The following is a 47067-nucleotide window of genomic DNA, read 5'->3' as shown; positions in this document are numbered from 1 at the left end:
GCTAGCAATCAATGGTGGATGCGCTTCGCCGCTGAGCTAGCTCCCTTTGCTGGCAAGAGACTCATCCTTCTCAAAGAAGGACGATGCAGACACTTGTAGCGTTACAAAAAAGTCTTCAGTGTCACAATAAAGTTTTCAGTGTGACAAGAAAGTCTTCAGTTCGGTGCGTCGGTGCTCTGAGCTGAAGGCTTCAGTGACGCGCGAACGTGCGGCCACCGATGCCCCTTCGCGGCCTACGCTAGCAATCAATGGTGGATGCGCTTCGCCGCTGAGCTAGCTCCCTTTGCTGGCAAGAGACTCATCCTTCTCAAAGAAGGACGATGCAGACACTTGAGGAACTGCAAGAAGAGGCTCTGAAGCCGCTAGCCCTTCTATCCTGCGTTATTGCGGGTCTCAAGCGACGCAGGGCGGAGTAATTCGGAAATAGCAACTCCCAGGGCGTCAGCTAGGTCCTGCAAATCGACCACCATTGGGCTGGCCGCTTCGTTCTCCAACCGGCCGACGTACGTCCGAAATCGATGGGCTTTGACCGAGAGTGCTTCTTGACTGAGCCCTGCCTCACTGCGCAGCCGTTTCACATTCGCTATCGCCCGAGCCGTGGCGTCTTCGCCAGCCGGTTGCTGTTCTTCGATAGGTCGGTCGCCAAAGAAGTCGACAACGTCGACATCGAGCACGTCCGCTAACCGAGAAAGCGTGGAAAGCCTTAGGTTTGCCCGCCGGCCTTGTTCGACGCTCGCGAGGTTGGGACGAGCCAGCGACGCCCTCGCAGCGAGTTCGTCTTGCGAGAGGCCGGCACGTTTTCGAATCGTTCTAAGTCGTTCGGACAGTCCGCTGGCGACCGCGTCATGGAGCTTCGGCATAGCCGCACAGCATCCCTTGCAGTCAAAAAATTTTCTACCACTCCGCATATGCACGCTTGAAATAAGCACGCATAAAAAGCTACAATTAGCCAGAGTCGGCCGGGTGAGCGGCTCCGTCTCGGACACATTGTGAGTAGCGCCAGTGATAGCCCATCGGAGCGATGCCCCGAGGGACGCGTGCGCAATTGATAAGGCCCGTGGTTTCCGCATGACCGGCTGGTCAGTCACGAGAATTGAAAACTTTCCGGTGGTGAGCCGGCCGCTACCTTCCCGATGGGGCACATATGGTTTTGCTTTTCTTCTGCGTCAGCGGTGTACTGGGCGCGATTGACCGACATCCGTCCATCACGACTCGTGAGAACGAGCCTGCAGCGACCCGTTCACTCGAATCGGACGCTCGCCTGTTCGCACAGGCAATCGAGCCGTTCCCAGGGGCTCTCGTTGTCATTGCAAACGACTGGCCACTGCTCTACGACCTCGAGTTTTTGAGGCAGGAATGCGCGTTGTTTGGGCCGCGCATCGTGAACTCGGTGAAAATTCTCGGCGGAACGAAAGAAGAGTCCATATTGAAATTTATGTCCTCCCGGTCCGAGCCGTACGTCGTGGTCACCTCGTCGGATTTCGAGTTCAGCGAGGGGACAATGGGAAGGCGCGTCAACGTTGATTCGGAAGCGGGTTTTGACGAAGAGGCTTCTGACCGCTTGCGACAGCTATTGGAGGAATACGGCGAGGCTGCCCAACGGCCTGCCTCTGCCGACGACATCATGAGAGCGACCGCCGGCAACCCGTGGATGCAGCGTGTTCAGAGCTACCTTGCCCATGGCAGGCAGCGAATCATTTGAATGCGCGACACCGACTCGGCCTGGTGTTGTGAGCTATTTGCGCATGGGCCGCGCAATGATGAAACTGCCCGTCACTTCAGGTCAGATTCTCTCTTGGTAGCTGGCCGATGGCCGGCAACTACACTACGCCTGCGAATTACGCGCGGCGTGCGCCGTAGCGGGACAACGAGCACCGATGATGAGCCAGCGTCAAATTCTGTTTCTCGACATCGACGGCGTTTTGCATCGAGGGAACTCGTATGTCGCCGGACATCACATCGTTAGTAGCTCGCCCGGGCACATCGAGCTCTTCGAGTACCTGCCCGTACTGGACGACGCACTGAATTCGTACCCGGCCGTGCAGATTGTCCTCGCGAGCGATTGGGCTTATCGATTCGGCGTCGACTATGCCTGTTCTCAGTTGCCGTCGCCCTCGCTGCGCGCAAGGGTAATCGGCGGAACGTACCAAGGCTGTGAGTTCGACGAACAGTTGTGGCCGATGCTGTCTCGCGGAGCGCAGATTCTGGACTACGTACGACGACAAGGACGCGAGCGCCTCGAATGGCTTGCGATTGATGACCGCAGCGACGGATTCGAGAGCTGCAGAGAGCGGCTCATCCATTGTCAGTCCGAGTGCGGGTTGGGTGACCCTGCTGTCGTCGACCTTCTGCGGCGCAGACTATGCGAACGATTTTCATAGTCGATAGCGGCTGGCGGCACTGCGAGCTGGAGGGCGCGTAGTCCGTATCGAGCAAGAAGAACAATGCGAACCAAAAAGTCGACCACGAAATCGACCGACTCACTTCAACCGACGCTTGACTGCGTGATTGCGGACGCTATGGACCAGGGCCTCATGCAGGTCCTCGGCGAGATGACGCCACGACAGTACGTCGCACTTCGGACGATGTCCCCGTTCGAAATCGGCTACAGGTTCAAGCAGCTGTTGCGCGACGAGCTGCATGAGCTGCATGAGCTACGTCGCAAAGCGATGAAGCGGCAGCCACACGAAGTGACAGGGTCGACTGGCCATTGAGCTTGGAAAATCTTGAGCAGCGGCTTCCGCAGAGGCTCGGCTTAGCCGCAAGGAAAAACGCATCGGTATTGCAAAGGGGAAGTTTGATGTCCCGGACGACATCGTCAGCATGGGTGACGACGTCCGAAAACACATTGCCAGGTGAGCGCCAAAGAGGCCTACAGCGTTACGAGCTGCCCGAGATTACCGAGGGTTGCGCAGACGCCAGCAGCGTCACACCGAGAGCAGGGCTTCAGAAATTCACGCGCCGTGACGATATATCAGTGCCGTAACAAAATTTAACGCTGAGAATGGGATATCAAGCAGACTTCGCGCAGGCTCAACGCAACACAGCAGCGCTCGGTTTCGTTGTACCCCCCGTTGCTACCGTTTCTGGTCGACGTATCACGGAGGAGCACGGTGCGGAGCTCATGGCCCGGCTAACGCGCTTTTACCCTTCGCCGGCTCTGTTTGCATTGCAGTGTGCGAGCAGGACGAGCGAATTGCGTCCGACGGTCGAGGAGGTTATCGGCATGCAATGCACGATAACGGTCGGAAGCCTGCACATACAGGGACACCCGCTGTTCGCGTTCGAGCTTTCGAAGTTTCCAGCGATGGGGAGAACCGGCACCTATCACGTCTGGCTCACCGCTTCGAACGGGGAGGTAGTAGATTTGACGGCAATGGTTTCGCTACACGATGCCTTCGGTAAGCCGCTGGACGAAGCGGTGCCAATCGCTGGATTTCCGGATGCGATTCCCCCTTTCGAATGGGTTCCGGAGTTGGTCGGGGACGACGCGCTCTCGGCTCTCTTGGCAGATGCGGCAACCGGATATCGTTGAAGAAGAAAGCCGCGCTCGCGAAGGTCTTCGCACAAGCGGTCGAACTCGGCAAGAGAAATGAATTGCGTGATGTTTGTTTTTGTCATTGACGTGTAAAACGTAGCGTGAAGTGTAGAGGTATGATGCTCTTGCTTTTCTCCAAAGGCAGCGCACCTGCCCGCTGAGTAGCAGAATCTTCCGAAACCTAGCGTTGTACTGCTTCAACGAATGTAGAGTCGCCGTTTATACCGTTTATGCGGCATCCCTTACGAGCGGCTCTCGTCGGCGAAGGCCGGAATTCCGGAACGAATCGAAGGCTGCACGCGAAGATGCTGAGCGTCTTCGCGTAGCGTTCCTTTGAGCGGCTGTCGATGCCCACGTGCTCGCTGCGATTGACGAAAGACCTCTGATATCGACTTCCGTCGTGCTAACAGTAGGTGGGATACCGGCGCGTGGTGTCATGGCCGGCAGTTCGTGCGCAGCAGCGTGGGTCGGTTGCGGGCGAACCTGTCGCCGTATTTCCGACTAGTCGCCCAAAGGGATGGTCGGCCCGAGCAACTGCCGCGCTCTCAAAATAGACGAATCCCGTCTCGATTGGCCGCAGGGGTGCTCGAACGCGCCCGAATACCGGCACCTCGTTATCGCAGATATGGTCCGTTCGATTTGCGGGTTGGCCCATATTCACGGGCTTGGTCGGCGTGGGCTATGCTCGTGTTTCGCCATCGCAAAGAGCACATTTTTGGTGGCGCATAACCATGAGAACGAGGACCAACTGTGAATATTGATTTTCATTACGGGGTCATTTATGCCGTCGCGCGACTGGGCGGCCTGGATGTAGCTGAAGCACGGACCGTTGCCCACTCCTGTCAGTATGTCGACGACGCTACGACGGACGGCCTACTCAAGTTCGCCGACGGAGAGCGATTCGAGCGTATCGCCAGCGCGCACGAAATGATTGATTACAAGAACGAGGAGGACGACCAAAATCGCCGGATATGGGTGCCGTTCCATTTCCTGCCCGGCGCGCAGGGGAAGTCGGTCGCTGAGAAAGCCGTATGTCGGCCAAACAGTGACGTTGCCAAAGATGTCGTCCGGCGAGCGCTGAATGCGCACGGCGCCTACAACGCGCTACACCGTCTCGGCGTAACGCTGCACGTTTACGTTGATACTTGGGCACACCAGGGTTTCAGCGGCGTTGCGAGCGATTACAACCGTATCACGCACCTTGAAGGCGATGACCACGACCACGAAACTTGGCTCGGGAAATTGAAGGAGACGTTGATTTCTGCTGGGGAGAAGGTAGAAAGCCTTGCAATAGACGCGCTGTCCGGCCTGGGCCACGGGGCAGCATTGCATTTTCCCGACATGCCCTGGGCGACGTGGAGGTACCGCTGCAAGGTGTCGGAGGAGATGGTTCATCGCGACAATCTTCCGGACTTCGTCCAAGCGGCCGACATGGCCTGCAAGGTGGTGCAGGCATTCAAAGCCAAGTCGCAGGAATTCGAGTCTCAGCCGGGCCTGCCTCCGGACGCAAAAGCCGCTCTCGGGAACCTGCTTCGCGAAAACTGTAGCCATGACCCCGACGAGCGCTTGTCTTTCTGGAAAGAAGCCCTCGCTTCGGGCAAGCTTCCTGGCCTGAACGAGGCGCTGCCGGACTACATCGCGAAAGGCCCAGGTTCGTGGAAGCATGCCGCCACACGTTTGGCCGGCGACGACGACAGCGGTGAAGCGCCCGTTTGGTCGGAAGTGTTCGAACAATCGGACTATCGGAAGTTTCACGATGCTACGAAGGAGCACCGCTTCGTGGCTGTGCAAGAAGTGTTGCCGGAGGCCGGACTTCGGCTCTGCTAGCGCTGTACGTGTTGTTGTGGGAGCCGTGCAACGGGCGGCTCCGTCGACCATCGTGGAGCTGGTGACACAGCTTGATATCACATCCCTTCGAGTTCGCCGGCATCGTGTTCGAGCACTGCGACTTCCCAGCTTATCCTATGTTATTGATTTAAAACCTTTGGCCGCGTAAATCTCAAATTTCGATTTCATACGGCCAATGAGTTCTAGGGCAACGGGGCTGCATTCATTTTCAGCCTCGGAAAGGTGTCTGGGAGCAGGAACAACGGCTGTCGTTGCTTCGCGTAACGCGCAGCAACCGCTGGTTTCGCCCCTCATGTCCAAATTTCGGCGACATGCTAGCTAGCAAAAACTGGCCTGTCTTTATATATAACGCGCAATGCATAAAAGAGACGGCGACTTCGTCTGATTTTGCCTGAGGCACTGTGCTCTCGTTGCGTTTTAATCTATGATTCCCGGTTTTTCCGCGCATGTATAACCGGATGCTTGACACCTACTGGCGGGAAGTGGAAATCAGTCGAGATTTGCACGAGAGGCGCGTTCGGAGCGGCCGTCGAATCGGGCAATGGTCAGATAGAGGTATCGCATGAAACGCAATATGCTCGTGTTAGGGGATAGAACGACGGCGGGTGGCATTGTGCAAGAGGGAGTGGCTGCGGGCTTCAATAATGGAACGCCTCTCGCCTATCATGGCGCGCTTGTCCACTGCCCTGCTTGCAAATCGAATGGCCGCCTTGTTGGCGCGGGTCCGTCTTGGCCGATGACGTTCGATGGCAAGCAGGTGGCCTTGGAGAATGACCTGTGCATCTGTAAGTGCGACCCTCCGCCTCGGATGATTGCCTCGAAGAACGATATGTTCATGACCTTCGAGGGACATCAACTCGCGCAGATGGGGTATGCAGCCGACGGTAGCCCACTGAGCGACCAAGCCATGCATGCCTTTGACGAGCAAGTCCGAATCCTCGATGAGCATGGCGAACCTCTCGCGAACGTTCCGTATCACATCCGGGACCAGTCTGGTAACGAATACCAGGGTTTGACGGACGAGGATGGGCTGTGCCCGCGAGTTTCGACGGGCAGCATCGAAACCTTGTCGATTGCAGTCGGCGTCGCCGCTTTGGAAAAGTGGAAGAAATAATGCCCGCCTATCACTACCAGACACCGACCAACGACAAGGAAGGTTCGCGGCACGATGTGACCGGACACCTCATGCCGGCACGCGCATTCTTCTTCGCGATTGTCGACGAGCCAGGGAAAGACGGATTTCTCGTTCGCAAAATTTACGCGGCACCGGACAACGTGTTCCTGCGGGACATGGGGCTTTCTCCGCTCCAGCAGCTGCAGGAGTTGCATCCAGAGAAGTACGGACTGTCTCCCAAAAGCTTCGAAGCCGGAACGAGCGTCGCTGAACACGTGATGGGCAACAATATGTCGTCTTACGTCTCGACGAGCGAGTTGTTCCCCGGTGGCTCGCCTCGCTTCGAAGGCCGCAGCATCGTCATCGATATCGCGAAAGCGAAGCGCGCGGGCGCGAAGCTGGTGCAGACCGATGAAATCTTGACGGCTCTTGAGCAATACAAAGCCGAGAATCCGCACCTGGCCAAGCGGGTGTCAAAGATTGCGGGGTATGTAAAGGACATCGACAAGGAGGTGCTTGTTCAGAGTCCCAAGGTTCCGGCATCGGCCATCTTCAACGAAAGGTCGCTACGGACTGCGCTCGGATTCACGAAGTACGCGCGCGTCGTCCAAATTTTCGGAATCGTGTTCACCGCGTACGACCTCGACGTGGCGGCTGAGCAATCGGTGCAAACAAAGAGCATCCGTCCGATTCGAAGGGAAGCCGTAAGACAGATGGGCGGCTGGAGCGGCGCCACGGCGGGGGCGCGGATTGGGGCAGCGCTGGGCGCGAGCATCGGTGTTGAGACCGGCCCTGGGGCTATCATCACGGGAGCGATTGGCGGGCTTTTGTTCGGTGCAGTTGGGTACTTTGGCGCGGACTGGCTCAACAAGAAATTCGACCCACTCTAATCTTCGCCACATGTTCAGCTTGAAAAATACGCTTATGGAGCGCCGAATCCGAATCGAGCGGAGCAATACCTTCGAGCGCTTGTTTGGCCTTGACACGAAGGCTCTGCGCAAAACGTATGGCGACTCAGCCAGCCGGTCACTGCGTCGGCCCGACGTTGGATATCCCGTCGTACAGGACCTTGCCGAAGCGGGAATCAGGGCATTTTTTGCTCAGTTCCAGGTTTGCGAATCGGATGCCACCCCGCTCGTACAGGCGGCGACGCGGGGATACGAGCCTGCCGGTGGAGCCGCTTACAGCAAGGCCGGTGGAGGCGCGCACTTCCATATCCACCTGAGTCAGGCGCCGAAATTCTCTGGCGTCGTCGTAGCCGTCGTTTCAGACGATGCTGAGGTGTTTCACCATATCGCAGAAGGTAGGTTCTCACCACCTCCGCCGTGGACCGTGTTCCCACACTTGGACCCGCTCGGGTTGGGCGCGCTGCAAGGCGATGTTGCGTACTGGTGGCGTCAGTTTTGGAGCCCCTTCTGGAATAGCCTGTCGCCTATCGAACGAGATACGTACCTAGTATCCAACAACGCTAGTGCCGATTGGGCTGACTGCGTCAGGCTCCACTCGATGTAGCTCGAGAGAATATTGCGTGTGTACGCGCAGTGCAAAAGCAAGGCCGCCGGAAGGCGGCCTCCCGCCTTTTGCGTCAAGAGGCGTCTTCTCAGTAGTACTTCTTCTCCGACAGAGCTTCGCAATCCCATTTGCGGCTGACGATTGCCCTATAGAGCATTCCGACCGTCATCGTTTCTCTCTTTAGCGAATGGGGCCGTCTTAGTATGAACTTTTGAAAGAAGTGCGAGATAAAACCCTCGCCCTCCATGAAGAAGTACCGACGAAAGTCGTAGTCACCTCGGTCCACTTTGAAAGTGTCGAAGTACTTCTCCATGAACTCATCGGCGTCATCCCCATGTTGTCCGAGGGAATACACCACGTCCATGTCATCGGTGATGGGTTTCTTGGAAGACATGCAAGCTTCTTCCCGGATGAACGCCACGAGGTCGTCGCGAGTGTATTGTTGCATCAGAACACCCTGTCTTCAGGTCGAGCAAGCCGGTTGTACTTCAGCACTGTCTGGTAGCCAATCGTGGCGACATCTCTTGCCATCAAGACCCAGCCGACACCCGGCAACGTTCTGCCAATGAATACGCTCAGCTTGTGCGTCAGGACCCATCTGAAGGCCTTCATGCTTTCGATGGTGAAGGTCGGCAACACACGCTTTCTGAATTTGTACTTGAACAGCGAGCGGGACATCACAGATGCGACCGACGTACCCGGGGTCGCCCCTGCCGGCTTCCCGCGCGTCGGCAGAAAATTGAATCCGCAAAAGATGAGTATTAGGTATTCGACGTCGTCAATCCCGAGTTGCTCGCTCGTTTCTTGCATCGCGATAAACAAGAACAGCTCACGCGGTGTCAGGTCGTTGTGCCCATTGTATTGATATACGTTGCTCATTTCGGCCCTCTCTTTTGTTTGTTTTTCACTGCGCGAAGCGCCGGCTATGCTATCACAGCGACGTTGCTTGCCGAGTAAGTCGCGGTGGTTAGGACAACACCGCCAAGAGGAAAGAGACGTGCCCTTTGAGGCCTCGGTTCGAGTGTGCTCTCGCATGGCCGGAGCCGTCGCATAGTCTTCCAGCAAATGTCTGCTTGGCGTCAATGTGGTGTAGCGGACTCTGTGCCGTCGTGGCATAGTGCGTCGAAATCGTTTTCTTGAGAGGAACTCATGCCCACCCTGGAAGCAATCGAGACAAAGATTCGCCGCCTGCAAGAACAAGCTGAAGCGATGAGAGCCAAGAAAGCTGCGGTTATCCTCGACCGCATCGTCGCGCTTATGAAGGAGAGCGGAATTTCGGTTGTCGACATCGAGGCGTACCTCGGCGGCAAGAATGGTGGAGCACGACGCGGTAAGTCGGCCACGACGCGCACCGCATCGGTCGCGGCGAAATATCAGGACCCGAAGTCAGGCGCGACATGGAGCGGTCGCGGCCGTGCGCCGGCGTGGATTGCGAACGTAAAAAACCGCAATCGTTTTCTTGTCGATGGGAATGCTGTGAGTACGTCGATGTCTGACGGAGACACGGCGAAAAGGAAGGGTAACTACGTTCGTGGGCAGCAGCCCGTGAAGTACCGCGACCCCAAGACCGGCGCGACCTGGTCGGGCCGTGGTCGGGCGCCAGCATGGATTGCGGATGCGAAGGACCGCTCGAAGTTTTCGATTGGTGTCGACGGGGCTATTGAGGTAATGCCCAGGAAGTCGAAAGGCAAAGCAGCAACCACTGCTGCATCGCGGACTCGGAAGGGACCGCCGAAAGGCAAGCAACCCGCGAAATATCTCAATCCGGAGACTGGCGCGACTTGGAGCGGACGTGGCCCGGCGCCAGCGTGGCTCGCGGCTGCCGGCGACCGCTCTCAATTCCTCATTCGCCAGGACACGGCGCAGGCAGGTACCGCCTAAGCAATGTTAGGTCGCGTGTGGCCGTCGGGCCTTGGTAGTTTGACCAGTCAACGGCAGCGGCCCTATCAGCGCTGCTCTTGACTGCACCGGCAGCCGTCGGTTATTTTCGGCGCGTTCGCACCTCTTCGCGAGCTCTCATATCTCCCGTTGGTAGCGAATCCTTTTAAGACCCGAGCGACTTCGTCGCCGGCCAATGGATTCGTTCGCACAGAGGTACACATGCAAAAGAGCTCCGCATCGAGCGGCAACCCCCACCGCCGCCATCTTTCGATTACGCCTACCCGTCGCGTCATCTGGGCCAGCGACCCGTTCGTCGGGCGGCTCGGCACATACGTTGGCGTCGCTCTCGAAGCGTCGGGGTTGTGTGTGGCGATACATAGTCCCAGCGGCCTCCGCTGGGTTCCCGCAGATGAGGTGCTTTCCTTCGCAGAAGCGAATGCGTGGGCTGCGTCGGGATTCAAGCGGAACTGAGAAGAGCTCCGAACATCGCGGCGCCGCCGCGAGAGACGGACACGGCACGCGTGGATGAGGCTCTGCTGTGTCCGAGCGGTCTTTGTGGTTCAGAGTCGCTGACGCCGCGAGGGATTCTTTCGCGGCGCCCAACACCGCCTCCACGTACATGTCATTGCGAGCGCTGCCTTAGCCCGAGCACCCAATGTCCATCGCATACTCGCGAATATGAAGAACAGTACAAAACTAATCAAAGTCGAGGTCGCGTTCCTGTTCCAACTGGCGGACATGACCGTCGGCAGTGAGACGCCTGCCGAACTTCAAGCGAAGGCATTCTCGGCCTACGAGGCGGCCCACAGGGCGGTCGCCGCTGACTACGAGAAGCTGGCGTCAGCGCGAAAGGCGGACGGCACTCTAGCGTATCGTCTGGAGGCCGTTGCTGGGCTAGCGGAGCCTCGAGACGGCGCGAAAGTGTTCGCGCTCTGGTTTTCAAGTGCAGATGAGTTCGCTCGGGAAGCGCGTGTTGACTTGGCAGCCCTGTGCGGGCGTTGCATGTTCGATGCTGCATATGAACTCGGCGTCAACAGCGTGTTCTACGGAGCACGCCAATGTCGCACGTTCGAATCGGTCGAGTGGACCGACATCATGTAATCGCCGTTCTGTGCGGCAACCGAGAAAGATTGCCTGCATCGTTGACGCTCGCCTATCAAGAGCGTCGACGTCTCGATGACTGCGCCGTACATCAACGGCGCAGTCATCCGCTCCGGCAGCGAGTCCAGAACTATGCGCGACCTCCTCGAGTTGTTGCGTTACCTGGTCAGACTCGATGCGGTGTTTATCGCTGGCGTCGCTGCTGCTTGAGCTGGCGTGCCGTTGATAGAGCCGGTACTTGCGTCACCAGGGATGCCTGGCAGCTCATCGCCGTTTACAAACGACGCTGTGATGGTTTCCGGATAGGCGTAGGCCGAGCCATTTGCCTTGTCGACCCCATCCAGAACCAAGGCGCCTACGCCTAATAGGACGACATTTCCAACTATCGTTCCCGTGCGTGTCCTCGACTTAACGGCCATGATGATGTCGCGTTCACCATCTTTCGAGCAATGGATATTCAGGTCGTCCTTTGCCCGATGGACGCTCACCGTGCCGGGCGTGGCCACCGTCCAGCTACCCCTTGAGTTCGACAGGGTGCAGTCCGCTCCTGCAACATCGGCTGCGTTCTTTTGTGTCTTCACTGATACGTTTTGCGTGGTCCCGCCAGTAACCGTCGCGCAGCCGGTTGTCAGAATCGCGAGAAAGATGCAAGCGGTCGTCGCTGCAATTTGCCGATGTTTCATGTTTAGTTGTCCCAAGTATGGTCGTGAGTCTTTCCCGCCGAGCGCTAACATGCCGCTCAGCGGTGCCTTAAGAATGGGACGCATCCGACTGAGGCGTGCTCGTATGCCGTCGCTAGTCGTGACGTCATCGGAGACGATGGCGGACACGTGGCGGAACGGAGGCGCTACGTGGTAGCGCGCCGGACGGTTTCGCGCACGCGAATCAGGGAACCCAGTAGCCCTTCAGTGGCCGCCAGTATTCGCCGTCGTGAAGTTTCATGTAGAGCTGCTTGAAGCTCTCCGGGGCATCGAGGAAGTTGTGCCCGAAATCCCAGTAGATATTTGTCAGCTGACACTCCTCCGCTTTGTCCTTATGACAAAGTGCCATTGCCTTCCGTACTGCGGTGTTCGTGTCCGGGGAAGCATATGCTGACCAGTAGTGGTTTTCAGCCGTTACAAGGGCGATGACAGCCGGGCCGTCGAACGTAGCGATTGATTGGCAGCTACCGCGAAAGCGGTCCTCGAAGCTGTTGTCCTGCACGCACTCCATATGCGCCTGGGCCGACGCCTTCCCCTTGGTTGGCCAAACGCCGGATACGTAGAAGGTGTGCGAAAAACCGTGCTGGTCATTCTCGAGGTAGGGGCCCGAGACAATGTCGGTCCACGCGTACGTCGCTGGCGAGGCGACGGCTAGCAAAGCTGCGGCAAGCACGGCCGCGACAATCCCCGATTTCTTCATGTTTTCCCCGTCTGTCCAAATGTCGACCGACGTCGCGCCGCTCGGTCATGAGCTCGGCCACGGACGCCGATGCATGGGCGAAATATCGCCGGCCCGCTGGCAGGAGCCAGCTTCCTTTGTTTTCAGCGGGTACCCGAGGCGGGCTCGCGGCGGCGTGTCGCCGGCGAGTCGTCCGTGGGCGACAGTCTGCGTTTTGTGGGCGACCCGGACTAATATGTTGGTTGTCTACAGATTGAAACCTTACCAAACCGCTGCCAGCAACTCAACATTTTTATGTGTCTCTCCACAGGTTGAGTTGAGTAATGGCTACAAGCCTCGCGTCGGTCATTGGCCGGAACATCGCATCGGTTCGGAAGCAGCGCGGGCTGACGCAAGCCGCCGTCGCAGAGCAAATCGACGTCGATGCCGAGACGGTCTCTAGGTTCGAGCGAGGGGCGGTGATGCCGGGTGTTGCGACACTCGAGCGGCTCTGTGCGGTACTCGAGTGCTCGTGGATGGACCTGTTGGAAGGGAGTTCGGGCGACGCGCAGCAGGTCGCGCACGATATCGTGCGTCTTCTAGAGCCGCTCGCCGGAGACGACCGACTGTTCCTGCTTGAGCAGATGAAGGTCTGGACTAGTAAACTGCTTGAAAGATGCCCGCCAGCCAGGCGGCGAAACCGTTCGAGCGGTGCAAGTTGACCACATCGACCGCTGGTTTGAGCGAAAAATCAAGACACGGAAGTGGACGCATCTCAGGCCAAGGCCATCCCCGACAGGCCCCACGAGTTTGAGGCTCGTGGGGAACTCGCTTTCATGCTTTAACGAACATCTGACGTGGCGCAACCTGTTCGGACATTCTATTGCCCGTGAAGCTTAGTGTGTGGAACGGAGTACGAGTACCTTGTACGTTGACGAGAGGATGTCCCTCGGCAAGCCCATGTTCAATCAGTGCGCGCTCGATGACGTCCAACGCCGTTCCTACGTCTTGCGAACCGTGAACCTTCAGATACCCAAGCAAAAGGACCCGAGCGCCGTTTTTTTCCCAGTCCTGGATTTGGCGCATCAGTCGCAAGTTGTTTAACTGTTGCTTGATTCTCCCTTTTAGGTTTAGAGCTTTCCCCACATACAGCGGGGTAACGCGACTGCCGTACTTCCGCGCGAATACGTAGACCCCCGGCACGTCGTCCACGCTTTCAAGTACAGACGGGCTATATATGAGCTGTGGGTCAGCTCGAAGGGTCAATGCGGTGGTCCAATGAATCTTTATCTTCATCACTCTATCAAATCAGAAATTACTTAGGGCGCTCGGAGAGCTTCAACCTACGACTCGCCGACCTTTGCGAAATGGAGCCTATCAATCTGGTGCTCGCATGGCGTCTTCCTCGTACCGAGGGCGGCTATCCCCCAGCCTCTTTTCGTTTGAGATACTTTTGATATCGCTCCGCAAGAGTGTAGACGTAGTCGAATATCGCGACTGTAAAGTCGATGATGTCTTCGGCATCGTCTTTCGTCGTTTCCGTGTTGGACGCATGAGCGCCGATATTGCGCTCGACACGTAAGGCATCTGCCCACGCGTGAAGCCGTTCGTCGATGACACCTTGCGCTCTCAATTCGGCAAGGCCCCTAACAAGGGACTGTGGTTTCCCCGTCTTTTCCGCGACGAGTCGCTCTAAAGCACGGCCGCACATAACCGCAGCGGCGGGATAGATGCCGTGACTAAAGCACTTTTGCGCGGCGCTCACGTCTCGCCGCGCCGCAGGCGGGACCGACGGACCCAAGTCCGCTATCAGCGGCGCAGGCCAAAGCCGTTCCGCTGTGTCCCACTCCCAGTCACCCCGCTCGTCTCGAATGAGGGACGACGAACCGAACAGCGGCTGTCGACAAGACGAACATTCCGCTAGGAAATATGCTTGTTCTTGCGCATCTCCGACCCAGCAGGAGGCTTCGGACTTAACGCGTACGGCACATTGCGGGCAATCGATAACGATAGTCTGATTTGTACTCATACGTTGCGTCTAACTGGGACGCCCCTTGTAGCCAGCGGGAGGCGCCTTGAGTTCTTGTGTGGCCTTCGGCGTTGTCGTGGACTTGAACGGTGCGGGGTCGACTTCGAACACGCTGACCGCTATCTGATTGCTGCCATGCACATGCGCCACGAGGCGCTCGTGTTTTGGCAGCGGGACTTGAGCGGTCGAGCCGCCGAACTCGCCGGAGTTCGCCAATATGACGGGCTGGTACATGTGGAAATGCAAGGCAGCGACCATATTGTCGAATGTCTGAACATCCTGGTTGAGCGCTGCAACGAGAAAGACATCGGACCTGGTCCGGAGGTCTGCAACCAAATCAAGGTCTGTCGCATCGTAGCAAATCGCCGCAGCTATCCGAGTCGGCGACTTCGTGCCGATTGGTAACTCAACAAGTGTCACGTGTGGCCGATACGGCTTAATGCCCATGACTCGTTCCAGCTTCATCGGATGAAGCTTGCCTTGCCAAACGTACTGGATGCTTCGTCCGTGTTCGGCAGTTTCGCTGCGAATCAACCAAATTCCTTGATTTATCGGGCCTCCGACCTTGTCAGAATGAACGAAGGTCAGACCGGAAAAAACGTTTGCTTTTAGTTTGTCCGACAGTCGACGAAGCAAGCCGATGTGCTCTGGATGCACCGAGAGTTCGGGGAACAACACTATGTCGACTAACGGGCCTTCGTCCGCGCCGACGTGGCTGCGCGCTGACGCCCACGTTCGTAGCTGCTGTTCAGCGAGTCGGCATACTGCAGCAAGGTGCCTTCGATGCTCGGCAAGCATCCCCTGCGTCCAATGCGTCGGGTCCTTCGCATCGAAATCGTCACGCCTTGGCCGAAGCGGCTGCACAATTGCAACGTGCAATGGTCTATCGCTCAGTGGCGCATCATCCCCTGATGCAGGTATGACGTACATCGGGGTGCGGCTGCGCGAACCGTACAGCGCACGCTGTTCCGTCGCTCGTTGCTCGATTAGAGCTAGCAGTTCTTCCGGGGTTTTGGCGTCACCTGCAGCAGCGGCGTCGTTCGCCCTGAATTCGACCCCTGGCCACTGAAGCAACGTCGACAACAATCCAGAAAGCCAAGGTGAGATGGGCGTCGGCTCGTCAAGTAAGCCGGTTCCCGAGTTCAGCATGCCGAACCGGCGCTTATACCATGTACTTCGAAGACCGAAATACCGGCCGACATCTTCCGTCACGAGATAGCGCCGGCTCGTAAAGTCGAATTCACCAGTCAACGCAGCGCGAAGTATTCGTCCTAGTCCGTACAGCCAAGCCTTTTCCTCATCAACCCAAGGTGGTGTTTCATACAATGGATTCTGCCTGCCCGAACCGGGAGTGAGTTCGACCGTCAAGAAGTCCGTGATTGTTGGAATCGAATGAATTTGGTCCCATTCCTTACACCGGAGAATAATCTCGCTAGCGTCTAAGCCTTCAGATAGGCGAGTTTGAATGTCCGGGGCGTGCAGCAGTGCTTGGGCGAGTACCAGCAAACCGTTTTCTTGCGCAAAGATGTTGTCGTTGTCGAGCATGCAACGAATGAGGGTCCGCGTGCCGTCGGTCGACTTTCCCCTCTTGTGCATCTTGCGGTCAACTTCGGCGAGCGGCGTCGGCACGTGCTTGACCCATCCGTTGGCTTTGATGGTCTTCGACCTCAATGCTTCCAGCATCAAATCCGGCCGGTTGAGCGCGACCGTTGTAACGGCTTTGGCCTGTTCGCTTTCGCTCCGCGTCCGACGAAGGCATTCGGCGAGCCACACGCCGAATCGTCGCGGATGGGGATTCAGCTGCTGGGCTACGAGCGCAAACGGCAGGAGGCGGAGCAGGTCTCCGGAACGAACTGGCTGATATAGCGAGGCGCGATGGAGCAACGTGTAGGACTCCTCCACGATTCCATTCACAGCCCGAACGTTCGAGAAATCGCCAATGGAGGAAAGGTAGAGACGGACCTGTTGAAGCAGATACCAGGGCGCATGCTTGTACTCAAGCAGTATCCATCGCGCAAATGCACCGAGGCTCTCCCGATAACCTTCGATATCGACGAGCTCCGGGTATTCATCCCTGTCGCGATAGCCAGTCTCTGTGGCACCGGCGCGCAACAAGTCAGCGGCTACGTATTCGGCTGTGCGAACCTGTCTAAGCTGTTTGCTGTCGAACGTGTTTTGTGCTCCTGGTAGCTTGGATATTAGCGCCTCGGTAACAGGGGAAAGCAGCCTTGGGTGAGGAAAGAGGTCGAGGCCGCATCTCAGCAACAGTGCAAGTGAAGGATTCTCGGCCCAGCACTTTATGAGTTTTCGAGCGGTTTGTTCGAATTCATGGGAGAGCGCCGCTCCGGCGGTCACGGCGTCGGAGCCTGCCACATCAATGTCCGCCGGCGATTCGGTATCTGTCATCGTCAACCTGTGGCGCATTACCTGAGCCAGCCTACTTGCTACGAAACGTTTGACGGTATCGTCCCGCACATCGGTGTTGGGAGCGGCTACATTTGCGAGGGCGAGTCGTGAGCGGCTGGATGGAGGAGCGTCTTCGATTTGCTCCGACATCCATAAAAGACCCTCGAGGCCTCCTGCCGTCTGGACCAAGGATTCAAGGTCGAACGTTCCGCTTAGCTCGGCGTTTAACGCTTCCATTAGCGATGAGACATTGCTCTGCGCTGAAATCGACCGGTATGGTGTGATGCTGCATTTTTGTTGGGAAAGCGTAAGTGACACGTTTGCCTGTAGACGCCGGCAGTGATTCGCCAACATCTCCGATACAAATTGTTGGACTCGTTGCAGCGTCCTTTCGCTCCCGGCGGTACCCATCGCTAGCGGTGCCTCGACCACAATCCGAAGGTCGTCAACATAGCGACAATAGTCCAGCACGCGAATATTTTCCGGCAGTTGCTTCTCCGCCTCGCATGCAGCCCACATTTCGGCGTCGAATGCGACAAGATAGGCATTGGCAAAAAATCCCGACGCGACGAGTCCTTGCGGGAGACCTCGCGCAAGGTGCTCGAAGTCCGGACCGTGAATCAGCGGTGCAGATTCGTGGTCGCTTTCGCGCCACCGCCAACTAAGTATGCGCGATGTCAGTTCCCAGAACGGCACGTCTGCGGAGTTCTTCTCGGACAAGCCCTCGTGTTCCTGATAGCTTTCCTGTAGCCGATAAAGTTCGTGTACCAATGCCGTGCTATCGACACAGTCAAAGAACGACTTGATGTCGAGCGACACGACGAAAAGTTCCTTGCGCGATGCGGTTTGCGGCGAAAGCTCAGCACAGACCCGTCGCGGTCGAGAAAGGAATGCGCGGTAGTCTTCGAAATATTGTCTGTAGGTTCGGCTATTACCCCAAGAAAAGCGGGCGCGCTTTCTGCCGTTCACCCTCTCCACCCAGCGACACTGGAGCCGGTTGCCATAGCTAACGACCCCAGATTTTCGTAGCTTGGTTAAGTCGCGTTCGGTGGCGTCCCCCTGCTGGGATTCAATGCCCTCAGCGAGACACATCATGATGGCTGTCGCGAGCGTCTGGTCCCGTATCGCGACGTGAGCTAGTGGGCGCAGCTTTTGACCGGAGTCCGGGGAATTCTGAGATTGAGCATCGCTATTTTCGATTGGTACCCAGTCCCCAAACGATGGTTCGGAACCGAAATCGTCCAAGTTGACGTCGAGAATGTCGGGAATGGCACGTAGGTCTGGAGCTGCCTTGAACTCCCATCGCGCGTTCTTTGGGGCAGGCACGAGCAACAACTCAGCGGTCGAAAACTGCGGCTGCGCGACTTCATCCGCCCATTGCTTGAGGCGCTCCTCGAGGTCAACTGTTGAGCAATCGAGCTCGAGAACATCGGCGTACCAATTGTGTCTTCGAATGAAAGTGTGTGACTTCTTCCAGGCCTGTGCGAGAACAACGAGGTCCGAAAGACATTCGCCCTTCGGGGCTAGGCTTTCGTACTGCTGCTTGATGACTGACACGGTTCCTCTCAATTCGACAGAGCTTTTAAGACGCCGACACGCATCGCAATGGCAGTTGTCAGGCTAGGTTTACCGCACGTCGAGTGAACGAGCCTCGGGCGTAAAGAAACGGCCCACCACCAAGTCGGTCTCCTCGAACTTCGGGTTTATGTCCGAAGTCGCGAAGATGAGCTGATAGTCGGCGTCATAGCTCGCGCATTCCTCGACGATAATTTCCTGCAGGCGGTGGCTGCGGGCCTTTTCCATGCCCCCATCGTCGATTCCGTCGAGCATCATGAAGCGCGGTACGCGCATGAACGGCTTCTGAACGCTTGCTGTGAGCAGCGCGAGGTGGAAGACATGGCGCAACACTACAGCCGAGCTCTCAGAAAAATTCTTGGAGCCGTTAACGTAGACGTTGTTTGCGACGAAGTCGAAGTTCGCTGCTTGCGCATTAATGAATTCAGGCGTCAGGGGCAGGTCGAGCTTGAGAAGCCGCACCATTGCAGCGGTAATCGCATTCGCGACTTCGACCTTCCGCTCGGCTTGCTGTTGCTCCAAGCGTATGATGCTTTCTTGCAGTCGCTTGATTTCGGCGGTTAGTGCGTCACGACGCTTCTGCAGTTCCGAGATGACGGCAGCGAGTTTTTGATGCTCGTACGCTTGACGTATTTCTTCATCGACCGCACCAAGCTTGCGGGCGTTTTCCTCGAGGGCAACCTCGAGTTCGCTGGACCAAGACGTGGCTGCCGCAGCATAGTCCTGCTCCAGCTTTCTCACTCGTTGTGAAAGGTAGGGGACCTCCACACGGAGCTTTTCGGCATCCTGCAGACGAGCTTCAATGAGAGTCGTTGATTCTTTGAGTTGGATGTTCAACTCGTTCTTCATCCGCAGAAGCTGCGTATCGGCCCGGCCGTCACCGAGAGAGCTCGTACAAAGATGACAAACGTGAGAGTCCGCCTTTGCTTTTGGAAGCTCGGCGAGGCAGCTCGGGCAAAACTGAAATTGCAGGTTACTAAAATACGTCCGCGTTTCTTTCGACTCACCCAGGCTCTGCAGTCTGGACTCGAGTTCGCGAACGAACAGACGAGAGTCTTCGATGTCGAGTTCGAGTGCGGCGAGTCGGTCCTTGGCTGCGGATTCGGCCTGGCGAGCGGCGTTCAAGGCGCTACGCAAAGTGTCGGCGGAGGCGCGCGCGTTGTTCGCGTCTTTGCGAGGCAGAGTTCGGTCCTGCTTCAGTTTTATCAGCGTATCGGAAAGTGCCTTGCGAGCTGCTTCGAGTTCAGAAATTTTATCGGTCAAAAACTGAAGGTCCGGGGTTTGCCCAGAACGTCCAAGTACGTGAAAGATGCCCCGTAACTCCGTCTCCTGCTTAGCAATCTGCCCTTCAAGTTCACGAAGTCGCAGTTGCGCTGAATAAAGCCGGTCGTCATATACGCCGCTGAGGTACCCGCCGACCATGTCGCGCGTTAGCGGACTATCAAAGTTGTCGAGGCGGAAAATCGGGCTGTGTACCGATGGCTGGTCTGCATAGAGGACGCGCAAAAGCTGATGCATCGTTAGGTTCGATGCTCCGTCACCCTGCGCTTGCGGCATGTCAAGCGCATCGAACAATGCTTGCGAGAAGCTGATGCGATACGCGCTTCGCTTGAAGGGGTACAGCTCCCACTGTTGCGGGCCGGCCTTCAGTGATGCGTCGAGTGCGCCCCAAAATATCGACATTGGGCGTTGAAGTGCCGTATCAATCTCACGACGAAGACACGCGACGGCGCCGTTAAGCTGTACTTCAACGAACGTATCCGTGCAACGCAGTGCCTCGGGCTTCCATCGGATATTTTCTGCGCCCAATGAGAACGCGAGAAGGTCCATGATGGTTGTTTTGCCGGAGCTATTTCGGCCGCGAATGACGTTGACACCGCTGTGGAACGAGCAGTCGAATGCGACGTGACCGCCCTGGAAAACGACGAGTCGGTTTACGCGCAGCGTCGGGTCAAGCATAGTCATACCGGTACTCCATGAGTTCGGAACGATGCTTCAGCCCGTTGTTCCCAAGCAGTGGAATCTGTGAGAGGCCGTCAAGGATACTCTCGGCCATAGGCGAGTTTGCGGCCACAAATTCGTCCAGCTTTGCCGCGAGCGAAGGCGGAACCGGCGCTTGCGAGCGCACAACATATCCGGCCGAGAATCTCTCGAGGTCAATCAAGCCAGACGCGGCAATTGACTTGAGTGCAGCTTCCTGTATATGCCGCATCTCCATAAATGTAGAGGTACTGCTGACAGGGTCGCGGTACACGTTACCAGCGCCTTTTGCATGGGCCCGGAGTACTTTGAGTGTGTCCGGCAAACGTATCTTTTTCACCATGCCCGGGAAAACCAGATAGAAGTCCAAGATTCGCGCTTTCTCCACCTCGATGCCAGAGACTCGCTCGGCAATGAGCAGCATCCGGAACACACAGTGATAGGCGTCATAGGCAGGGTGGTATATCAGCATTTGTCCCACCGGATATGGCAGTTGCCGCCGAGGTAATAGAGCAACGCGAGCAGGTCCATGGCATCCAACTCAAGAACGTTCTCGCCCAACACGTTTTGAGTCCCTTGAATAATCGTATTGATGCACTGGTCGACTGCGACGCGGTCGAGACCCTGCTGGATAACCGGCGTGACAGTGAGAGTGAATCGCGCGTGCAGCTCGGTGAGGACAATGGTGAAGATTCGCTGCGCCGTTCTCGACGTCTGATGCTTCATGATGGACTTGGCGGCGCGCTCTTTGAGGCTGAGAGCGGCATGCAGGAGGTCTTCTCTCCCGCTTTCGCACAACTTTCTCTCAAGCCCTCGCACGTCTCCATCGGTCACCGACGACATGTAATGCTCGAGCTTCTCGGAAAATTTTCCGCCTGACGGGTCACCGATGCCGTCAGTTTTTAACTTCTCGTAGAGCTTTGACAACTCTTCGCTGGCCGAGCCATTCGACGTGACGTGGATGACTGTAGTCGTGCTGTTATCGACCTTGTCGCCCGCAACGAGGTCTCCGCCATTGACCTCGTTATTGCTTTGGTTCGTGAACACGAATACTACTCGCGGGTGCTCTTGTCGCCGCCGACGATATCGCCGCCTGCCATGTTGCCCCTCTGTGAAACAAAGGTAGCGCGGTGCGAACGGTTCGAACGATTGGAAATCACGACCTTTAGCGTCCAGCCGGTCGCTAAGCCGGCCAGAAACGTGGCGATGTGCGTCCACAAGTCCATGGTGCCCCCGAAGTGCGAAATCTTTGAGTTGTTAGCGCGATTGTATTGGCGGCCAGGCGCGACATCAATGATTACGAGCCGAAAATATCGGGCATGGAAACTTTCGAGAAGATTTCAAACAAGCATTTTCATTGGCATGGGGCGACGGTTTCCCTGCCCGGGCACGGCTCCACCTCAAACTCGGTGGAGCGATAGTGGCGCCGGGGAACGAAACCGAAACGGTATCAGCCCTGTGCGGACCTAACATTTAGCTTGCGATAACCGGAGCTTGCGCCCGCTGTCTGGGGAGCCGACACACGACTTCCATTCCGCAACCGTTTGCCCTTTGGGCTGAACTCGAAAGGAAATCGTTTTCAATCGCCGTCGCCATGCATATGGCATATCTGCGGGGAGAAATGTGCTGTAGTTTCTGTACTGCCGTGACAAGCAACCTCCAGCAATAGCGGCCGCCGCTGGCATATCATGATGGCTGCTGGTATGTTTGCGGTTAAATAAAATTAGGCAACGGTACCCCCACACGGAGAACAATATGGCTTACCAGGCAGCCATTCAGCGCAGTGACCCTACCGCATTGCTGTTTCTTGTTGACCAGTCACGGTCCATGGAGGACAGGATGGCGGGAAGCGAACGCACAAAAGCGCAATTCGTTGCCGACGTCCTGAATCGGACTCTGGCAACCCTCATCGTTCGCTGCAGGAAGTCGGATGGCGTCCGAGACTATTTCAATGTTGGGGTTCTCGGCTACGGTGGCGACTCGGTAACGAACGGCTTTCACGGTGTACTTTCGCAGACGACCTTGCAGCCAATCTCGGTGGTCGAGGCCAATCCGCTCCGTATCGAAGAACGAAAACGAAAGGTGGATGATGGTGCCGGCGGACTCGTCGACCAGTTGACGAAGTTTCCCGTGTGGTTCGAGCCCAAGGCCGATGGCGGTACGCCTATGAGAGCAGCAATCATGGCGGCGGCCGAAGCGCTCGCTGGATGGTGTGACGCGCATCCCAGGAGCTATCCGCCAACGGTTCTACACGTTACCGATGGTGACTCAACTGATGGCGACCCGGAAGAGCTTGCCGATACGCTGCGCCAGTTCCAGACGGAGGATGGCAACGTACTGTTGCTGAACCTGCACGTAAGCTCTCAAGCGGGACAACCAGTGCAATTTCCGGCATCAGAGAACGCCCTCGCAGACCAGTACGCCAAGCTGCTTTTCCGTATGTCGAGCCAGCTTCCGGAGCATCTGGTGCGCGTTGCCCAAGAGAAGGGCATTGCGGCTTCGTTCGAGAGCCGAGGTTTCATGTTCAACGCCGAGGCTGAACAAATCGTGAACTTCTTCGACATCGGCACCCGCGCGTCGCAGCTCCGATAATTTATGCGGCTGGTTCTAGAGTTTCAGTCGACTGTGGCAAAGGTCGCCGACGAGCCTGAGCGGAATGAGGATGCGGTTTGCATCGACGAGGGCCGTGGCGTCTTCGCCGTTGCAGACGGCGCTTCGGAATCGTTCGATTCACGTGCCTGGGCAAACCTGCTCGCGTCTCGATTCGTCGAGCTTCCCGCCGTGAGCCCTGAATGGGTCAGTGCGGTGCGCCAAACGTATGACCGTGGATGGGACTACAACAGTCTTGGCTGGTCCGAACAAATGGCGTTCGACCGTGGTAGCTTCTCGACCTTACTTGGCTGCGAATGGCGAGAAGACTTGGGGGACCTCGAGATTGTTTCGGTGGGTGACAGCATCGCCGTACATTCCGAAGGCATGAAAATCGTGCGGTCGTACCCATACACATCCGCTGTCGAGTTCGACGAGCGTCCGCGACTTCTGTCTACACGCTCCGAAGCGAATGAGTTCGTGAGTGCGGCGTCGTTTAACAACGATTCCGGTACGGTCTGGCGCCTCAGCGAAGGCAGCGTTGTCCTTCTCATGACGGACGCATTGGGTCAGTGGCTATTGTCGGAAAACCACACAGGCTCGCGCCTGGAAAGGCTGCTGTCGGTGAATACTGATGCTGCGTTCACCGAGCTTGTTCTGTCCGAAAGACGCGAAGGAGCCCTGCGTATCGACGACACCTCTCTACTCGTCCTTGCAGTGCGTAGCCGACCCGAAGCGAAATGACGTACCCGACTCTGGAACGGTACCAAGAGGTACTGCAATTCCCCAATACGGCATTTCGTGGGGACGCTGAGCTTGCACAAGGCTCCGTTGCAAGAGATGGCTTTGGACTTCCGCTCGTCATGTGCGGAGGCTTTGCCCTCACCTATACCTTCACACTGGCGCAAAATCGGAAAGTCGCTCTTCGGTGCTTCCACAAAGAATCGAAGGACCGCGAAGACCGTTACACCGCCGTCTCACGTCATCTTGAGACGTTGAGGTCGCCGTACTTCGTGCGGTTCAACTTCGCGAGGAACGGGATATGGGTGGATGGCACTGCCTACCCTATCGTGAAGATGGAGTGGGCGAGCGGCGTCACTCTAGGCGAATTCGTTGAACAGTACTACGACGACCGGACGAGGCTGGCTAGGCTAATCGAAGCGCTTCGTCGGCTCGCACAATATCTCGAGAGTCAAGGTATAGCCCACGGCGACATCCAACCCGGCAACTTGATGGTTGCACCGGACGGTGCGTCAATAAGGCTTATCGATTACGACGGCATGTTTGTTCCGGCGCTTGCGGGCATGCATAGCGCTGAGATAGGTCACCGAAACTTCCAGCACTCGGGACGAGACCATACGCTGTTCAACGCGAAACTGGATAGATTTGCGTTTATTTCGCTCGACATCGCACTCCGAGCGATTAGCGCCGCAGCCGAGCTATGGGGCCATACAAACAGCGACGCAGACGCATTTGTGTTCCGGGCAAATGATTTCGCCTCGCCGCAGAGTTCTCGTGTGTTCGCGTCGCTGTCGCGGATTGGTGAGCTCGCACGGGACGTCGCGAGCTTCGCGACCATATGCCTCGCTGGCGCCGACCGCGTGCCTTCCCTGGCTGACTTCATTTTGGGTCAGGGTATCCCCACGGGACCGAGATATCTTGCTCCGGAGTTGGGAGCCAAATTCGCGCGCGGACGCTATCTCCCGTCCCATCCTGTCGTCGATGCGTCGAACTTTGCTGGCGCTCTCGATGAACTGGACGAGGTGGTCGAATTGGTGGGTATGGTCGTGGACGTCGCGAACAAAAAGACGAAAGACGGTAACAACCGTCCGTACGTCTTCATCAATTTCGGCGATTGGCGACCAGGAAACAGCGTGCGGCTTACGATTTGGGACGACGTCCTACGCAAGATGAAAATCAAGCCGCAAAGCTCATGGAAGGGGCGGTGGTTGAGTGTGAAGGGCCAAATTCGAAGGAGGAGAGAGCGAGACGGGCGCGTATACGTCCAGCTAGTCGTTTCTGCTCCGGGGCAGATTCACACCATCGACGAGCATGAGGCACGGTATCGCATGGATTCCGAACGGCCGGATGCAATGAAGGATAGTCCGAGCCCTCGTGTCTCCGCGACTGACAATCGGAAATTGCTTGCTGGGATGGGCGCCAACCAGCCCACGCCGCAAGAGCCGAAGGCTCAACGACCGTCACCAGTACAAACCAACATCTCGACCGGTGCGACAGCTGCGAACGCGCAGCGTTTAGCGCAAATGAAGATGAAGGCACAACAGCAGGCGCCTACGGTAGCCCTGGCAGCCCGCAACCCACGTCCATTGCCATCGACCAAAACAACGCAGAATCCACCGTCGTCGACACAAGCACCACGACCCGTTGTTCCACAATCGATGTCGGCGCCGCGCCCAATTCCGCAGCCGGTCGAACGGGGGCATCGCGAACCACCGGCGGCAGCGTCTCCTGCGGCAACCACAACACCGACGTATCAGCAAGCGCCTTTCGACTCCAAGTCGGGTAGACAGGCCGTCCCGGGCTGGGTTTATGTGGCGGGGGGGCTTTGCCTCCTCGCCCTAGTGATGCTAGTGCTGCATTAGCTCGCTCGAAAATTCGGCCGTTGCCTTCGCCATAGACAACGGTACATCAGCTCTACGGTGTGCAAGGCGCCGGCAAAGTCTGCGACCGAAGTAGCGCCAATCACCAGGAATGAGCGAGTCTCAGCGTCCCCATCCGAGCTCTCTCAGCAAGAAGCCGGTTGCGTGCAAGGCAAGTTCAGCGTCCTCCTTTGATACCTCTCGAAGCTTGTAGCGTTCGCGTTCGTTGTCCTTTCCCCTCGGGTGGAGGAGATTAACCGTTTCGAGGGACGCGCGAATGAGCCGTTGCTCCTTTTCACCGAAGTGCTTCTTGACCGCTGTAATGGAGTCGCCAAGGTCTTCATCGAGCATTGCTCTGTTTCCGGTCAACTTGTACAGCCACCGCGCGCTGACGACGGCGCACAGGTTACGGCATTGGTCGACGACCGATGTTGGCGAGTCCCTATACGCCACTTGCATGACGCGCTCGTAGGCATCCGACACGGACTTGCGCGTTTCGTCCGGAGCTTGGTCAATGTTGAGAGCGGGAAGGACACCAAATGCAGACTCTGCTCGAAGCGTCACCAACACATCCTGACTCACCGTCTGCTCAGTCTGCAAGATTCGCCAGAGCGAGTGCGCCTGCGCGTTGCCTATCGCGAGTTGGAGCCCCTCCCCTCGATTGGCGCGTCCCAACAGTTCAGTGCAATGAATGAACACATTCAATTCCTTCTGAACCCGACCGTCTTCGGTCCTCCGGCGACTATCCGATAGCAAGTTGGGATGTGCTTCAACGAAATACGATACGCGATTGGCTCTTTCAAACGGCTGGAAAAGGCGACCTCGTCGAACTCGCGACACTGGGTCGAATGAGTCCTCGCGAAAAATCCATCGAAACGGGTCACTCAGCATCCCACGAGGTAATTTGCCAAGGTCTGACGGGGACTCGATGAGCGCACACTGCGAAATTATCGGCGTCGGGACGGTGAGATGGCTTGGATTTTCGGGGCCTTCGTAGATAAGGCCATGGTCGTGTTCGATGCCGAGGCGGGACATGATTGTCTCCGTCAAAAGAATGACCGCTCAACTATATCGCAGGTCCGCCTTGAGGCCAGGCACTCCACATCTTCCGCAGAGATGAAGCAGCGCGGCCGCTTTGCGGGACCGTACTATATGGAAGCTGCTGGATGCGTACTTCACGCGTCTACGACGCAGCGGCTACCGACTGACCATAACTCCTGCGACCTTCGCAAAAATTTCCGCGAACTTGTCGCTTTTTGGCCGCGTCTCTGTCCAGAATGTAGTCCAGCGGATTTGCTTAAGATTCCGAATGAGCGCGGCAACATCCTCTCTCGGTGCCGCAAGCATATACAGCTTTCGCAATGTTTCCTCTCGTGGCTTTTTGCCAGCTTCTAGCGGACCCACCCGGAGCAGGTAGACCTTGCTCGCGTTATCAATATAGTCCGCACAGTGGGTTTGGATAACAGTCCTATGCTCCTTGATAACAGCCATCTTCGCCTCGAGTGAAATCGACGCCGGAATCATCTCATTCAGCTTGGCGAGGAAATCGTGCAGCACAAACGCCGCCGCGCCGGTCGCGGATTCCCCGAGCCCCAGCTCTGCGCGGATAGCTTTCTCGTTGTCATTTGTGAGGTAGGCCGTGAAATCCCCTGCGGCTCTGTGGTGCCCGTATAGCTTGCGTCGTATCACTCCTTGTGTTCGGGCAAGCAGTATGAATAGCTCGAGTTCGCCCCAAACAATCTTGCCCGCCGAATCCGTTCTCAAGAATAGCAGGAAGGTGAACTTGCCGAGCCCGTCGATGAGCGTAAAGGCAATGGACGGCTCATGCCGCTGGACCGCCTCGAGAAACGCCGGGTGCAGGCCGGTAAAATTGAATTCAGTTGTCAAAGCTTTTCTCCTTTGGTTCGCGTCTATCGGTCTGGACCGCCGAGTTACCAACCTAGGTGGCCTTGCGGGAAGGTGTCGGCCCCTTGATTCAATCGGGGAAGTCAAGGAATCAGCGGAACAGAAACGATGTCGCGTTGAGCATGGTCTTCAAGAATGTCAAAGCCTACAGCTCGGTGCGCGTCAATGGACGATTGTGTCGGGTGACCGTATCCTTGGTGGGTCCCAGCGGAGAAAAATGCTTTAGACTCGCTCCCCACGGGTAAAAATACTTGCTCAGAACTCGCCTCGTCCCCATGGTGTGGTACAACCACTGCATCAAATTGCCCGGCAGAGAGAATGGAAATGGGGGTTCCTGTCTCGGATTTCATGCGCTTGTAGACATAATCTCCGGGCAACAGAGCTTTTTTGCCTGCGGCTTCACAGACGGTCACGAGGCATTCGCCGTTCTTGTCACTTGACGTCGGAGCGCTACGATAGACGCTTAGGGACGCCGCGCCGCTATGGAAAAGCGTCTGAGTGCCAATCCCATACACACGCGGCTTTATGATGTGCGAGTTGAACGCTAGTGAAGGACGTCCGCTTGGCAAATAGACTGGCCCTACCCTGTTGAGTAACTCCACGTCCCAGTCCAATATCCTCCAATGGTCCGCGTCCGGATGTGAGATTATCATTGGAAGTCTTGTATCACTCGTCGCCAGCTTCTTCACGAGGGGCATCAACTCGTTGGCTATCTTCTGGGCCTGATAAGAATCTCTGTTGACGGGCGTGCCTGCGCCAGCATCGAGAAGAAATCCCGACTCGTCGTTGTGAAAGACGGAGCACATCCCCTGTCCTACGTGGAATCCCTCCAATTTCCAATCGTGCTCAGAGCCTTGAACCCGATGTAAAGGAACATTCGATGTCATGGCGAATGAGGGGAGGGCTGGCCCCCGAACAAACGCCACCGTGTCGATTCCGATATAGGTGGGTGCGGAACCGGTGAATGCTGGGTAGGCATAGCTGTCAGAAGGCCCGTGTGCCAGCTTGTACGTGACTTCGACCCAAAGCGATTCTTTCGATGAATTCGGAGGAACTGCCTCCTCATCGAACGAGCGCAAGGCTTTGTACCATCTAGCGCTCAATTCTAATCGAGCTCGATTCGCTAGGCTTAACCAGTCCCGTATACTGATATCGAGGATGTGGACCTCGCACCCACTTGCGTTCGCCCATTCCTCGTTTTGGAAGCTGGATAGAGAGACGCCGAATAGCCGAACGCATGGTATGCGTGGGGCATAATCCTTGACGCCATTGAACGTCTCAATCTGGCAATACATCACCCCGTCGGGGATGTGCAGCGGTTGACCATCCATAAAGTCATCTCCACGGAGATTGCGTTCGAGGAATGCGTTCGCCTCGCCGGCACTACTGCTTCGGAGGCCTTGGAGTCCCGAAGTCGTAGTGAGCTACTAGCCTTTCGCTGAGTTCGTCAGCTTGTGCAAACAGCACCATCTCAACCATCTGGTTCGTGATGCTGTCACCGAGCGCGGCAGCAACATCGGCGAGCAGTTTGTTGTAGACACGATAGGTCGCAGTCGGCTTTATGCTCTCGTATTCGTTCAGTTTTTGCACGCGCTTCGCAGTTTTTTGCGCCAGCGGTACGCGTGAATTTCGGCTGGGCAGTGACGGGAAGATAAGCGGTTTGGGCGTACGACCAAGCAACTGAAGAGCATTCAGTGAAATCGAAGTGCGAGCGTCGAAGGTCGTAAAGCGCATCGGGTCACGAATAGTCAACGCCTTCGACCACGAGGCAATTCCCGTAGCCCCCCGAGCGAGAATGTCTTCCTCGTTTGCTGTTGCATATAGAAGGAGCGTTTCGGGTGCGTTCGTTCGAACGCGTCCCCAGTCCTTTATATACCAGTCGCTTATCACTTTCCGCTCGATGTCGGAGCCTCGGCGCCAGGCCGCGTTGAGCATCGCCTTCAACGCGAGATTCTTATCAACGAGCGTCTTGGTGTCGGGTAGTCGAATTCCCAGCGGAACTGTTGTCTCGTCGAAGTCCCAGCCGTATAGCTTTGGCAGTTCGCGAATGGTCGCCCGAACGTGCCGCAATATCGTGTCGTACATGTTGTAGAAGGTCGAAGTCGGGTCATCAGCGGGGACATAGTGGACCACATGAGTGGAGGACGGCTTGGCCGATATGAGGCCCGCGTGAAAGCAAAACGCCATGTTTCGGTACGGTAGTGCGAGCATCTGTCTTGACTGGTCTTGCCCAGTGGTGCTTCGGAGGGCGAGGATTGTCGAAACGGTGTTCGATTCTCACCATCGTTGCTGCCGAGCAGCTCAGACGTGCTGGGGCCGAGAATACCTGTCGACGGGATGTCGTCTATATCAGACCTGACGGTCCTTGTCGAAAGCGCAACGCCGTGCAAGCTATTCTGAATCTTCTTCACCGTGCGTTGGCCCCGGTCCATGTGATGTTAGGATTTTGAGCTATTGTAAGGCTAAATATCAGAAGCGCGACGCGCGCACGCACTGTACGTCTGCCGTGCGTCAGTTGAGCTCGCGGACAAGATGTATCGACAAAATTTCGCATCCGGGCCGGATGTCTTACGCGAGGAACTAGCTAATAGCTGAGACAAGGTCTCAGGCGAACCGGAACAGTTGGATGCCGCACTGTATTGTTGTCTCGCTGAAAGTAATGAATTCTGCAATGGAGGATTTGAACTGATTGAGGAATAGGCTAGCGCACCTGCACAACACGTATACTCTGCATCTTGAGTACCTGACCTGACGGTTTCGTTGAGTTAGCGAAGCACGCTCGGTTGGTTTATCGAGGAGCGAAACCGGTACGATGTAGGGAAGCAAGCGGCAGAGGTACTGAGTCGAGGACACCGTGTACATCAAACAGCTAAGAATCGAGCGGTTTCGGGGCATAGGTTATCTGAAGTGGGCGCCAAAGAGGGGGGTCAACTGCCTAATCGGGGCCGGTGACAGCGGAAAGACGACTATTCTCGATGCGATTGACCTTGTTTTTGCTGAGCGGCATACGGCTACGTTCGGGGACCTCGACTTCTACAAAGGCGACCCTTCCAAGGGGCTGAGAATTATCGCTGTCGTCGCTGATTTACCTCGCGAATTTTTGAGCGATGACCGCTACGGGTTAACGCTGTCAGGATGGGAAGAGGCGACCGGCAAGTGGAAGGAGGAGCCAAACGAGGCGGCCGGGATTACCCCGGTCCTTACTGTAGCCCTTGAGGTTGACTCCGCGCTGGAGCCCAACTGGCACATCCTTGTTCGGAGAAACGGGGGTAACGACAAGACCAAGCGGATACCTTTCGACGACCGCAAGCTTCTTTCTCCGGCACGACTCGGCGTGTATGCCGACCGTCACCTATCTTGGGGGCGGGGGTCAGCGTTGCAACGAGTGGGCTCCCATCCTGAGCAGCTTCCATCGACCTTAAACGAACTCGCGAGAAAAGCTCGCCAAGCGTTCGGAGAAGAAGGGGCGAAGGAATTTAAGGAACTCACCGATATCGTCGAGCCTGAAATCAAGAAGCTGGGTGTTCTGTTTGACGTCGGCCCTTCAGCGAATCTCGACCACGCCCAGATTTCCATGGGTGCCAGCGGCGTCGCTCTGCATGATGGCGACATACCGGTTCGATGTATGGGGACAGGCTCCTCGCGTCTCGCGGTTGCTGCGCTGCAAGCCACTAATTCGGCATCACGCCTTTTCTTCCTGGTAGACGAACTAGAGTACGGCCTGGAACCACATCGTTCGTCTTTACTCATCAGTCATCTTAGGTCCAGAGTGAAAACCTCCGGGCAAGTTTTCGTTACCACCCACTCCTCGTCCGTGCTGCGCGACCTGCGGTTTGACGAGGTATTCGTTTGTCGGCGAAACCGTGCTGATGGCGTAGTTAATGCCTTTACATGCAATGGCGAACCAACATCGTCGAAGAATGCTAGGCGCTTCGTTCGAGACCGTGGGGAAGCATTTCTTGCAAAAACCGTTCTTGTGTGCGAGGGGCAAACGGAGGTCGCCTTAATGAAAGGGCTTTCCTCGACGTTGCCAATTGATTTTCATAGTCTGGGTGTTGTGTTCGTCGACGGTGGTGGCGACCCATCCGTCTTCGACGTGGCGCTGTATTTCGCCCGTCTCGGGTACCGAACGGCCGTGCTGACCGACAGCGACAAGCCGACTGCTCCAGCCACAATAAAAGCACTGAGGGACCTCCAAGTGCCGCACTTTGCGTGGGGCGGCGGCAACTGTACCGAAGTCGAGCTTTTCTCCGGGTTACCCATCGCGCAGCGTCGAGACCTGTTTCGCCTCGTCTTATCCGATGATGGCTATGACGCTGCAGCTGGACTTGGCCAGCTTGGAAGCGTGTTCAAGACGACGTTCTCGGATGTGGACAGCGTGACGGCGCACCTCAACAATGACGAGCCAGCGAAGAAGATTGGGTTGCAAGCAAACTGTCATCGCTGGATGAAAGACCACTACGACCTCTGTTACGCAATAGGCGAGCAGATTCTCTCGGAGGCGCTCGCCAGTGGCACGGGCTCATGTGTGGCGCTGCTTCAGCGGGTCAACAAGTGGATTGACGACGATGCTCGAAGCTAGTGTCAAAACTATGGTAGCGTCTCGACTCGGTGCCATTGAAGCGCCCGCCGGAACAGGGAAGACCGAGCAAATCGCTCGAATTGCCGGCTATATGCACGGCCGGTGGCTTGTCTTGACGCACACCATCGCAGGGCGCGACGCAATCCGACGCCGGCTTGCAAAGCTGGATGTCGCAGCAAGTAAAGTGCAAGTCGACACTATTGCCGCGTGGTCCCATCGTTGGGCGAGCGCATACCCAAGGGCCTCGGGGCTGCCGGTTGCCACAGCAATACGGGCGGACAGTTGGCCAGCGATTCACAGTGCAGCCGCCAAGCTTGTGGAATCGGGAGCAGTCGAAAGCATACTGACCGCGTCCTACGATGGCGTTCTGATAGACGAGTATCAGGACTGTTCTGCATCCCAGCACGCCCTCGCACGCGCACTTGGCAGAAGGCTACGTTGCTACGTTTTCGGTGACCCGTATCAAGCGATATTTCAGTTTTCGAAGGAGGACGCCCCGGTTGATTGGGCGGCGACCGCCTTATCAGTGTTCCCTTTGCGCGGTAAGCTGAGCGAACCTCATCGATGGAACGCGGCGAAGAACCAGGCGCTAGGTCGCTGGCTGCTGACAAGTGTGCGTGAGTCCATTTCGAGCGGCGTGTTGGACCTGCGCTCTTCACCATCGACTGTCGAATGGGTGAAATGCGCCGATGAGGAGCCGGTGAGTGCTTTGGCAAGGCACTGTTGGATGAAAGGGCAAAATGCCGGTGAGGTTCTCGCGGTAATCGATTCGAGCACCCGAGTCGCACGTCGCGCCGAACTGGCCAAGCGTATCCAAGGAACTACCATCGAACCGGTAGCCGGAGCTTGCGAGATAGGATTTTACTCGGCTCTTGCTTCGAAAGAAGGCATCGAACGCGTTCGAGCCCTCCTTGACCTGGCGGGCAGCGGGTATGTCGGTTTGAACGCCGCTCAAAAATTAAAACGTGTCGACAGTATCTTGGAGCGGCCGGGACGCGTATCGAAGCCACCCACAGAAGCAGAGCTGTCGTTGTGTGCTGTCGCGCAGAGGTCCACATGGACCACTGTGCTCGATGCCTTGGAGTCGATAGAACGAGAAACAGGCGTTCGGACGGTACGGCCGGATTTGGTCAACTCCGTGAAGGCAACCCTACGGCTGGTAGGTGCTGACCCCTCGCTCGATATTGAAGACGCTTGCTGGAAAATAGCCAATCAGAAGCGCCAGAAAGGCCGGGTCGTGCGGAACCGCTCCGTCGGAAGCACTTTACTGGTTAAAGGCTTGGAGTTTGACTATGCGGTAGTCACCCCACAAGCATGCACCACACGCTTCGAATGGTACGTCGCTCTCACTAGGGCGACGCGCAGGCTTCGTGTACTTGCTCCCGACCAGGTCATCCATTTCAACTGAACTCGCTTCAATGTGCGCTTGGGCAGGGACGTAGTCTTCGGGGTGCCACAGTCGTAGGCCTGTGGTATCGCTGAGGCCGGATAGCTTGTACCAAGTGGAATTTTTGGAACTCATGAAATGGCAGATTCCGGAAGCACTTTAGAACGGCAAAATTGCTGGATTGCTATGTCTGATGTCTTCGTCGACAACGAAATTGACTACCGCGATGTCGCTGTGTCGCTCGCACGGAATTGCCCCACCATGTCGCTTCCTCTGCTGCGAGAAGCTTTCTTCGGGGAAGTAGCGCCTGCACTCGCATCGAATGGCATGACGCCGGCGCCTGAGGTATGGACCGGTTTCGACAGCGACAAGGTCGTTAAAAAAATATGCGAAATGCTGGTGCGTCGCCACCGTTCCTGGGTCTATCGTGTCGGCAACTGCCTGTGGTGTCTTATTTGTAGATTGCTGTGTAGTGAGATGTGGCAGAAGCTGGAGAGTGAGTTGCGTGTCGTCCGGCATTCGTGATGACGCAGCCAGTCGAATCGCCGAATACGGGCTTCCGCCACCATCGTTGGCGGATTTCCAACCTCGGACCCATTCGTGAGAGCACATTGCGAGGCGACCTTGCGTACCGTGGATGTCCGGTTGTAAGCGGTGCCGCCTGCGCAGTCGTGACTAATCACTGTCGCTATCGTCAACTTCATAGCCATACAGAATGCCACGAGGAAATCCATCGACGAGCTAAAAAGAACTGATTCTCCCCAGTTCGATAAAGTTTTTTAAACGCGCGTCTTTGTTAGCTTGTGAAAAGTTGGCAGTCCGTGGTAATGTATAAAAGAGGTCATTGACTTCGTGAACGTGCTGGAAGAAATGCCAGCGAACGGGACCGCTGCCCGAAAGAACACGAAGATACTTGCAGAGCAATCTGCCTTATACCCCAGCCAACTCTCCGTACCCGACCTCACGGGCAAGCTGTAATGCCCGTCCTAGTCCAATTTCAAAAAAGATAGGTGCCGTTCTCTCAACGAGGCGGCTGGGGAACACTCGTGCTTAAAGTAGTTGTCAATCGTTTGACCGGTTCGCGGTGCATTGTCGCGGCAGCATACGGCGCATGGCACTCCTCCTCGCGGGGGGCGGTCTGATGGCCAAGCGCAGATATTCAATCGATGAAAAGAAACGCAACAGGTACATCAAGGAGGGACGAGGGCAAGGCGCGAGCGCGACCTACAAACCTTGGCTGACGGTCCAGGATGTCCCGAGCGACGGTCGCGCTCACCGGTCCTTTGGATGGACCACAAAGCGGGTTCACCATCTTCTCTCTGATATCGAATACCGTCACTTCCTGCTGCTCGACTGGGCAGACGAGGTGACCGATATCCGTGAGCAGTTTCCGCTCGATTTTGAGCGGACGCTGGCCATCGCCGAGGAAGCCGGTATTCCCCATCCGTGCGAGCCGGGTACAACGGATATGCAGGTCATGACGACCGATTTCCTGTGTGTACTTGGGAGCGGACTCGCTAGACGGCTCGTCGCATGGGCTATCAAGCCCGCAGAGAAACTCAACGACCCCCGTGTTGTAGAGAAGCTCGAAATTGAGCGGCGATACTGGGAGGCCCAGGGCGACGTCGAGTGGTACATCAGCACCGAGCGACAATTGGACATGGAGCGAGTCGAGGCGCTCGACTGGATGCACGGTTGCTGGGACCTGACCGGCGTCCACGAGCCTCGGCATGGTTTTCTCGACGATGCGAAATTCAGGTTTGCCTCGGCGGTCAAGTCCAACGCTCACCGCTCATTGCCGCTCAGCACCGCATGCACTCATCTAGACGCGGAAAGCAATTGTATGGATGGAACGCACCTGATGGTCGCGCGACATCTTCTCGCGCGCCGCGTCGTGACCACCTCGGTGCAGAAAAAACTCTGGCAGGCGGATGTCGGCGCGCTCGAACTCGATGAAGCCGTCTTTCGTGAATTGATGACCGAATCGCGTAATGCAGACCAGGCGCGAAACGCGGCATAAGGCGGACTCATGACGTTTCTACGAAATGAGTTGGTGAACCTAGTCGAAACCGGCACCCGAATGCGAGTGCTCTGGGTCTCGCCGTCGGCTGATGCGCTCGTCGCAATCGATGTCGATGCCAAGCTGGGCGTGCCGCAATGGGTTAAACGGTCGGCGTGGGAGCAACTTCGGGAGGAGGGGCACCTCGAGATAGTCGTCGACGACCCGTTTATCCGTCTACCAGTGGAAGAGGCGCTTAGCCAATCGTCCCGCAACCGTCGCGACCGAGCTTGGTCGTGCATCTATCCTCTGGTTGGCGACGAGCCAGCGGTCTATGTATCCGACACTCGCGCAAAGTTGATTGCGAGTGCGGCGGAGGAGCATGAAGTCCACCCGGACACTGTACGCAACTGGTTGCTGAACTACTGGAAGCGCGGCATGACCCGCAACGCTTTGCTTGGCGATTGGGACAAATGTGGCGGCGCGGGTAAGGATAAGGCTGCCGGCGCCCCGAAGCGTGGACGCTCTCGGTCCATTAGTCCCGGAATGGGAATGAATGCCGATGAGGCAACCAAGAAGATATTCGAAGTCGCAATCAAGAATTACTTCTTGGGCAACCCGAAGGCGAAGTTGCGGGGCGCGTGGCGCACTATGCTGCGCAAGTTCTACTCTGACCACATCGCAGAGGACGGACGTCGTCTCGTTCTCCGCGACGTAGACCAAATTCCCTCATATCGAACCTTCGATTACTGGTATCGAAAGCGGCGTGACATTAAACGGGAGGTGACTGCACGGAAGGGGAAAAAATTCTGGGAAAAGACGCTGCGCCCGCTCCTTGGCAACTCCACGGACGAAGCTATCGGGCCGGGGTTTCGCTACCAGATAGATGCGACCATCGCCGATGTGTATCTGGTTTCGAAAGCGGACCAAAGGAATATCATCGGGCGGCCGGTGCTCTACGTGGTCATCGACGTCTGGTCCCGCATGATTGCTGGCATCTACGTTGGTATCGAAAGGCCGTCCTGGACGGCGGCGTTGATGGCGTTGCTCAACGCCGGCTCGAACAAGGTGGAGTTTTGCGCACAGTACGGCATCCAGATTGAACCTGAGCAGTGGCCTTGCGAGGCGTTGAGCAGTGTCGTCCTCGGAGACCGTGGCGAGCTTGAATCGAAGCTCGCGGAACGGTTATCGAATGTACTGCACGTTACGGTCGAGAACGCTCCTCCTTATCGCGCGGATTGGAAGGGTATCGTCGAGCGACAGTTCCGGTCTCTCCATGCGGTGTTCGCCCCGTTTGTCGACGGCTATATCGACGTCGATTACCTGGAGCGCGGAGGTCATGACTATCGCTTAGACGCTACGCTGACTCTCGATGACTTCATCCGAGTGGTTATCCATTCCGTTCTTGAGCACAACGCGTCTGTCATTGATGGCTATCCGATGACAGTTGAGTTGTCCCGTGATGGCGTCGTGGCCTCGCCAAATGAACTCTGGAAATGGGGCGTCAGAAAGCGTTCCGGAGCGTTGAGAACTTACAGCCCCGACACCTTGCGATTCGCTTTGATGCACACAGCACGGGCCACAGTCACGGCGTCTGGCATCGAGTTTCATTCGCGCCTCTATGTGTGTGCATACGCACTCGAAAAGGGATGGTTTTCCGCTGCGCGTCGCGATGATAGCTGGAAGGTTGACGTCTCGTACGACCCTCGCAACCTCGACGAAATTCTCCTCCATGACCCGAAGGATAGGAAGCTCTTCAAGGTTTGCCGTCTAGCTACAAAGGACGAGGAACAACGCGGCATGTCGCTTCAGGAGTTGCTCGCCATGCAGAAGCAGTCGAAGCGGGCGGTTGCGGCGGCAGCCCATGGTGTTCTCGAGGAAAAAATCAATCGTGAAGAAGAAATTTCGCGCGTCGTCGAGCAGGCGAGAGCCCGGAAGAAGAGTGCCGGACCTGACAGACGTAGCAAGGCCGAGCGAACCGGCAACATCAAGGAGAACGGCGAACGCGAGCGCACAAAACAACGCGAGGCCGAGAGCTTTTCCTTTGTAAAGCCCATCCCCACTGTACCCGACAATGTTGTGCCAATTGCGCCACAGCCCAAAGCGACCTATGCGATGCCCTCCATCTTTGACCTTGCTGACGACGAATAGGTATGAATGAAATCCCTTATAACTCCGGGCCACTGCCAAATTGCCCCGCTGTTGAAGCTCGTTACCTCCCGGCAACGCTTCCGGAGTACGCCGGTAACCCCTTTATTGAGGCGTTACCCGCAATGGCAACACAAAAACAGTTGCTTCTGACGCTGCAGGAATATCCTCCTTATGCGGAGTCGGAGCGTGACCGACCCACGGCCGAACGCGGTCAGATGATTTCTCGGCTATTCGATTTCTTCCAGCCGCTCGGGCGGCACATCGACATCGGCATGCGTGTCGATATGATGATGAGGGCTGGGTATCGCAAACGAAATCCCAAAACGCCGGAACTACTTGCGCGCATGCAGCATATCTATCGAATGAGCCAAGGCGAAGCCTTCGATGGGAGCCTTCTTGCGAGCCCTGCACCCTCGATGTCTATGTCGCTCATCGGCGTTTCGGGAATGGGCAAGACCCGGTCCCTGAGTCGAAGTCTCGCGCGCTACCCGCAAGTCATCTGGCACCCGAAGCATGGGGTGTATCAGATTCCATGGATTATCGTGGAGTGTCCTCACGATGGTAGCGTGAAGCAACTTTGCCTATCGTTCTTCAAGAAGGTAGACAAGGTGCTGGTGGACACCGACTATGCAACGCGCTTCGGAGGCAAGGGCGTAACGACCGAACAACGGTTGCTCGAGGTCGCTCAGATTGCTCGTCTGTACAACATTGGCCTCATTGTTTTCGACGAGCTTCAGCACATTCGTCCTGCTGGCGAGCAAGGTATCGTGAAAATGCTCAACTTTTTCGTGACCCTCGTTAACCTGTCGGAGGCCCCAGTTGTCCTAGTTGGCACGATGTCGGCGCAACACCTGCTGCAGGTAGATTTTCGTCAGGCAAGACGCGGCGCCGGCATGGGTGCACTCGTATGGCCCAGGTTCGAGCGGGACGCGGAGTGGGACTTTCTGATGAAAGCGCTCTGGCGCTATCAATGGACGAAAAACAAGACCGATTTCACGTCGGAAGTGGCCGACGTATTTTATGAGCGTACTCAGGGAGTGGTCGACCTTGCCGTGAAGCTCTACATGCTCTCACAGTACCGCGCGATGGCCAACAAGGTGGAAGCAGTGACTCCGGAATTGATGAACCAAGTGGCGGACGAAGAGTTCAAGCTGCTTAAGCCAATGCTGGAAGCATTGAAGTCGGGAGACATGCTGCGTATCGCCGAGTTCGATGACCTGCGACCTCTGGATTTCGAGCAACAGTTAGCGCGAGAGCAGTTGCTCCTTCAGGAAAAGATTGACGTCATCGATTTGCGTCGTGCGATGGAGAATGACAACGAATTGCGCCGAGCGAAGATGGTGCAACTGATGAGGAATGCGGGGATGGACGCGGCGAGTGCGGAGTTGGCTGCCAACGTGGTTTTCGACACATCCGGGAGCGATTTCAAACTTCCGGAGACGACGTCAGAGGTAGCGTCACAGCGGCGAGGCAGGCCAGCGTCAGGGGTGAAGCGGAAGAAGACTGCGGTGGACATAGACCATCTTCCGCTGGAAGACTTGCGACGCATTACATCAACGCGAGGCAGTGACGAGAGCGCATACGACGCACTCGCCATGGCAGGAGTGATTTGCGGTCCGTCCGCGTTCCTTGCGGCTTGAGGCGAGGAGGCCGATTTTGACTTGCATTCCCGAATGCCATTCCGGCTAGCTTTTGTATAGCGCGGATGCCCGACACCTCTGGCGAGTGCCGCCGTATTCGCGGGCGCAACCGTATATGACGCGCTATTGGCACTACGTTACACAGCCCCAACTCTATTATTTGCGTTGAGGAGTTTTTATAATGATTGGCTATTTTCCGTCGTTCCACGAGGACGAGTTACTATGTAGTGCGATTGGCCGCTATCACCGACACACCATGTCCAGGTCATGGGCAGAAACGCTGCGAGAGGTGTATGGTGAAAATGTTCGTCATGTCGCCGTTGAATTTCCCGTCTATTTGACGAGATTAAAGCAGCATGTAGGTGGCCTGATTTCAGAGACAGTGGATGAACTTATATGGAACAGGACGCTATTTCCCTACTACACGGCATTCATTGGCTCGGAGCGCCAGCGCGCCTTGTCGGTTGCGATGCGGGCTGAAGCACCGTCCCGGGGAAGTGTGTTCGGGCGATTGGGACTGGCGTTTACCGGAATCCCGATGCCGAAATATATGCGTACATGCCCAGCGTGCCTCGACGAAGACGCCACGGTCCGAGGGGAGACGTACTGGCGTCGCTCCCATCAGTTACAAGGTGTGCATTTTTGCGTCCGCCACGCTGTCGGTCTCGTGGAGACGGAAATTGAAACGCGGCCGGTCGATGGATACCCATCTGCGCAACATGCCGCAAATTTACGTATGGCCACGCGCCCCTATCTGATTGGACTGACAAGCCGCGAGCAAGCGTTGTTGTTGAATATATCGGAACTCGGCGTTGCCTTGCTTCAAAGACGGCCGTCGAGAAGCCAGGATGAACAGCAGGTTTTGTTTCTCGATAAGTTGCACCGGGCCGGATTTATGAAAAACAGTTATATGATTGATTGTCTAAAGCTCGATAGGGAATTCAAAGATTTTTATGGCGATAATTTGTTAAGAATTCTGCATTCCGAAATCGAGGAAGGATGCGTGCATAACTGGCTCAGAAAGATTGTGAAGGCGCGGAAGGGGAGCCCTCATCCGTTGCGCCGACTATTGGCGATGCATTTTCTCGATGAATCGGTGAACAGCGCTTGTGATAGAGGGACGACCATTTGCCGTGGACCATGGCTCTGCAAAAATCCCGCGTCGGACCATTTTGGTACCCCAACGATAACAAGCTATACGATTCTCAGGCATCACAAGTTCGGAAATCGGGCGGGACGGTTCCTGTGCGGATGTGGGTATGAGTTCACCGCCCGCCTGGATGACGTAGACGCGGCTGGGCAGCCAGTCAAAATGCGGGTTACAAAATACGGTGACGTTTTCGTCAAGAAGGTACATGAACTTGTTGGGAAGGGGTATCGGCATACCACCGTCGCCAAGATGCTAGGCGTTGACTTCAAGATTGTTCGCCGGATGCTGTCGGGGCCCGGTGGGCGTCGTAGTCACAACGGAACGAGTCAACTGGCGCAAAAGATGCGTTCGAAATTTGTTGCCCGTATCTCAAGAGGGAGAACGCGTAGCGAAAAAGGGCGGGTTGACTGGGCTGCGCGTGATGAAAGGCTTAGCGAGCAGGTACGTCAGGCAGCGGCGAAGATTGCGGCTTACGAGCCGCCGCAGCGAGTGACGAGAGCCGCTATCAAGCATCTTATTGGTGCCCGTTCCTTGAGCATCCGGCTTGCGAAAGAAAAGCTTCCGAAGACTGCTGTTTTGCTGCCCGAACTGGTCGAAACTGTGGAGGCTATTCAGTTCCGTAGGGTGAAATGGGTACACGCGAACTGGCCGGCAGCAATTCCGCTCACCGCATGGAGACTTCGGCACACAGCGCGGGTTTCTTTGCCCGAGGTGATTGAATTCGTTGACACACTTGTCAACGAAGGGAGACGTTGAGGCGGTGTTCTGGTCGGGAGGCCTCGTGGGCCTCGATGACGCGTCGTATTTTTTCTACTTACGAGTCGGCGTGGGTGCCCACCTCGGTAGGCACTTCTCTCCACGAACTGACGACCGCAGTGGTGAGGATAGATACCCGGTTACGGGCCGCCCGTAACTGAAAACTTTCTTGGTACGTTTTCCGACGGTCTGACCGCCGGGACCTGCCGCAACTGAAAACTTCCCGCGCTCGCAGCGAGGCCCGGCCCATGAGCAATCAAGCATTTATCGGCGGTCCACCGGAAGACTTTTTTGTAACGCCACAGGGTGGTCGCTCAAGTCCGATAGAGCGCGTCATCTGCGAGTGACTCGGGCTGCTGGCCGCAGCGGCTGGCGGAAACGCGTGTCGAAAGCAAATGAACTATGCTTTCGACGCGCGGCGGCGACTCATGCCGAACGCGCATGCGCACAGCCTTCGTTTCTCGAGGACGACCATGACCGTTCGCAATCTCGACGCGCTGTTCCAGCCGAAGTCAGTCGCCGTGATCGGCGCCTCGCCGCGTTCGCGCCGCATCGGCGCGATGGTGTGGGCGCGCGTGCTGGCCGGCGGCTTCGACGGTCCCGCGTGGCCCGTCAATCCCAAGTACGCTGAGCTCGACGGCCGAGCCGTGTTCGCCGATGTCGGCGATCTGCTCGAAGCGCCGAGCGTCGCACTCGTCTGCACGCCGAGCGCGACGTGGCCCGACATCATCGCGAAGCTCGGCAAGCTGGGCACGCGCTCGGCCATTCTCGTCGGTGATGCGCGCGGCGACGGCGCCGCGCGCGCACTCGCGCAGGCACTCGCCGCGGCGCGCCCCTATCTGCTACGTATCCTCGGACCCGGCAGTCTCGGCGTCGTCACGCCGGCGCTGAAGGCGCAATTCGGCGCGCCTTCTTGCATGGTCAAGGAGGGTGGCGTGGCGTGGGTGTCACAGTCGAATGCGCTGACCAATGCGGTGCTTGGCTGGGCACATGCTCGCGGTCTGGGCTTTTCGCATGCGATCGCGCTCGGCGACGAAGCCGACGTCGACGCCGGCGACGTCCTCGATTACCTCGCGAGCGACGGACGCACGCGCGCGATCCTGCTCGAATTGTCGGCCGTGCGCGCCGCGCGCAAGTTCATGTCGGCGGCACGGGCCGCGGCGCGTAACAAGCCCGTACTCGTGCTGCGCACGGGCCATCATGATCCCGCCGATGCGCTGTATGCAGCCGCGTTTCGGCGAGCGGGCATGGTGCGCGTCGACGCGCTCGACGATCTGCTCGACGAGATCGAGACGCTGGGTGTGGGGCGCATCGCGGCCAGCTCGACGGCGACGCTGATTACCAGCGATCGCGGCGTCGGCACGCTGGCGGCCGACGCCTTTTCCGCCGCGGGGCACGGTCTCGCGCAATGGTCCGATGAGGCGGCACGCGCATTGCGCGTCGCGTTGCCGCACGTGGCACCCGGCAACCCGCTGCTGTTGGGCGGCGATGCCACGCCCGAGCAGTTCGGCCGTGCGCTCGAGGCGCTTGCGCCGCATCGCGAGACGGGTACGGCGTTTGTCGTGCATGCACCTACGCACAGCGCACCGGTGGCCGAGGTCGCGCGGATGCTGATCGAACGGCAGCGCTTCGCCTATCGCGGCCTGCTCGCGTGCTTTTTCGGTGGGGTAGACGATTCCACGCGCGATGCGCTGCGTGCGCACGGCATTGCGGTACACAGTACGCCGCATCGACTGGCGCGCGCGTTCGCACGTCTGGTCGACTACCGGCTCGGCCGTGAGCTGTTGATGCAGACGCCGCCAGGTTTGCCGGAACAGGTGCCGGCGTCGATCGAAGCGGCGCAGGCACAGGCGCGCGCGGCGTTGGCGGCGGGGCAGGTCGAACTCGCCGGCGAAGCCGCTGCAGCGTTGCTCGTCCACTTTGGGCTCGACGTGCTCGTATCGGGGGCGGGTGAAAAGGCGGTGAGCGATATGGCTACCGCTACCGCGCTCGACGAGGATGGCCACGCAGACGCCGACGCCGACGAAACGATCGTCGACGTCAAGATCGAGCTACGTGACGATGCACAATTCGGCCCCGTGTTCCGCTTCACGGCCCCATCGCACGACGGCATCGCAGCGCCGTTCGCGACCTATGGCTTCCCGCCGCTGAACCCGGTGCTGGCGCGCGAGATCGTTGCACACTCGCCCTATGCGCGGCGCGCAGCAGTCGAACCGACGCTGCATGCTTTGACGGCGCTATCCGAGGCCGTGTGCGATATCGAGGAGATCGTCGCGCTCGATGCCGTGCTGCGCGTCACTCGTACGCGCGCGTGGCTGGTGGCGCCGCGCGTGCGGCTCGCGCAAGCGCGCGGCCGGCTGGCGATCGTGCCGTATCCGCGCTGCCTCGAGCAGACGATCGACTGGCACGGCGAGCCCCTCACGATCCGGCCGATTCGCCCCGAAGACGAGGCGGCGCACAGCGCCTTCATCGCGGCGATGACGGCGGACGATCTACGCATGCGGTTTTTCGCGGCCGTCAGCGGCTTCGACCACTCGCAGCTCGCGCGCATGACACAGATCGACTACGACCGCGAAATGGCACTGATTGCGACGACGGGCGAGGCGAGTGGCGCGATGCGCACGCTGGGCGTCGCGCGCATCGTCACCGATCCCGACAACGAGCGCGCCGAGTTCGCGATGGTGGTACGTTCGGACCTAAAGGGCAAGGGGCTCGGCAAGCTGCTGATGCAGCGCATGCTGGGCTACACCCGCGCGCGCGGCACACGCTCGCTGGTCGGCTTCGTCCTGCGCGAGAACGCGCCGATGCTGGGCCTGGCTAAAGCGTGTGGTTTTGCGATCAGGCCGTCGGACGATCCTGCCGTCGTCCAGGTGGAGCTTGCACTGGACGTGGACGGCAGGGAGCGGGCGCCGGCTTAAGCAGCCAGTTTCGCCAAGGCCTCGTCGACCTGCTCACGCGTGACCGACAGCTCGGCGAGCCACGCCTCGGCATAGACGCCACCGGTTTCGCGTTCGAGGCGCGCAATCGTCGCGACGCAGCGGACGGCGTCCTTCGGCGTCGACAGGAAGCTCTTGATCGATTCGCCGGCCTTGAAGGCGTCGAACAGCGGCACGCGCACTTCGTCGGGCAGCGTGCGCGTCCATTGGTAGGGCTTGCCGTTGAACGTGAGGGCCGGCGGCAGCGCGCGTTCCTTTTTCGTATTGGCGATGAGGCCATACGTGCGTGCGGCTTCGCCGATTTGTTCAGGCGAGAACAGCTCGTCGGGCGTGATGTCGAATTGACCGATATAGGCTTCGATCGCTTGCATGGCCGCGGAGCGGTCGTCGCGCTTTTGCTGCGCGCGCTCGACGATGCCGCGCAGTTCGTCGGCTTCCTCGGTCGTGATCGTGAAGCTTGCCTGCTTTTGCTGGAGTTCGGAAAAGCGTTGGAATTCGGTATCGGTCAGAAGTTTGGCCATGAGATCGATCGACGGTGCCCGCGCGGGAGGGAACGGCGCGCGCGGTTTTTTGAAGGGCCGCCATTCTAGCGCCATCCGGGGGTGCCGATCCAGATTTGTGGCGTGCGTCGCATGGGCGTCACACGTCGCACGTCCGTGTTGCGCGCGCTGCAATAGTCGGTATGCCGCGCAAGCTATTCCTGTCGGCCCCGCGCCGGTGATACAAAGACTCGCGAATGCTTTGCCAACGTGATGAGGAGGGGCGACACGATGAAATTGCTTCGCTACGGCCCGAGGGGCCAGGAAAAGCCAGGGCTGCTCGACAGCCAAGGCGCGATTCGCGATCTGTCGGGCATCGTGCCCGATATTGCCGACGCCGTGCTCAGCGATGCCGGCCTCGCGCGGCTGCGTGAGGTCGATCCCGCGGCGCTGCCCGCCGTCGGCGGTAATCCGCGCATCGGCCCGTGCGTGGGACGGATCGGCAAGCTGATCGGCATCGGGCTCAACTATGCCGATCACGCGGCCGAAGCGGGCATGCCGATACCTAAGGAGCCCGTGGTCTTCTGCAAGTGGACGAGCGCCGTCTGCGGTCCCAACGACGATGTGATCATTCCGCGCGGCTCGACGAAGACCGATTGGGAGGTCGAGCTCGGCGTCGTGATCGGTCGTGCGTGCAAGGACATCGACGAAGCGCGCGCGCTCGACTACGTGGCCGGCTACTGCATCGTCAACGACGTCTCCGAGCGCGAATGGCAACTCGAGCGCGGCGGGCAGTGGGACAAGGGCAAGGGCTTCGATACGTTCGCGCCGTTGGGGCCGTGGCTCGTCACGCGCGACGAGATTGCGGACCCGCAGCAACTCGACTTGTGGCTCGAAGTGGACGATCGCCGTTACCAGAGCGGCAACACGCGCACGATGATCTTCGGCGTGGCCCAGCTCGTCGCGTATCTGTCGCGCTGCATGACGCTGTATCCGGGGGATGTCATCACGACGGGCACGCCGCCCGGCGTCGGCATGGGCGTGAAGCCCACGCCTATCTATCTGCGACCCGGGCAGACGATGCGGCTCGGGGTCACGGGGCTGGGCGAACAGTTGCAGCGGGCATGCCCGGCCGATTGAAAGCAGCCTGTATGGCTTCGATCCATGCGCTCATGCACTCATGAGCCGCTTTGGCGAGCCGTGGCTGCGGTCATCGAGCGGATGAAGTCTTCGGCCAGCGCGAGCACGGCGTCGGCCTGCTCCTTGTGCGGGGTGTGGCCGCAATCGGCCAGCAACGTCTCGCGCGCGGGGCCGTGCGCATGACTCGCGATCGAACGGACCTGACGTGGCGTGCCGTATTGATCGTCGTGCCCTTGCATGACGAGCAGCGGCGCCTCGATCTGCGGCAGCAACGCCTCGATGTTCCAGGCGGCGAAGGCCGGGTCGAGCCAGGTATCGGACCATCCGCGAAACACGCTCTCCGTCTTGTCTCCGTGATAGCGCGCCAGGCCCGCGAGCTTGCCCGCCTCGTAAGCAACGACGGCATCGCGAATGCCGGCGAGCGTGATGTCTTCGACGAACACGTGCGCGGCCTCGGTGATGAGGCCGCGCAACCGTGGCGGCCGCGTGGCGCCGTGGATCAGCGCGATGCTGCCGCCGTCGGAATGGCCGAACAGGATGTACGGCGCGTCGGCCGGCAGCGTCTGCTCGATCACTTGCGGCAAGTCGCGCAACGCGGCCGTATGCAAATAGCGCGTGCCCCAAGGGAGCGGCGCCGCACTCGACTTGCCGTAGCCGAGGCGGTCATAGACAAGCCCCGGGCACGACGTGGCCGCGCACAGGCGCTGCGGGAAGTGCCCCCACATGGCGGTGCTGCCGAGGCCCTCGTGCAGGAAGATCAGATGCGGCAGCGACGCATCGCCCGCGATCGTCGTATAGGCAACCGTTCCATCGGCAATCGTGATGTGGTTCATTCGTTTACTACCGGTTCGCCGGCGTGAGCTATGCGTGCTGGCGTGCGACGTCAGCCCTTGTGGCAGACGGCTTCGATGTTGTGGCCGTCCGGATCGAGGAGAAACGCGCCGTAGTAGTTCGCGTGATAGTGCGGGCGCAGGCCAGGTGCGCCGTTGTCCTTGCCGCCTGCTGCGAGGCCGGCGCGGTGGAATGCATCGACCTGCTCGCGGCTGTCGACGCGAAACGCGATGTGCACGGGCGGCTCGTTCGGCGTGCCTTCGCTGATCCAGAAATCGGTCACGCCGTTTGCGCCGAAGCCGGCGACGCTCGTGTGGCCCGTGATTTCGGGGCCGAACTCCTTGAGCTTGGCGTATCCGATTGCTTCGAGCGTCGCTTCGTAAAAGCGCTTGCTCTTGTCGAAGTTGCTGACCGATACGCCGGTATGGTCGATCATCTACGTCCCCTTCGCGCGTTCAATTTAAATTGTCTGATGGATAGAAATGGCTCAATCGGCTTTCAACGTGCGAAAGACGGGCCATCAGCCATGGTCGCCGGTATCCGTATGGTGGTCGGCCGACGCCAGCGTACCATTTGTAC

At 57.8% G+C, this 47067-nt stretch carries 42 protein-coding genes and 1 pseudogene (1 of these 43 cut by a window edge); 22 read left to right on the top strand and 21 right to left on the bottom strand.

Going from position 1 to position 47067, the window contains the following annotated elements:
* Positions 1-371: 371 nt before the first annotated feature.
* The gene (locus tag D7S89_RS27815; protein ID WP_245982906.1) at positions 372-578 is read right to left on the bottom strand and encodes a helix-turn-helix domain-containing protein; all 207 of its coding nucleotides are present in this window, start codon (positions 576-578) and stop codon (positions 372-374) included.
* Between D7S89_RS27815 and D7S89_RS27810 the strand changes: the two genes are divergently transcribed.
* On the top strand, positions 543-683 hold the full coding sequence (locus D7S89_RS27810) for a hypothetical protein (protein WP_245982910.1): 141 nt from the start codon (positions 543-545) through the stop codon (positions 681-683). The two genes, D7S89_RS27815 and D7S89_RS27810, sit on opposite strands and share 36 nt — an antisense overlap.
* Positions 684-701: 18 nt before the next feature.
* Here D7S89_RS27810 and D7S89_RS27805 read toward each other — a convergent pair.
* Positions 702-860 (bottom strand): annotated as a pseudogene (locus D7S89_RS27805) (helix-turn-helix domain-containing protein); the annotation flags it as partial.
* A 284-nt stretch (positions 861-1144) separates the two neighbouring features.
* On the opposite strand from D7S89_RS27805, the gene D7S89_RS13320 reads away from it, so the two are divergent.
* From D7S89_RS13320 to D7S89_RS13285, 6 genes are all read left to right on the top strand, one after another.
* Positions 1145-1702, top strand: coding sequence for an HAD domain-containing protein (locus tag D7S89_RS13320; RefSeq protein ID WP_121278148.1), 558 nt, complete (start codon positions 1145-1147; stop codon positions 1700-1702).
* Positions 1703-1877: 175 nt separating this feature from the next.
* Entirely contained in the window at positions 1878-2381 is a 504-nt protein-coding gene (locus D7S89_RS13315; RefSeq protein ID WP_245982875.1) for an HAD domain-containing protein, read from the top strand.
* Between the two features lie 623 nt (positions 2382-3004).
* Complete coding sequence (locus D7S89_RS13300) at positions 3005-3535, top strand: hypothetical protein (protein WP_121278146.1); 531 nt, start codon at positions 3005-3007, stop codon at positions 3533-3535.
* Between the two features lie 753 nt (positions 3536-4288).
* Complete coding sequence (locus D7S89_RS13295) at positions 4289-5365, top strand: DUF6765 family protein (RefSeq protein WP_121278145.1); 1077 nt, start codon at positions 4289-4291, stop codon at positions 5363-5365.
* A 583-nt stretch (positions 5366-5948) separates the two neighbouring features.
* Positions 5949-6500: a PAAR domain-containing protein gene (locus D7S89_RS13290; RefSeq protein ID WP_121278144.1), complete on the top strand. Its 552-nt coding sequence runs from the start codon at positions 5949-5951 to the stop codon at positions 6498-6500.
* Positions 6500-7390, top strand: coding sequence for a glycine zipper family protein (locus D7S89_RS13285; protein WP_121278143.1), 891 nt, complete (start codon positions 6500-6502; stop codon positions 7388-7390). Before D7S89_RS13290 ends, D7S89_RS13285 begins: the two co-directional genes overlap by 1 nt.
* Positions 7391-8100: 710 nt before the next feature.
* Here D7S89_RS13285 and D7S89_RS13275 read toward each other — a convergent pair.
* Both D7S89_RS13275 and D7S89_RS13270 read right to left on the bottom strand, forming a co-directional pair.
* Positions 8101-8460: a DUF1493 family protein gene (locus tag D7S89_RS13275; RefSeq protein WP_245982873.1), complete on the bottom strand. Its 360-nt coding sequence runs from the start codon at positions 8458-8460 to the stop codon at positions 8101-8103.
* Complete coding sequence (locus tag D7S89_RS13270) at positions 8460-8891, bottom strand: STM2901 family protein (RefSeq protein ID WP_121278140.1); 432 nt, start codon at positions 8889-8891, stop codon at positions 8460-8462. The genes D7S89_RS13275 and D7S89_RS13270 overlap by 1 nt, the downstream gene beginning before the upstream one ends.
* A gap of 270 nt (positions 8892-9161) precedes the next feature.
* Between D7S89_RS13270 and D7S89_RS28145 the strand changes: the two genes are divergently transcribed.
* On the top strand, positions 9162-9893 hold the full coding sequence (locus tag D7S89_RS28145; RefSeq protein ID WP_121278139.1) for an H-NS family nucleoid-associated regulatory protein: 732 nt from the start codon (positions 9162-9164) through the stop codon (positions 9891-9893).
* Between the two features lie 678 nt (positions 9894-10571).
* Entirely contained in the window at positions 10572-10994 is a 423-nt protein-coding gene (locus tag D7S89_RS13260) for a hypothetical protein (RefSeq protein ID WP_121278138.1), read from the top strand.
* Between the two features lie 158 nt (positions 10995-11152).
* On the opposite strand, the gene D7S89_RS13255 is transcribed toward D7S89_RS13260, so the two are convergent.
* Both D7S89_RS13255 and D7S89_RS13250 read right to left on the bottom strand, forming a co-directional pair.
* The gene (locus D7S89_RS13255; RefSeq protein WP_245982871.1) at positions 11153-11677 is read right to left on the bottom strand and encodes a hypothetical protein; all 525 of its coding nucleotides are present in this window, start codon (positions 11675-11677) and stop codon (positions 11153-11155) included.
* Positions 11678-11879: 202 nt separating this feature from the next.
* Positions 11880-12395 (bottom strand): DUF4189 domain-containing protein, encoded by a 516-nt coding sequence (locus D7S89_RS13250; RefSeq protein ID WP_121278136.1) that lies wholly within the window; start codon positions 12393-12395, stop codon positions 11880-11882.
* 302 nt (positions 12396-12697) lie between these two features.
* On the opposite strand from D7S89_RS13250, the gene D7S89_RS13245 reads away from it, so the two are divergent.
* Positions 12698-13075 (top strand): helix-turn-helix domain-containing protein, encoded by a 378-nt coding sequence (locus D7S89_RS13245; RefSeq protein WP_121278135.1) that lies wholly within the window; start codon positions 12698-12700, stop codon positions 13073-13075.
* Positions 13076-13187: 112 nt separating this feature from the next.
* Here the strand turns inward: D7S89_RS13245 and D7S89_RS13240 are convergent, their stop codons facing one another.
* The 7 genes from D7S89_RS13240 to D7S89_RS27445 form a co-directional block, all read right to left on the bottom strand.
* The gene (locus tag D7S89_RS13240) at positions 13188-13649 is read right to left on the bottom strand and encodes a GIY-YIG nuclease family protein (RefSeq protein WP_226192704.1); all 462 of its coding nucleotides are present in this window, start codon (positions 13647-13649) and stop codon (positions 13188-13190) included.
* A gap of 124 nt (positions 13650-13773) precedes the next feature.
* Positions 13774-14118, bottom strand: coding sequence for a DUF4145 domain-containing protein (locus D7S89_RS27785; RefSeq protein WP_245982869.1), 345 nt, complete (start codon positions 14116-14118; stop codon positions 13774-13776).
* Positions 14119-14391: 273 nt separating this feature from the next.
* Positions 14392-18345 (bottom strand): reverse transcriptase, encoded by a 3954-nt coding sequence (locus D7S89_RS27780; RefSeq protein ID WP_121278133.1) that lies wholly within the window; start codon positions 18343-18345, stop codon positions 14392-14394.
* A gap of 69 nt (positions 18346-18414) precedes the next feature.
* On the bottom strand, positions 18415-20328 hold the full coding sequence (locus tag D7S89_RS13225) for an ATP-binding protein (protein ID WP_121278132.1): 1914 nt from the start codon (positions 20326-20328) through the stop codon (positions 18415-18417).
* Positions 20315-20815: an ABC-three component system middle component 5 gene (locus D7S89_RS13220; protein WP_183085186.1), complete on the bottom strand. Its 501-nt coding sequence runs from the start codon at positions 20813-20815 to the stop codon at positions 20315-20317. The genes D7S89_RS13225 and D7S89_RS13220 overlap by 14 nt, the downstream gene beginning before the upstream one ends.
* On the bottom strand, positions 20809-21390 hold the full coding sequence (locus tag D7S89_RS13215) for an ABC-three component system protein (RefSeq protein ID WP_121278131.1): 582 nt from the start codon (positions 21388-21390) through the stop codon (positions 20809-20811). Before D7S89_RS13215 ends, D7S89_RS13220 begins: the two co-directional genes overlap by 7 nt.
* A gap of 5 nt (positions 21391-21395) precedes the next feature.
* Positions 21396-21569 (bottom strand): hypothetical protein, encoded by a 174-nt coding sequence (locus tag D7S89_RS27445; RefSeq protein ID WP_183085185.1) that lies wholly within the window; start codon positions 21567-21569, stop codon positions 21396-21398.
* Between the two features lie 529 nt (positions 21570-22098).
* On the opposite strand from D7S89_RS27445, the gene D7S89_RS13210 reads away from it, so the two are divergent.
* The 3 genes from D7S89_RS13210 to D7S89_RS13200 are packed head-to-tail and all read left to right on the top strand — an operon-like array spanning position 22099 to position 25535.
* Positions 22099-22935, top strand: coding sequence for a vWA domain-containing protein (locus D7S89_RS13210; RefSeq protein ID WP_121278130.1), 837 nt, complete (start codon positions 22099-22101; stop codon positions 22933-22935).
* Positions 22936-22938: 3 nt separating this feature from the next.
* On the top strand, positions 22939-23676 hold the full coding sequence (locus tag D7S89_RS13205) for a hypothetical protein (RefSeq protein WP_121278129.1): 738 nt from the start codon (positions 22939-22941) through the stop codon (positions 23674-23676).
* Positions 23673-25535, top strand: coding sequence for a hypothetical protein (locus D7S89_RS13200; RefSeq protein WP_121278128.1), 1863 nt, complete (start codon positions 23673-23675; stop codon positions 25533-25535). Before D7S89_RS13205 ends, D7S89_RS13200 begins: the two co-directional genes overlap by 4 nt.
* A gap of 120 nt (positions 25536-25655) precedes the next feature.
* Here the strand turns inward: D7S89_RS13200 and D7S89_RS13195 are convergent, their stop codons facing one another.
* From D7S89_RS13195 to D7S89_RS13180, 4 genes are all read right to left on the bottom strand, one after another.
* Complete coding sequence (locus D7S89_RS13195; protein WP_121278127.1) at positions 25656-26567, bottom strand: hypothetical protein; 912 nt, start codon at positions 26565-26567, stop codon at positions 25656-25658.
* 162 nt (positions 26568-26729) lie between these two features.
* Positions 26730-27419 carry a hypothetical protein gene (locus D7S89_RS13190; protein ID WP_147426649.1) on the bottom strand — a complete coding sequence of 230 codons (690 nt, stop codon included), beginning with the start codon at positions 27417-27419 and terminating at the stop codon, positions 26730-26732.
* A gap of 101 nt (positions 27420-27520) precedes the next feature.
* Complete coding sequence (locus D7S89_RS13185) at positions 27521-28768, bottom strand: ComEC/Rec2 family competence protein (RefSeq protein ID WP_121278125.1); 1248 nt, start codon at positions 28766-28768, stop codon at positions 27521-27523.
* A 52-nt stretch (positions 28769-28820) separates the two neighbouring features.
* Entirely contained in the window at positions 28821-29648 is an 828-nt protein-coding gene (locus D7S89_RS13180; RefSeq protein WP_220702148.1) for a hypothetical protein, read from the bottom strand.
* Positions 29649-30291: 643 nt separating this feature from the next.
* Here D7S89_RS13180 and D7S89_RS13175 point away from each other — a divergent pair.
* The 8 genes from D7S89_RS13175 to D7S89_RS13140 all read left to right on the top strand — a co-directional run bounded on the left by D7S89_RS13175 (position 30292) and on the right by D7S89_RS13140 (position 44020).
* Positions 30292-32019, top strand: a complete 1728-nt coding sequence (locus tag D7S89_RS13175; protein WP_121278123.1) for an ATP-dependent nuclease — start codon at positions 30292-30294, stop codon at positions 32017-32019.
* Complete coding sequence (locus D7S89_RS13170; RefSeq protein ID WP_121278122.1) at positions 32006-33427, top strand: UvrD-helicase domain-containing protein; 1422 nt, start codon at positions 32006-32008, stop codon at positions 33425-33427. The genes D7S89_RS13175 and D7S89_RS13170 overlap by 14 nt, the downstream gene beginning before the upstream one ends.
* Positions 33428-33544: 117 nt before the next feature.
* On the top strand, positions 33545-33931 hold the full coding sequence (locus D7S89_RS13165) for a DUF7079 family protein (RefSeq protein WP_147426648.1): 387 nt from the start codon (positions 33545-33547) through the stop codon (positions 33929-33931).
* A gap of 586 nt (positions 33932-34517) precedes the next feature.
* On the top strand, positions 34518-35426 hold the full coding sequence (locus D7S89_RS13160) for a TnsA endonuclease N-terminal domain-containing protein (RefSeq protein WP_121278120.1): 909 nt from the start codon (positions 34518-34520) through the stop codon (positions 35424-35426).
* A gap of 33 nt (positions 35427-35459) precedes the next feature.
* Positions 35460-37556: a Mu transposase C-terminal domain-containing protein gene (locus D7S89_RS13155; RefSeq protein WP_220702147.1), complete on the top strand. Its 2097-nt coding sequence runs from the start codon at positions 35460-35462 to the stop codon at positions 37554-37556.
* Positions 37557-37558: 2 nt separating this feature from the next.
* Positions 37559-39196 (top strand): ATP-binding protein, encoded by a 1638-nt coding sequence (locus tag D7S89_RS13150; protein WP_121278118.1) that lies wholly within the window; start codon positions 37559-37561, stop codon positions 39194-39196.
* A gap of 181 nt (positions 39197-39377) precedes the next feature.
* The gene (locus tag D7S89_RS13145; RefSeq protein WP_121278117.1) at positions 39378-41102 is read left to right on the top strand and encodes a TnsD family Tn7-like transposition protein; all 1725 of its coding nucleotides are present in this window, start codon (positions 39378-39380) and stop codon (positions 41100-41102) included.
* A gap of 473 nt (positions 41103-41575) precedes the next feature.
* Positions 41576-44020, top strand: a complete 2445-nt coding sequence (locus tag D7S89_RS13140; RefSeq protein WP_121278327.1) for a GNAT family N-acetyltransferase — start codon at positions 41576-41578, stop codon at positions 44018-44020.
* Here the strand turns inward: D7S89_RS13140 and D7S89_RS13135 are convergent.
* Positions 44017-44559 carry a hypothetical protein gene (locus D7S89_RS13135; RefSeq protein ID WP_121278326.1) on the bottom strand — a complete coding sequence of 181 codons (543 nt, stop codon included), beginning with the start codon at positions 44557-44559 and terminating at the stop codon, positions 44017-44019. The two genes, D7S89_RS13140 and D7S89_RS13135, sit on opposite strands and share 4 nt — an antisense overlap.
* Positions 44560-44808: 249 nt before the next feature.
* Here D7S89_RS13135 and D7S89_RS13130 point away from each other — a divergent pair, with 249 nt between their 5' ends.
* A complete protein-coding gene (locus D7S89_RS13130; RefSeq protein WP_121278116.1) occupies positions 44809-45657 on the top strand; it encodes an ureidoglycolate lyase in 849 nt (282 codons plus the stop codon).
* Between the two features lie 38 nt (positions 45658-45695).
* On the opposite strand, the gene D7S89_RS13125 is transcribed toward D7S89_RS13130, so the two are convergent.
* From D7S89_RS13125 to D7S89_RS13115, 3 genes are all read right to left on the bottom strand, one after another.
* Positions 45696-46490 carry an alpha/beta fold hydrolase gene (locus tag D7S89_RS13125; RefSeq protein WP_121278115.1) on the bottom strand — a complete coding sequence of 265 codons (795 nt, stop codon included), beginning with the start codon at positions 46488-46490 and terminating at the stop codon, positions 45696-45698.
* A gap of 50 nt (positions 46491-46540) precedes the next feature.
* Positions 46541-46924, bottom strand: coding sequence for a VOC family protein (locus tag D7S89_RS13120; protein WP_121278114.1), 384 nt, complete (start codon positions 46922-46924; stop codon positions 46541-46543).
* Between the two features lie 84 nt (positions 46925-47008).
* Positions 47009-47067: the 3' portion of a PaaI family thioesterase gene (locus D7S89_RS13115; protein WP_121278113.1), read on the bottom strand. It continues 409 nt past the right edge of the window; 59 of the gene's 468 nt are visible here — the last part of the coding sequence; its start codon lies beyond the right edge, outside the window; its stop codon occupies positions 47009-47011.

It is taken from the genome of Trinickia fusca, assembly GCF_003628145.1.
Lineage (GTDB): Bacteria > Pseudomonadota > Gammaproteobacteria > Burkholderiales > Burkholderiaceae > Trinickia > Trinickia fusca.
Note: the sequence above shows the minus strand (reverse complement) of the source record. Positions and strands in the feature narration are given on the sequence as shown.

Coding starts and splice junctions, on each gene's coding strand:
- D7S89_RS13320 (WP_121278148.1), top strand. CDS start 1,145: ATGGTTTTGCTTTTCTTCTGCGTCAGCGGTGTACTGGGCGCGATTGAC.
- D7S89_RS13315 (WP_245982875.1), top strand. CDS start 1,878: ATGATGAGCCAGCGTCAAATTCTGTTTCTCGACATCGACGGCGTTTTG.
- D7S89_RS13300 (WP_121278146.1), top strand. CDS start 3,005: ATGGGATATCAAGCAGACTTCGCGCAGGCTCAACGCAACACAGCAGCG.
- D7S89_RS13290 (WP_121278144.1), top strand. CDS start 5,949: ATGAAACGCAATATGCTCGTGTTAGGGGATAGAACGACGGCGGGTGGC.
- D7S89_RS13285 (WP_121278143.1), top strand. CDS start 6,500: ATGCCCGCCTATCACTACCAGACACCGACCAACGACAAGGAAGGTTCG.
- D7S89_RS13275 (WP_245982873.1), bottom strand. CDS start 8,460: ATGCAACAATACACTCGCGACGACCTCGTGGCGTTCATCCGGGAAGAA.
- D7S89_RS13270 (WP_121278140.1), bottom strand. CDS start 8,891: ATGAGCAACGTATATCAATACAATGGGCACAACGACCTGACACCGCGT.
- D7S89_RS28145 (WP_121278139.1), top strand. CDS start 9,162: ATGCCCACCCTGGAAGCAATCGAGACAAAGATTCGCCGCCTGCAAGAA.
- D7S89_RS13260 (WP_121278138.1), top strand. CDS start 10,572: ATGAAGAACAGTACAAAACTAATCAAAGTCGAGGTCGCGTTCCTGTTC.
- D7S89_RS13255 (WP_245982871.1), bottom strand. CDS start 11,677: ATGAAACATCGGCAAATTGCAGCGACGACCGCTTGCATCTTTCTCGCG.
- D7S89_RS13250 (WP_121278136.1), bottom strand. CDS start 12,395: ATGAAGAAATCGGGGATTGTCGCGGCCGTGCTTGCCGCAGCTTTGCTA.
- D7S89_RS13245 (WP_121278135.1), top strand. CDS start 12,698: ATGGCTACAAGCCTCGCGTCGGTCATTGGCCGGAACATCGCATCGGTT.
- D7S89_RS13240 (WP_226192704.1), bottom strand. CDS start 13,649: ATGAAGATAAAGATTCATTGGACCACCGCATTGACCCTTCGAGCTGAC.
- D7S89_RS13225 (WP_121278132.1), bottom strand. CDS start 20,328: ATGACTATGCTTGACCCGACGCTGCGCGTAAACCGACTCGTCGTTTTC.
- D7S89_RS13220 (WP_183085186.1), bottom strand. CDS start 20,815: ATGCTGATATACCACCCTGCCTATGACGCCTATCACTGTGTGTTCCGG.
- D7S89_RS27445 (WP_183085185.1), bottom strand. CDS start 21,569: ATGGACTTGTGGACGCACATCGCCACGTTTCTGGCCGGCTTAGCGACC.
- D7S89_RS13210 (WP_121278130.1), top strand. CDS start 22,099: ATGGCTTACCAGGCAGCCATTCAGCGCAGTGACCCTACCGCATTGCTG.
- D7S89_RS13205 (WP_121278129.1), top strand. CDS start 22,939: ATGCGGCTGGTTCTAGAGTTTCAGTCGACTGTGGCAAAGGTCGCCGAC.
- D7S89_RS13200 (WP_121278128.1), top strand. CDS start 23,673: ATGACGTACCCGACTCTGGAACGGTACCAAGAGGTACTGCAATTCCCC.
- D7S89_RS13195 (WP_121278127.1), bottom strand. CDS start 26,567: ATGTCCCGCCTCGGCATCGAACACGACCATGGCCTTATCTACGAAGGC.
- D7S89_RS13185 (WP_121278125.1), bottom strand. CDS start 28,768: ATGGATGGTCAACCGCTGCACATCCCCGACGGGGTGATGTATTGCCAG.
- D7S89_RS13180 (WP_220702148.1), bottom strand. CDS start 29,648: ATGCTCGCACTACCGTACCGAAACATGGCGTTTTGCTTTCACGCGGGC.
- D7S89_RS13170 (WP_121278122.1), top strand. CDS start 32,006: ATGCTCGAAGCTAGTGTCAAAACTATGGTAGCGTCTCGACTCGGTGCC.
- D7S89_RS13165 (WP_147426648.1), top strand. CDS start 33,545: ATGGCAGATTCCGGAAGCACTTTAGAACGGCAAAATTGCTGGATTGCT.
- D7S89_RS13160 (WP_121278120.1), top strand. CDS start 34,518: ATGGCACTCCTCCTCGCGGGGGGCGGTCTGATGGCCAAGCGCAGATAT.
- D7S89_RS13150 (WP_121278118.1), top strand. CDS start 37,559: ATGAATGAAATCCCTTATAACTCCGGGCCACTGCCAAATTGCCCCGCT.
- D7S89_RS13145 (WP_121278117.1), top strand. CDS start 39,378: ATGATTGGCTATTTTCCGTCGTTCCACGAGGACGAGTTACTATGTAGT.
- D7S89_RS13140 (WP_121278327.1), top strand. CDS start 41,576: ATGACCGTTCGCAATCTCGACGCGCTGTTCCAGCCGAAGTCAGTCGCC.
- D7S89_RS13135 (WP_121278326.1), bottom strand. CDS start 44,559: ATGGCCAAACTTCTGACCGATACCGAATTCCAACGCTTTTCCGAACTC.
- D7S89_RS13130 (WP_121278116.1), top strand. CDS start 44,809: ATGAAATTGCTTCGCTACGGCCCGAGGGGCCAGGAAAAGCCAGGGCTG.
- D7S89_RS13125 (WP_121278115.1), bottom strand. CDS start 46,490: ATGAACCACATCACGATTGCCGATGGAACGGTTGCCTATACGACGATC.
- D7S89_RS13120 (WP_121278114.1), bottom strand. CDS start 46,924: ATGATCGACCATACCGGCGTATCGGTCAGCAACTTCGACAAGAGCAAG.